This is a genomic window from Pseudomonas sp. GW821-FHT02A11 (assembly GCF_059421985.1).
Genome location: NZ_JBWKWB010000002.1, coordinates 156,266 through 199,679 on the forward strand (window position 1 = coordinate 156,266; position 43,414 = coordinate 199,679).

The following is a 43,414-nucleotide window of genomic DNA, read 5'->3' on the forward strand; positions in this document are numbered from 1 at the left end:
ACGCCGAATTTCGTCTGTCAGTCTCCCACAGAGGGTTCAGCGTCTGCCTCCAATGCAGGCGGCGCCACGGAACCCTGTGGGAGCGAATTCATTCGCGAAAAATCGCGTAGACGCCGAATTTCGTCTGTCAGTCTTTGAACGGCACCGGCGCCTGCGCCGCAATGAACCCCTGATCACGCATCGCCCGCCAGAAGCCGTCCGGCACTGGCGCATTCAATGCCGCCACGTCCTCGGTGATACGCGACGGACGGCTTGCCCCCGGAATCACCGCTGCCACGAGCGGGTTGGCGAGCACGAACTGCAATGCCGCCGATTTGATCTCTACCTGATACTGCCGGGCGATTTCCTGAATGTGCGCGACTTTATCCAGCATTGCTTGAGGCGCTTGCTGGTATTCGAAGTGCTTGCCACCTACCAAGACCCCCGAGCTGTAAGGGCCGCCGACCACGAACTCGGCATTGTGCTGCCGCGCCTTGTCGAACAAGCGTTGCAGGGGCTGATCGTGATCGAGCAGTGAATAGCGCCCGGCCAGCAGGAAACCGTCAGGCTGTGCTTCACTCAAATCCAGGGTCAGCTCGCAGGGCTCCACGCGATTCACGCCCAGGCCCCAGGCTTTGATCACGCCTTCTTCGCGCAAGCGGGTGAGGGTGCGGAACGCGCCTTTGCGGGCGATGTTGAAGTGCTCGATCCACTCGTCACCGTGGGCGTCCTGGGCCACGTCGTGAACGAAGACGATGTCCAGCCGGTCGGTGTTAAGGCGTTCAAGGCTGGCGGCGATCGAACGCAGGGTCGCGTCGGAGGAATAGTCGGTGAGGATCTTGTTCTTCAAGCCGTCGCTGAACGGGCCGCTGCGGGCCTGTGTATCGATGTCGTCGGAAATCAGCCGGCCGATCTTGGTGCTGAGGGTGTACTGATCCCGCGGCACATGGGCCAGGGCCTTGCCCAGACGCTGTTCGGACAGGCCTGCGCCATACAGCGGCGCGGTATCGAAATAACGAATGCCCTGATCCCATGCCGATTGCACGGTGGCAGCGGCTTGCTCTTCGCTGATGGTGCGGAACATGTTGCCCAATGGCGCTGCGCCGAAGCCGAGGCGGCCAATGATCTTGTCGTGCAGACTCATGAAGATGTCCTGTCTGGCGTCATGGAGAACCGGCAAAGGTTTGCCCGGCCTGTTGTACAGATCGTGGCATCAAGCAGGAGTTCGACCCGGTGCAGAGGATGCGCCGGACACACCATGCAACTTTTCCCGGCCCCGGGGCTTCCAACCTTGCAGGCCGTTTCGATAATCCGGAAAGGGAGGGCAGTCGATGAGCGAACACATCGTCCATTTCCACTGTGGGGTCGACCAGGCCAGCACCGAGCATTTGCGTGATCGTTGCCTGGAGGCCATCGGCAAAGGTGCCACCGGCCTGTTGCTGAACCTGTCGACAGCGGGCGGCAGCACGGCGTTGGGCTTTACGATCTTTAACTTCCTGAAATCCCTGAACGTACCGATTCGCGCGCTCAACAGCGGCAATATCGAATCCATGGGCATCGTTATCTACCTGGCGGCCCAGGAGCGCATCGTGTGTCCCCATTCGCGCTTTCTCATCCACCCGATGAGCTGGTACTTCAACCAAAGCTCGGTGGACCACTCGCGCATCCGCGAATACCTGCGCAGCCTGGACAACGACCTGCAGCGCTACGTGAACATCTACCTGAGCGAAACCGATGGCGCCTCTCAGCCACTGGACATCGGCCGCTGCCTGTCCTCTGAGGAAAAGGTGATCCGCGCCGAAGACTCCATCGCCTGTGGCATCGCACATCGGGTGGAACAATTGAAGTTTGCCGACGACGCGGTCCACTGGACGGTCAGCGGCAGCTAAGCTCAACCCACGCAATCGGGTCGTGAAGAACCCGCCTGATCATGAGGAACCTGCCATGCACATCCAGTCACACAAGGTACAGGACGTTCTGTCCCATGGCGCGGTCGCGCCGGATGACGAAGAGGTTGAAGTGGACGTTGATAACGATCCGGGCAATGAAGACCCCGGTTCGCAGTTCGACCGGGACGCGACCGTGCCACTGATCGATCCGGACGCGTAACGGATCGATCTGCGCCTTTCTCGCGCACGAACAAAAAGAGCGAGAGCCTTCGCCCTCGCTCATTGCGCTGATTACCCGCGGATCAGGATTTGCGGCCTGCGCCGCCTTGTGGCATTCCGCCTTTTTTGTTGGCATCAGAACGGTTTGCGTCGGTTGCTTTCTGCCGGTCGTTGGCAACGTTGCTGCCACCTGAAGCCTGGCCGCCTTTCTTGCCTGCGTCGGAGGCTTTTTCGCGATCGTTGGAGAAGTTGCCAGGGTTCGATTTTCCGGTGTTAGCCATGATTACTTACCTCTTGTTATGAGAAGTGCGAGTCATGTGGCTCGCACTAAATGGGATGAATCAAGCGGCAGTTCGTTTAAATAATCCCGACATTACCGGACAAACGGATGCTGGCGTATGGCTTGTCCACCGGCTGCTGGACGCCTCACATATGCACTTCAACCGCCAACGGCAAATGGTCCGAGAGGTGCGTCCACGGCCGGGTCCCGAGAATCTTCGGGTTGTGACTGGTCGCGTTGCGCAGGTACACCCGATCCAGGCGCAACAGCGGGAAGCGTGCGGGGTAGGTCTTGGCCAAGCGGCCATGGCTGCGTTCGAAGGCTTCGTGCAGGTATTTGCAGCGTGCCAGGCGTTTGTTGCCTTGCAGCTGCCAGTCGTTGAAGTCCCCAGCGATGACCACCGGGGCGTGTTCAGGCAGCGAGTCGAGCAGGGCGCAGAGCAAGTCCAGCTGCAACTGCCGGTGGCTTTCCAGCAGGCTCAAATGCACACAGATGGCGTGCACTTCGTCATGACCGGGCACCTGCAGCACGCAATGCAGCAAGCCACGACGCTCGGGGCCGGTGATCGAGACGTCAAGGTTGCGGTATTCGAGAATGGGGTATTTGGACAGCAGCGCATTACCGTGATGACCGTCGGGGTACACCGCGTTGCGCCCGTAGGCGAAGTCGCTCCACATGCTGTCGGCGAGGAACTCATATTGCGACATCACCGGCCAATTGTGGTAGCGCTCGGCATGGCGGTCGTGACCGCCCAGTACCTCTTGCAGAAACACCAGGTCGGCACCCGTGCTGCGCACCGCTTCGCGCAATTCCGGCAGGATGAAGCGCCGATTAAATGCAGTGAAGCCCTTGTGGGTGTTGACGGTCAGCACGCGCAGTCTGTGCACCTCGCGGGCACCGGCCATATCCAAGGGGGGAAAGCTCATGCCAGCGGATTCGGTGGTCACGCGCCAACTCCTGTTGCGAGGGAATGTGCTAGTTCCGACCGGCAGCCGTTCTGGCAGTTCAGCTTTTTCTGCGAACGGCTGACGGGCGCAAACCTACACCCGCGTGTCTACGGCGGGGCGTCGCGATAGCAGCAGGGTCAAGCCCAGCGCCAGCACCGAGAGCAGTGCGGCGAAGAAGAATATCCAGCCATAACCCATGCCCAGCGCAATGGCGCCCATCAACGGGCCGGCGATGGCCAGCGCCAGATCGAAGAACACCGCATAGGCGCCAAGGCCGGCACCGCGGCTGCTGTTGGGGACCTGTTTGATCGCTTCCACACCGATGGCTGGGTAAACCAGCGACAGGCCAAAACCGGTCAGCCCAGCGCCAATCAGCGCCACTGTGGTGTTGGGCGACAGCCACAGCAGGACCAGCCCGAGGGTCTCCACCGACATGCAGGTGATCGCCGAACGGAAGCCGCCGAAGCGGGTAATGGCGTTGATGAAGAACAGCCGCGCGACGATGAAGCACACGCCGAATACGGTCAGGCACCAGGCCGCGCCTTCCCAGCCGCGATTGACGTAATACAGGGTAATAAATGTGGTCAGGGTGCCGTAGCCGATGGACGACAGGGTCAGCCCCAGGCCGTAAGGGGCGACGCGGCCGAACACTGACCAGAACGCCATGCGCTCGCCGCGCACCACAGGCACCGCTGGTTTATTGCGGATCATCAGCAGCGCGCCGCCCGCCAGAGCCACGAGCACCAGCCCCAGGCTGACGAAGCCGAGGCCGTCGACCATCACCACGCCCAAAGGTGCGCCAATGGCGATGGCGCCGTATGAGGCAATGCCATTCCAGGAAATTGAGCGGGCCGTATGCTCCGCACCGAGCTGGCCGATGCACCAACTGATGGTGCCGACGCCGATCAGCCCCTGGGAACCGCCGAGGATCAGGCGAGCGATGATCAGGATCACCAGGCTGACGTCGGTGAACCGCTCCAGCAGCACCGCAGCCGCTGTCAGTACGCCGCTCACCACGATGCCCAGCAGCCCGTAGACGATGGCGCGCTTGGTGCCGATGGTGTCACAGATCCTGCCGGCCACCGGACGGCTGAACAACGTCGCCAAGTACTGCGAACCGATCACCAGGCCCGCCACCACGGCACTGAAACCCAGCTGATTGTGAACATAGCCGGGCATCACGGCGATGGGCAGGCCGATGCACAGGAAGGCAATGAAGGTGTAGATGACGATGGAGACAATTTGCAGGGTGATCGCCGTTGAACTGGCGTTCTTCAGGGGCAGATTCGGCGGCAGGGCGGCAGACATGAGGACTCTTCGCTGGAGCGGTGGGAGTTCGTCATCATCGCCCGAGGTGAGCGGAAAAGAAAGCAGGCTAACGGTTTATTCGCGCCTGCCTGTCATCGATGTGGCGAGGCTGTCGGGACATGGCTGATATCCCGACGCCTGCCAGGCACGCTTTACTGAGTGATGAAGCGATTGCTGACAAAGGACGAGTAATCCGGCAGTACGCTCTCGATCTTGCCTTGATCTTTCAGGAACTCAGCGGTTTTGGCAATGGCCTTGATGGTGCCGCCGCCGAGCAGTTCAGGGGACAGCTGTTCGGCAGCGGTGGGGAAGTGCGAGCCGTCCAGCAGCTCCGGCACATCCGCCGCATTGGAGCCGGTGAAGCGGGCGATGGTTTTCACCGGGGTTGAGTCGGCCGTCCATTCAGAGCGGTGCGCGGTGTAATCGGCAATCGCGGCCAGGCTCACTTTGGCGAAGCTGGCGACCACTTCAGGGTGCTTCTCGGCAAAATCCTTGCGCGCGACCCACACCTCGAACGTCGGCGCACCCCATTGGGAGACCTGCCCTGCGTCAGTGAGGACTTTGCCGGTCTTGCGGATTTCACCCAAGGCGGGGGACCAGGTAAAGGCCCCGTCGATGTCGCCACGCTTCCAGGCGGCGGTGATCTGCAGCGGCGTCAGGTTGAGGATGGTGACTTTCTTGGGGTCGATGTTCCAGTGCTTGAGCGCGCCCAGCAGGCTGTAGTGCGAGGTGGACACGAACGGCACGGCGATCTTCTTGCCGATCAGGTCTTCAGGCTTGTCTATGCCGCTGCCGTTGCGCACCACCAGCGCTTCGGAGCTCTGGATCTGCGAGGTGACGATAAACGCCACCAGCGGCACGTTGCGTGAAGTAGCCGCTGCCAGCGGGCTCGAACCCAGGTTGCCGATCTGCACGTCACCGGAGGCCATGGCCGCGACCACCGCAGGGCCTGCGTCGAACTGGCGCCAGTCGATCTTTTTGCCGATGGCCTTCTCGTACTCACCATCGGCGATGGCACGTTTGACCGGGTCAATGCCGGTGATGTAGCCAAAGGTGTAATCGGCCGCCTGGCTCGCCATTGTGAACGCGAACACGCCCAGTGCCACAGTCAGTGTTGCCGCCCGGTTTCTTTTATTCATGGTCTGGATGCCTTGGTTGAATGCTGCGCATGGAGGTCGGCGCGCGGGTTGATGACTCCAATCATAGAGTTCTATAAAAATAGATTTAAATATCGTTTTGGAATGAGCTTAGGTGTGTCTTTTGACTGTTGCTGGAGCAACAGCAAGTCAGCAATTTCGCCTTAAAACAATCAGTTACGGGAGTTTGGTAAGCCGGAAAACCGCATAAACAACGCTTTCGGTAGGTGGCACAAAGCCTGCAATTGCTTCCGAATCCTCATTGCCCGCTTCGGAGTTTCAGTGCTGCTTTCTCTATCTTCTTTAGGTCGCTTGTATCGGCGCGTCCCAACATGAATTTCGATCTCGATTTTGCGCTGTCCACCTTGCCCGCTTTTCTCGTCGCGGTTGGCGTGACCCTGCAAGTTGGCCTGATCGCCATTGCCATCTCGTTGTGTGTCGCGTTGATCAACGCGGCGATCAGCGTATTTGAAGTGCCGGTGCTGAAACGGCTGGTGCGCCTGTACGTTGAACTCGCGCGCAATACGCCGCTGCTGATTCAGCTGTTCTTCATCTATTTCGCGTTGCCGAGCATCGGTATCCGTATCTCCGGGTTCGCCTCGGCGATCATCGCGATGACCTTTCTCGGCGGCGCCTACCTGACCGAGATCCTGCGTGCCGGGGTGGAGGCGGTGCCCAAGTCGCAGATCGAGTCGGGGCTGTCCATTGGTCTGTCGCGCTGGCAGTTGCTGCGCCACGTGATCCTGCCGCAAGCGGGCATCCTCAGCCTGCCGGCGCTGTTCGCCAACTTCGTCTTCCTGCTCAAGGAAACCACCGTGGTCTCGGCCGTGGCCGTGCCGGAAATTCTCTACACCACCAAGAGCTACATCGCGCTGTACTACAAGACTTACGAAATGCTCGCGGTCATGACTGGCCTGTGTGTGTTGTTGTTCGTGCCGCTGTCGTTGTTGCTGCGCCTGATCGAAAGGAGGCTCCAGCATGGCCAGTTCGGGTCTTGAGTTGTTGTGGGTGTCGGCGCCGCAGTTGCTGACCGGGATCGGTCGCACGCTGGGCATCTCGGCCCTTGCCATCGTCTTCAGCAGTCTGGGCGGTCTGGCCTACGGCGTGCTGCGCAACCTGGGCAACCGCTGGATCGACCGGGTGCTGATCATCTACCTGGAAGCCTTCAGGGCGATTCCGGTGCTGGTTTGGCTGTACCTGTTCTTCTTCGGCTTGCCGATTTTCTTTGGCTGGAACATTCCGGGGTTCTGGTGCGCGGTGCTGGTGTTGTCCCTGTGGGGCATCAGCGAAACCGGCGAAGTGGTGCGCGGCGCGCTGCGTTCCATTCCCCGAGGTCAGCGCGAAGCGGGGTTGGCGATCGGCCTTGGCCTGCCGGGTCTGTATGGCCGGGTGCTGTTGCCCCAGGCGTTGCAGCGCATGACGCCGCCGATGATCAACGTCTTCACCCGCATCATCAAGACCAGCTCGCTGGCAGTGCTGATCGGCGTGGTCGACGTGATCAAGATCGGCCAGCAGATCATCGAGCGCACCTACGAGTCGGTGCTGATCTACGGCTTTCTGTTCCTGTTTTTCTTTTTCGTCTGCTACCCGTTGTCGGCCGCATCCCGTGTGCTTGAGCGACGCTGGAGTCACTCATGAGTGCATTGATAGAGCTGTCCGGATTCAACAAGCGTTTCGGCGATGTGCCGGTGTTGCGGGACATCGACCTGCGCGTGAAAGAGGGCGAGGTGCTGGTCATCCTCGGCCCCAGCGGCTGCGGCAAGAGCACCTTGCTGCGCTGCCTCAACGGCCTGGAATCCGGGCACGCCGGGCGGTATCGGTTCATTGGCCGTGAGCTAGCCGCCAACACCGACTGGCGCCTGGTGCGGCAGCAGATCGGCATGGTGTTCCAGAGCTATCACCTGTTCCCGCACATGAGCGTGCTGGACAACATTTTGCTGGGCCCGGTGAACGTGCAGAAACGCGCGAAGACCGAGGCCCGTCAGCAGGCGGAAACGCTGTTGGCGCGGGTCGGCCTGCTGGACAAGCGCGACGCCTTTCCCCGCGAATTATCCGGGGGGCAGCAACAGCGCATCGCCATCGTCAGGGCGTTGTGCATGAACCCCAAAGTCATGCTGTTCGATGAAGTCACCGCCGCCCTTGACCCGGAAATGGTCAAGGAAGTGCTGGAGGTGATTCTGGACTTGGCCCGCAGCGGCATGACCCTGTTGATCGTCACCCACGAAATGGCCTTTGCCCGTGCGGTGGCGGACCGGATCCTGTTCATGGACGGCGGCCGTATCGTCGAACAGGGTGACCCGCAAACCTTCTTCAGCTCCCCGCAGACCGCACGCGCGCAGCAGTTTCTGGAGAAATTCTCCTACGTGGAAAATATGCCTAAAAGGAATGCATCGTGAACGTTAAAACTGCCCTCGTTTTCCCTCTATTGGCCATCGGATTGCTGAGCAGCGTCGCTGCCCACGCCGAAGGGTATCTGGATAAGATCAAGGCCCGCGACAAGCTGATCGTCGGGGTTTTCAGCGACAAACCGCCGTTCGGCTTCGTCAACGAGAAGGGCGATTACGTCGGCTTCGACACCGACCTGGGCCGCCGTTTCGCCAAGGATCTGTTGGGTGACGAGAAGAAGATCGAATTCGTCGTGGTCGAGCCTGCCAGCCGGATTCCGTTTCTGCAGAGCGACAAGGTCGACCTGATCCTGGCCAACATGACCGTGACCCCGGAGCGCGCGCAAGTGGTGGATTTCACCAACCCCAACCTGCGCGTTGCGGTCCAGGCGCTGGTGCCGGAAAAGAGCGACGTGAAGAGCCTGGATGACCTGGCGAAGAAAACCACCATCGTCACCACTGGCACGACTGCAGACATTTGGCTGACCAAGAACCATCCGGACTGGAAGCTGCTGAAGTTCGAGAAGAACTCCGAGTCCCTGCAGGCCCTGGCCAACGGTCGCGGCGACGCTTACGCGCAGGACAACCTGGTGTTGTTCAGCTGGGCCAAGCAAAACCCTGGCTACCGTGTGCTGGCGCAGAAACTCGGCGACGAGGCGCCGATTGCGCCAGCGGTGAAAAAGGGCAATGTCGAACTGCGTGACTGGGTCAACACCGAGTTGACTAGCCTGGGCAAGGAGAAATACCTGCTCAAACTGTACGACCAGTACGTGCGCAGCCAACTGGCCGACGGCACTGACCCTGCGGCGGTGATTGTCGAAGGCGGGGCGTGGAAGCCTTAAGGCTGCGGGGGCTGACGCACCGGCTTTCTCTGCAGCACGGCTTGCCAGCGGTGGCGTCCTGGAGACCGCCAACGCTGGCGAGCCGTGCTGCTACAGGGATTGTGTGGCGGTCACCTATCTCAGGTATGCCACAAATCTCTGTGGGAGCTTCTGGAGGTTACGACAGTGGCGAAAGCGTTGGGCCAGACAATCCATCTGTGACCGACACACCGCTTTCGCTGCCGTCGTAACCTGCGACTGCTCCTACAGGAATCGGTGTCGTGTCGAACAGGGGTGCCCGACGCCACCCTGTTACCGCTGCTCCACCACATTCAAAAACCGCCGCGTACGCTCGTTGTCCGGGTTGATCAGGATCTGCTCGGGCGAGCCATCGGCGACGATCTTTCCCGCTTCCATGAACAGCACCCGGTCGGCAATGTCCTGGGCAAACTTCATCTCGTGGGTCACCAGCAGCATGGTCATCTGTTGCTCGTGGGCGATGGCGCGGATCACGGCGAGCACTTCGCCGACCAGCTCCGGGTCCAGCGCGGAGGTCACTTCATCGAACAACATCACCTGCGGGCGCATTGCCAAGGCCCGCGCGATGGCTACCCGTTGCTGTTGCCCGCCGGAGAGCTGCGCAGGGTAGGCATCGGCCTTATGGCTCAACCCCACCAGCCCCAAGTATTGATGGGCGCGCTCCAACGCTTGCTCACGGCTCAATTTCAGCACCCGAAATGGCGCCTCGGTGACGTTTTCCTGAACCGTGAGGTGCGGGAACAGGTTGAACTGCTGAAACACCATTCCCACCCGATGCACCACCGGGGCTTTTTTCGACGCCGGCCAGCGCCAACCGCCCCCTCGCGTCGGCACCGAACTGCCCGCGACTTCGATGCTGCCTTGCTGGTAGGTCTCCAGCCCCTTGATCAACCGCAATACCGTGGATTTTCCCGACCCGCTGGGACCGATGAGGGCGACTTTCTGGCCCTCGGGAATGCTCAGGTCCAGGTGGTCGATCACCCGGTTGCTGCCGAACTGTTTGACCACCTGTTTGAGGACAATCTGCGGCGCGCTCAGAGGCAGGCCGTGTGCGAGATCAGACATGACTGCGCCTTTCGAAATAGTTGAACAAGAGGGACGTCGGCACGCTGATCGCCAGAAACATCAGGGCCATGACCGTGTACGGTTCGTTGTAGCGATAGGTCATGCCGGCAATCTGCTTGGCCGCCTGAAACAGCTCGGGGATGGTGATGACCGCCAGCAGCGGCGTCTCCTTGAACATGCCGATCAGGTAATTGCCCAGCACTGGCAACATGGGTTTCAGGGCCTGGGGCAGGACGATGCGTTGCCAGGTGGTGGCCGTGTCGAAATCCAGTGCCCGAGCGGCTTCCCATTGCCCTGTGGGCACGCCCTCGATGGCGCCGCGAAACGACTCGGCGATGTAAGACCCGTAATAGAGGCCCAGACCGATCACCCCGGTTGAAATCGCCGGTAATGTGATTCCGGCCAACGGCAGGGCAAAGAACAGCACATGCAGCTGCACCATCAACGGCGTGTTGCGAAAGAAGCTCAGGTAGGCGCTGCTCAAGCGTCGAATCAGGCTGTTGACCGACCCCGGCCGTTTGCGTTGGGCAATGGCCAGAATCAGGCCGATCACCACGGCGAGTAGAAACCCGAGCACGACCACCTGCATTGTGATCAGCAGGCCCTGGAACAGGTCGGGCACGATTGACCAGGCAAACGTGACGTCGAAGTTCATGCGCTGGCCCCCTGACGCCACGACGTGACGTGCTGTTCATAACGTTTGACCAGCCAGCTCAGGGGCCAGGCCATAGCGAAATAGCACACCAGCACGATGCTCCAGATCAGCGTCTGCTGCCCCAGGGTGGTGATGAGTTGCCCGCCGGAAAAGGTCAGGTCGCTCAAGGTAATCAACGACACCAGTGACGTGGTTTTCAGCAGCTCCACCAGTTGATTGCCCATGGGCGGCAGCATGAAGGGCAGGGCTTGGGGCAGGATGATGCGGCGAAAGGCCGTGATCGAATCGAAGTCCAGCGCGCGCAAGGCATCACGCTGGCCGCGACTGACATTGCTCAGGGCCGAGCGCACGATTTCCGAACCGTAGGCGGAAAAGGTCAGGCCCAGCCCGAGAATCCCGGTGACCATCGGCGACAGGCTGATCCCGAACAAAGGCAGGATGAAGAACAGATAAAACAACAGCACCAGCGCGGAAATGCCCCGCAGGATTTCCACATAGACGCTGGCGATCCAACGCAACACACGCCAGGGCGACAGGCGCATCAGGGCGATGACGAAGGACATCAACACCACGATCAGTTGTGCGAAGAAGGTGATTTGCAGGGTCACCAGCGCGCCGTTGCCAAGCTGACGGGCGATGAAGCGTGCCGTTTCCACGGCAGAGGGATCGAAAAGCATGGCCGTACTCGTGTGGGTTGGGGCCGGATAGGGCGGGGTGCTCGGGACAGCGTGCGGTGATCAACTGTGGGAGCGAATGCGTTAGCGAGAGGCCGGTACATTCGACACATCTCGCTCGCCTGACAGATCTTTCGCGAATGAATTCGCTCCCACAGCGGTGAGAAAGACAATGGCTCCCTCACCGCTGTGAGCCTCAACGGTTGCAGCGCTGCTCGGCCGTGATATCAACCGGTGGCAGTTCGTTCTCGGTGTAGCCGTATTTCTGCAGGATTTTCAGCAACTCGCCGGACGCGCGCAGCTTGGCCAATTGTTCGTTGAAGGCCTGGGTGAATTCAGGGTCGTTCTTCGGCAGGCCATAGGCGTGGTAATTCCAGGTCGGCTTGCCGTCGGCGTCAGGGATCTGCTCGAACGGCAGGGCGCGCTCGATGCCGGGGTCGTTGGCTTTCTTGACCAGGTTGATGATCTCCGCGTCCGGGAAGTACACCACGTCCACACGACCGGCCTGCAGCGCGGCGAGGGCGTCAGTGTCCTTGTCCAGCAGCACGACATTGTTGGTGGCGATGCCGCTGTCCTTGGCTTCCTGCACCTGATTGCTGCCGGGCTGTGTGGCCAGGCGTGCCTTGCCGTTGGCCGCGACGTCCTTGAGGCTGTGCAGCTTCAGCGGGTTGCCGGCCTTGACGATGAACGCTCCGCCCGAACGGGTCACCGGATTGGAATAGCCGATCACCTTGCAGCGCGCCGGGTTGATGAACAGCCCCGCGCCAATCAGATCGAAGCGCCCGGCAGCCAGGCCCGGCACCAGCGAGCCGAACTCGGTGATCGGTGTCTCGATCTTGCTGATGCCCAACTGCGAGAGGATCGCCTGGAGGATCTCGACGTTGGCGCCCACGGTCTTGCCGCTGGTGTCGATGTAGGCGTAAGGCTGCTCATTGGCGATCCCGGCGGTCAGGCCTTGGGTGCGGCCCTTCTCCAGCAGACCTGCGATGGCCGAAGAGGCCAACAGCGCGTTCAACAGCACGGCAGAGCCGAATAAAGCGGACAGCGACAGCGGTTTAAAACCTTTCATGGGCAATGCTCGGGGTCAGAGGCTGAAATGATTCTTGAGTAGGTGCTTGGTGCTCAGGGCTTCCAGATCCCGACATCCTTGGCGTCCACCGCCTTGGGCAACAGGCCTGCGGCGAAGAAGGCATCGGCGATTTTCTGCTGCTCGCCCAGCTGATCGGCCTTCACCGGTTCGACCTGATAGCTGCGATGGGCGTTGGCCGACTCCACGGTCGCCACATCCAGATCGCCCCACAGCGGGCCGAGCACCTTGGCTGCATCCTGCGGGTTTTCCTTGATCCAGCTGCCGGCTTGCTGAAGCTGCTGATACACCAGCTTGAGCACTTCAGGGTGCGCGTTGGCGTAGGCCGTACTGGTCAGGTAATAGCGTTTGTAACTGGCAAGCCCCGCGCCATCGGCAAGGGTGCGAGTCGGCAACTGGCGTTGCACGCTGGTGAGGAAGGGTTCCCAAGTGACCCAGGCATCGACCTTGCCGTTCTCGAACGCGGCACGACCATCGGCGGGCGTGAGGTAGGCGGGTTGGATGTCGGCAAAGGTCAGGCCCGCCTTGTTCAGTGCGGCGATCAGCAGGTAATGGGTGCCTGCGGCCTTGGTCACGGCAACTTTCTTGCCCTTCAAATCAGACAGCTGCTGGATCGGCGAGTCCTTGGCCACGACGATCGCCTGAGCGCTGGGCGAGGGCGATTCTTCAGCAAAATACGTGAGCTTGGCCTGCGCCGCCTGGGCGAAGATCGGCACGGTATCGGCGACGTCGGCGCTGATGTCGACATTGCCGATGTTCAGGGCTTCAAGCAGTGGCAGCCCGCTGGGGAATTCGTGCCAGCTGATGTCGATGTTGTCCTTGCCCAAGGCTTGTTCCAGCGTACCTTGCGCCTTGAGCAGGGTGATCAGCGTCGAGGATTTCTGGTAACCGATGCGCACGGTATCTCGCGCCTGGGCCGGCAGGGCGAGGGCACAGGCGAGGGCGATCGCCAAGCCCGCGAGCAACGGGCGGCGAAGGGACTTTCCAAGGGCATGAGGTGAGGAGGTCATGATGAACTCGCGATCGAAGTAAGGGGGCATGGCTGGCGCTAAGCCACCGATCATAGAGTTCTAAAAAATATTATTTAAATACCTTATGGCTATTAGCTTATGCGGGGTCGTACAGGTGCGGATTGGGCACCTTTCGGTGAAAGCGCCGGTCTTGAGCACCAAAAGGCATAAGTCAGCACACTCGGTTATTGGACCTGGGCGGAGCGCAACCGTGATGCTGGCGGCAACTGTTGGGATTTCGACAGTTGTTCAACATTTTGAACGGATTCAGCGTTTCGTGAATCTGCTAACCCACTGTTTTAACGGCATAAAATCACTGGCATGAGTTCTGCAATTGCCCTCTGACAATTTTAGTCAAAGGACTTGCTTGCCATGTCGCAGCCTGCCGCTTCTGCCCATTTTCCCATCCATCCCGCTAACGCCCACGTCATTGCTGACGACGTCGAAGCCATCGTCGTGGCGCATCAGGTGGCCGAGTTTCTGCTGGCAGGCGATGCCGAACGCGATCAGACCCGCAGCGTGCCAGCCGAGGTGGTGGATTATTTCTCCAACAGTGGTCTGTGGGGCATCACCGTGCCGAAGGCGTATGGCGGCGCCGAGGTGTCTTACGCCACGCTGGCCGAGGTGATCATGATCATTTCGGCAGCGGATGCGTCACTCGGGCAGATCCCGCAGAACCATTACTGCCTGCTGGAAGACATTCGTCTGCAGGGCACTGAAGAGCAGAAACAGTTCTTCTTCGGCCTGGCGCTCAAGGGCAACCGCTTTGCCAACGCGCTGTCGGAAACCACCGGCAAGAGCGTACAGGACATTCGCACCCGCCTAGTCAGCCAGGGCGATGAGTTCGTTATCAATGGTCGCAAGGGCTATTGCACAGGTTCCTTGTATGCCCACTGGCTCGGCGTGCTGGCGGTGGACGAAGAGGGCAAGGGGCAACTGGCGTTCGTCGAGCGCGGCACGCCAGGGCTGATCATTGTCGATGACTGGTCGAGCATCGGCCAGCGCAACACCTCAAGCGGTACGGTGCTGCTGGAAAACCTGCAGGTGGCCGCCTTCAACCTGTTTCCGACCTACCGCTCCTACGAAAACCCGACACTTGCCGGGCCCTTCGCACAGATCACCACGGCGGCCATTGACGCCGGTATCGCCCGTGCAGCCTTGCGCGACACCCTGGAATTCGTTCGCCATCAAGCGCGGCCGTGGATTGATGCGCAGGTGCAAAGCGCCAGCGAAGACCCGCTGACCATCATTCAGATCGGCCAGCTCGCCATTCGCCTGGACGCCGCCGAAGCGCTGCTTGAACGCGCCGGTCGGGTGCTGGATGCCGCGCGCCCCAACACCCACGAAGACAACGTCGCACTGGCCTGCGTGGCGGTCGCCAAGGCCAAGGTGCTGACCACCGAAATCGCCATTGAAGCCGCCAACAAGCTGTTCGAGCTGGGCGGCACGCGCTCGACCCTGGCGCGCCACAACCTCGATCGTCACTGGCGCAACGCGCGGGTCCACACCCTGCATGACCCGGTGCGCTGGAAATATCACGTGGTCGGCAACTGGGTGCTCAACGGCATCAAGCCGCCGCGTCACGACTGGTCGTAAGGGGCACCCATGAGCAAGCAAATCCGTCTCAACGCCTTCGCCATGAACACCGTGAGCCACCTGTCGCCCGGTCTGTGGCGGCATCCGCGCGACCAGCAGGCCGAGCGTTACACCGACATTCATTACTGGATAGAACTGGCCAGAACCCTCGAACGCGGCAAGTTCGACGGCCTGTTTCTGGCCGACGTGCTGGGCGTGTATGACGTCTATCACGGGGGGCCGGAAACCGCCTTGACTCAGGGCGCGCAGGTGCCGGCCAATGACCCGCTGCAATTGCTGCCCGCCCTTGCGGCGGCTACGCAGCATCTGGGCTTTGGCGTGACCGCCTCAGTGTCTTTCGAGCACCCATACCCGTTCGCACGGCGCATTTCCACTCTCGATCACCTCACCCAGGGGCGCGTGGGCTGGAACGTGGTCACCTCGTACCTGAACAGCGGCGCGCGCAACATCGGCCTCACGCAGCAGTTATCCCACGATGCTCGCTACGGGCTGGCCGAGGAATACCTGCAGGTTTGCTACAAGCTCTGGGAAACCAGCTGGCAGGACGATGCCGTGCAGGCCGATCGCACGACCGGTGTGTTCGCCGACCCGGCCAAAGTGCACCCGATCCGCCACCAGGGCGAGCATTTCCAGGTGCCAGGCTTTCACCTCAGTCAACCCTCGCCACAGCGTACCCCGGTGATCTATCAGGCTGGCGCATCGAGTCGTGGCAAGGCGTTCGCGGCGGTCAATGCCGAGTGTGTATTCGTTGCGGCGCCGACCCGGGCCTTGCTTAAACAGCAGGTCAGCGACCTGCGCCGTTTGGCGGTCCAAGCGGGGCGTGAAGCTCAGGACCTGTTGGTCTTCAACCAACTGACGGTCATCGTTGCCGACACTGACGAACTGGCCCAGGCGCGCCTGACCGACTATCTGCAGTACGCCAGCCGTGAGGGCGCGTTGGCGCTGCTGTCAGGCTGGACGGGCATCGATTTTGGTCAGTACGCGCCTGATCAGGTGCTGCGCCATGTTGAGAGCAACGCCATTCAGTCGGCCGTGGATGCCTTTACTGCCGCCGACCCAAGCCGCACCTGGACGGTCACCGAGATCGCCGACTACTGCGCGCTGGGTGGCGATGGTCCGGTGCTGGTGGGTTCTGCAAAAACCGTAGCGGATCAATTGCAGGCCTGGGTCGCCGACACCGACGTCGATGGCTTCAACCTGTCCAGCGTGGTTGCTCCGGAAACCTTCGTCGACATCGTCGACCTGTTGATCCCGGAGCTGCAGGCCCGTGGCGTGTTCAAGCGCGAATACGAGGACGGCACCCTGCGCCACAAACTGTTCGGCAAGGGGCCGAAGATCAAGGCGCCTCATCCCGCCGCGCAACTTGCGGCCGACTTTCGCAAGGTAAATCCATCATGACGGCGTGGTTCAAGAACCTGATCTGGAGCGACCTGGGCCAGGCCTGCCTGGACACTCTGTCGATGCTTAGCGCGGCACTGGCATTTACCGTGCTGCTCGGCCTGCCACTGGGCGTGTTGCTGTACCTCACGGGCAAGAAGCAGCTGCACGCACGCCCTGGGGTGTATCGGGTGGCGTCGCTTGTGGTGAACATCCTGCGCTCGCTGCCGTTCATCATCCTTTTGATCGTGCTGATTCCGGTCACCACCTTGCTCACTGGCACCTCGCTGGGTGTGGCGGGGGCCATTCCGCCCTTGGTGGTGGGCTGCACGCCGTTCTTCGCGCGACTGGTGGAAACCTCCCTGCGCGAGGTCGATCGCGGCCTGGTCGAGGCCACCCAGTCGCTGGGGGCCAACACCTGGCAAATCATCTGGTTCACCTTGCTGCCTGAGTCGCGCACCGGGCTCATCGCCGCGGTGACGGTCACTGCCATCGTGCTGGTGGATTACACGGCCATGGCCGGCGTGATCGGCGGCGGCGGGCTGGGTGATCTGGCGATCCGTTTCGGCTACCAGCGCTTTCAGACCGACGTGATGGTGATCACCGTCACGGTACTGGTGCTGTTGGTGCAGGCCCTGCAAATGACTGGCGACAGACTGGTCGCCCACTTCAGCCGCCGCTGATCGCCGCCCCTTTTTTGCTTTATCTGCCCTGGAGTACACCCCAATGAAAAAGACCCTCGCTCTGCTCGCGGCATTCGTCGCATTCTCGGCCCACGCCGGGGAGAAACTCACGGTTGGCGCCACGCCGGTGCCTCACGCCGAAATTCTTGAATTCGTCAAACCGGAACTGGCCAAGGAAGGCGTTGACTTGGACATCAAGGTGTTCACCGACTTCATTCAGCCGAACCTGCAACTGGCGGAAGAGAACCTCGACGCCAACTACTACCAGTACCGCCCGTTCCTCGATGACTTCAACAAGACCCGCAACACCAACCTGGTGCCCGTGGTGGGGATTCACATCGAGCCCTTCGGTGCTTATTCGGCCAAGTACAAATCTCTCGACCAGTTGCCGGACGGCGCGTCGGTGGCAATCCCCAACGATCCGGTGAACACCGGTCGGGCATTGGTGCTGCTGGCCGAAGCGGGCCTGATCGAACTCAAGGACCCGAGTAACCCGCAGTCCACCGAAAACGACATCACCAGCAACCCCAAGCACCTGAAAATCCGCGAGCTGGAAGGCGCCTTGCTGGCCCGTTCGGTCAAACAGGTGGACCTGGCGTTCGTGTTTGCCAACTACGCGCTGGAAGCCGGCATCGACATCAAGAGCGCGCTGATCGTAGAGAAGGGCAAGGACCTGTACGTCGAGTTCCTGGTGGCCCGTCCTGACAACATTCAGGACCCCGGCATCCAGAAACTGGCCAAGGCGCTGAATTCGCCTGCCGTGCGCGACTTCATCCTGACCCGCTACAAGGGCGAGATCGCCCCGGCGTTCTGACCTGACAGCCGCCACGCAGGCCCGCGCGGCGGCGCCCCTCATCAATGGAATTCGCTATGTCTCACCCCCATATCCAGCTCAAGGCGCTCAGCAAGACCTACATCGGACCGCAGGGGCCGATGCACGCGTTGCAAGGGATCGACCTTGAGATTCGTCGCGGCGAGGTCTTTGGCATCATTGGCCGCAGCGGCGCAGGCAAATCGTCGCTGCTGCGCACCCTCAATCGCCTGGAGTTACCCGATGGCGGTCAGGTGTTGATCGACAACCAGGACATCGGTGGTTTCGATCGCCTGCGTCTGGCCGGGCTGCGTCGTCAGGTCGGAATGATTTTTCAACACTTCAACCTGATGTCCGCGCGAACCGTGTGGCAGAACGTGGCCTTGCCGCTGCGCATCGCCGGCACGCCCGCGCTGCAGATCGAAGAAAAAGTGCGGCAGGTGCTGCAACTGGTAGGCCTGAACGACAAGCGCGATGCTTACCCGGCGCAGCTCTCAGGCGGGCAGAAACAGCGCGTCGGCATCGCCCGAGCGCTGGTGCTCGACCCGCAGATCCTGCTGTGCGACGAAGCCACTTCCGCGCTCGACCCAGAGAGCACTCAGTCGATCCTCGACCTGCTGCGTGACATCAACCGACGGCTCGATCTGACGGTCGTGCTGATCACCCACGAGATGGCAGTGATTCGCGAAATCTGCGACCGGGTGGTGGTGCTGGAACGTGGGAAAATCGTCGAGCAGGGCGACGTCTGGCAGGTGTTCGGCGACCCGCAGCACGAGGTGACGCGGCAGTTGCTGGGTCACGACCAACAGGGCCTTTTAGCGGATGTGCAGGACCGTTTTGGCGAGCAGTGGATCATCGACCTGCACTACACCGGCAACCACCACCGCGAACCCGATCTGTTCGCCATCGCCCAGGCACTGGGTGTGTCGGTGCACCTTGTGCATGGCTCGATCGAACGCCTGGCGGGCAGGGCGCAAGGGCATCTGCTGATTGCGGTGGATGCGTCGGTGGAGAGCGAGGCGAGTCTGATCAGTGGCCTTAAAAGATTGGCGGATGGCGTACGCACGATCCGGGCGCCACTGACCGAATCGTTGCCTTCGTAACCTCAAGAAGCTTGTGTCTTTAACCGAGGTAAAGTCATAGCTGAGAGGGGTGGATGGCACGCTGACCAGAAGCGGTGCCTGAGCACGCCCTCTGGCTCTAAGCCTAGAAGTTTTGCTCATGACTGCCTACGCCGACATTGATGTGCTTGAGCGGACCGAAGGGCGAGGGCGAGGGCGCGGCGTGGCTGACTGCGGGGGTTTGGATGGACCGTCGTCTGGCATCTAGCCCCCGTATTCAAGCGTCTCGTGTCGTAGTCGGCGAGTATAGGCATGAATATCAGGGGCAAACCGCGTGGGGGCCGCTTTGGCAGAATCGGGCACCCGGATGTCCGTCACAGTCCCCTGCGAGGGTTCACAAGGGGTGACTGAAACCGTTCAGCTCGACGTTGACCGCATGCTCACGCGACGCCGATTTTCCATTGCGCGGGGGGTGGGGTGCCATTGACAGCGTAATCGCCGACGATGCGGTCCTTATAGATGCGCGGGTTGTGCGAGGTGAGGGTGCGGGCGTTGCGCCAGAAGCGGTCCAGGCCCAATGGCCGAAGGGTGGCCGACGCGCTGAGCGCGTCGAACATCCGCGAGCTGGCATCGAGAATCAGGTCGCTGACCACGGTCTGCGACTGAGCGATTTCCAGCTCGGCAATATCCACCGCCTGCTTCAATTGTTCGTCATCGCCGTGCAAGCGCGCCTGATACGCACGTTCCAGCGCCTCGGCGGTTTTCAGCACGATGGCCCCGGCGCTGTAGGCCGCCGCGCGCAGGCTGCCGACCACCTGCAACACCTGCGGGTCCTGAGCCACACGCGGGGCATTGCCGTTGCTGAAACTGCGGGTGCGGCTGGCCACCGCTGCCGCCACTTCGCCGCTCAGCGCACGGCCGATGCCTGCCAGGTTGGCCAGGTGGACGATCTGATACAGCGCCGGCGAATACTGGAACTTTTCCTCGACACTGCTGATGTTACGGGTGTCCACGGCCACGTCGTGTACATGGGTGGTGCCACTGGCAGTCAGGCGCTGGCCGAAGCCGTTCCAGTCATCCACCACCTCAACGCCTTCGGCATCGCGACGCACAGTGACGAACACGCGTTTTTCGTCGTGGTCGCTGACGGCCACTTCGATCCAGTCGCTGTACAGGCAGCCTGTGGTGTAGAACTTGTTGCCGTTGATGCGCCATTGCTCGCCGTTTAGGTACAGCCTGGAACTCAGGTGTGACTGCGCCGTGGCGCCCACTTCGCCGGTGGCCGGGCCCACGGTTTCGCCGCGTACCAGGCGATCGAACCAGACCTTGCGCCGCTCCTCGTCGCGGCTGTTGAGCAGGTTTTCGGTGAAACCGATGTGACCGCGCAGGGCCTGAACGAGATTGGAGTCGGCCTCGCCCAGCTCGATCAGCAGGTTGGTCAGCTCCGGCAGGGTAATGCCGCTCCCGCCGTATTCCTTGGGCACCCGCAGCGCGGTAAACCCGGACGCCTTGAGCAGCTGCAATTCCTCGTGGGGCAGGCGGCGTTCCAGCTCGCGGCTGATGGCGCCTTCGCGCAAGTGGGCGAACAGTGGGCGGAAACGCTCGGCCAGTTGCTCGTATCCCGTCGAAGGCCCCGCGCCCCAGGCTGCGTTGATCTGGTGGGTCATGCTCAAACTCTCTTTGCAAAGCGATAAAGAAGGAGGCGTCCGCCTCGTGGTTGGGACGGCGTCGGCCTCGTGGTTGCCACGGCGTCCGCCTCGTGGCTGAAAAGCGTCGGCCTCGTGGTTGAATCGGTCAGACCGCGACCGACCGCTCGCGCAGCAGGGTGGCCGGATGCGCCGGGTAAGGCAGGCCCAGACGCTCGCGCAGGGTGTTGCCGGTCGGCCCGTCTTCAGGCACCAGGCCGCGACGTTTGAGCTCCGGCAGGATCAGTGCGATGAAGTCGTCCAGCCCTTCGGGGTAAGTCGGCGGCAGGATGTTGAAACCATCGGCGCCGTAGCCCTCGAACCAGGCTTGCAGCTGATCGACCACTTCCTCAGGGGAACCCACCAGCGTCCAGTGGCCCCGTGCGCCGGCCAGTCGCAGGTACAGCTCGCGAATGCTCAGGCCTTCAGCGGCCAGTTGCAGAATCAGCTGCTGGCGGCTCTTCGAAGCGTTGGTGGCCGGCAGGTCTTGCGGCAGCGGGCCGTCCAGCGGCAGATGGGACAGATCGACCCCGCCCAGCAGGCCCGAGAGCAAACTCAGGCCCACTTGTGGATGCACCAGATCCTGCAGGCGTTGGTGTTTGGCGTGGGCTTCGGCGGAAGTCGGCGCGGTGAAGATGGTCACCCCCGGCAGGATCTTGATGTGCTCCGGCTTGCGGCCGAGCACAGCAGCGCGGGACTTGATATCGCTGTAGAAGGCCTGGGCATCGGCCAGGCTCTGGTGCGCGGCAAAGATCGCTTCAGCCGTGGCCGCAGCCAGCGCCCGGCCATCGTCGGAGGCCCCGGCTTGCACCAGCACCGGCTTGCCTTGGGGCGAGCGCAACACGTTCAGCGGCCCGCGCACATGAAAATGCTCGCCATGGTGATCGGCCAGGTGCAGCTTGTTGCGGTCCAAAAAGACGCCTTTCTCCTTGTCCAGCAGCAGGGTGTCGTCTTCCCAGCTGTCCCACAGCTTGTCGACCACTTCATGGAATTCCCGGGCGCGGCTGTAGCGGTCGGCGTGGGCCGCCTGATTGCCTTCCGAGGCGCCGCCGAAGTTCTTCGCGGCATCGGGATCGCTGCTGGTGACCAGGTTCCAGCCCACCCGGCCGCCGCTGATCTGGTCCAGCGAGGCGAACTGCCGCGCGAGATTAAAGGGCTCGCTGTAGCTGGTGCTGGCGGTGGCCACCAGACCGATGCGCGAGGTCACGGCGGCGAGGGCCGAGAGCAGGGTCAGCGGCTCGAAGCTCAGGCTGGGGGCGATCACCCGGTCGAAGGTCGGCGCATCGATGCCCCGCACCGAGACGCTGTCGGCGAGAAACAGCGTGTCGAAACCAGCGGCTTCGGCCTTGCGCGCCAGGTCGATGAAATGGTTCAGGCGGATGCCGGCGTCGGCCTGGGAGCCGGTGTCGCGCCACGCGGCGATGTGGTGCCCGGTGGCGCGCAGGAACAGGCCGAGTTTCAGGGTGTCGGGACGTTTGCTCATCAGGGTACTCCTTGTAAATCGGGGCTGAAGTTCGGGGGCAAGGTTTTCAAGGGATCAGCAGGCCACAGCGAACGACAGGCTGCGGCTCAGGGGAATCGTGGCCTGACGACTGCCGGGAATGGCCGCCAGCAGGCGCTGGGTGTAGCTGTGTTGCGGGTGCTGCCAGAGGCTGTGGGGCGTGGCCTGCTCGACGATGTTGGCTTCGTGCATCACCAGCACCCGATCGGAGAAGTAGCGCACCACCGAGAGGTCGTGGGAAATGAACAGGTACGACAGATCGAACGCTTCGCGCAGCTCCACCAGCAGGTTGAGAATCTGCGCCTGGGTCGACACATCCAGCGCCGACACCGGCTCGTCGCAGATCACCAGTTTCGGTTTGACGATCAGCGCCCTGGCGATGCCGATGCGCTGGCGCTGGCCACCGGAAAACTGATGGGGCAGGCGGTCCAGACTGTTGCGCGCAAGGCCCACGGCATCGAGCATCTGCTCCCGCGCCTGGCGTCTGAGTTGCGGGTCGGTCTGGCCGTGCAGGCGCTGAACCCGGTCGAGTATGTGCTCGACGCTGTGCCGTGGATTGAGCGCGGCATACGGGTCCTGGAAGACCATCTGCAGTTGCCCGCGCCAGGCCAGTTGCTCAGTCGGATTCAAGGTGGCGATGTCGCGACCGCTGAAGTGGATCTGGCCCTGACGGGGTCGCAGCAGGCCCAGCAGGGCCTTGCTCAGGGTCGACTTGCCGCAGCCGGATTCACCCACCAGCCCCACGGTTTCCCGCTCGCTGATGGCAAACGACAACCCTTTGAGCACGTCACGCTCGCCGTAGCCCAGGCTCAGGTTGTCGACCTGCAGCAGCGGCGCCTTGCCGGGTGTCGCGGGGCGTGGCGCGTGGCCGGGGGAATAGTGGGTGTTGCTGACCTTGTACTGATTGGCCTGGCCCGGTTTACGCGTGACCTGAATCTCCGGCAGGCGCTGATCGAGGTAATGCTGATCGTGATCGCGGCCAAGGGATGCGCTGAGCAGGCCTTGGGTGTAAGGGTGTGTCGGGTGCTGAAACAGCTCGCTGCTGCGCCGATGCTCCAGCGCCTGGCCGTCGTGCATGATGATCACCCGGTCGGCCTGCTGGCGGACGACGCCCAGGTCATGGGTGATCAGCAGCAGGCCCATGCGCAGTTCCTTGCGCAGGCTGTCGAGCAATTCGAGGATCTGCGCCTGCACGCAAACGTCCAGCGCCGTGGTGGGTTCGTCGGCGATCAACAGGCGCGGTTCGCAGGCGATGGCCATGGCGATCATCACCCGCTGGCGCTGCCCGCCCGACAAATGCTGCGGGTACTCACGCAGGTGCGCGGCCGGGCGCGGCAGCTGCACCAGGCCGAACAGTTCTTCGGCGCGTTTACAGGCCTGGCGGCGCGTGAGGTCGGTGTGGGTGAGCAGGGTTTCGGTCAGTTGCTCGCCCAAGGTCAGCACCGGGTTGAGGCTCGACAGCGGCTCCTGAAACACCATGCCCAGGGCGTTGCCCTGCAAGCGGCGCATCGCTCGGGGCGACAGCTGCAGCAGGTCACGGCCTTCGAACAGCGCCTGACCGCTGAGCGTTGCGTTGTCCGGCAATCGCCTGAGCAGCGCCAGCGCGGTGGTGGATTTGCCGCAGCCAGACTCGCCGACCAACGCCAGGGTTTCGCCGGCCTCAAGGGTGAAGTCCAGCCCTTGCACGGCATCGAAGCCTTCGTAACTCACGCGCAGCCCGCGTACGTCGAGCAGGCTCATGGGATGTACCTGCGCAGGCGCGGGTTGAGCGCATCGTTGAGGCCATCGCCCAGCAGGTTGAAGGCCAGCACCACGGCAATGATCGCCATACCGGGCAGTGCCGTGAGGAACCAGGCGCTGGCGATCTGTTCGCGGCCGCTGCCGATCATGCCGCCCCAGCTCGGGCGGTTCGGGTCGCTCATGCCGAGAAACGCCAGACCCGCTTCGATGAGGATCGCCGACGCCACCAGAATCGAGGCCGTGACCACCAAAGGCGCCAGGGCGTTGGGCAGGATTTCGTGAAGGATGATCGAGCGGGTGCTGAAGCCCTGGCTGCGGGCCGCGGTGACGAAGTCAGCCTCGCGCAGGGTGCGAAATTCCGCGCGAATCAGCCGCGCGACCGTGGGCCAGGACGACACTCCGATGGCCATGGCGATGATGTTCACGGTGGGGTTGCCGATGGCGACGATGACGATCACCAGCAGGAACGACGGCACCGTCTGGAACACTTCGCTGATGCGCATCAGCACATCGCCCAGACGCCCGCCGTGGTAACCGGCCAGTGCGCCCACCGTGACGCCGATCAACACGCTCAACAGCGTGCCGTACACCGCAATCAGCAGCGAGGCTCGGGCGCCGTAGGCAATGCCGGCGGCCACGTCACGGCCCAGGGAGTCGGTGCCCAGCGGGTAGGCCGGGTCGCTGAACGGCCAGAGCATGGGTTCGGCGACCATTTCCGACGGGTCACCGGGGAAGAAATAGCCGGCGCTCAGGGCCATGGCCAAAGTCGCCAGAAGAATGCTGGTGCCGGCCAGCGCTGCCGGGCTGCGCCGCAACGCACCCCAGACGCTTTCGCTGTGGCCGGTGCTTATCGGCTGGATTGCACTGATCGTCATTGACTGCTCACTGTTGCAAAGAAGGTGATACATCATCGCGGTCCGGCCCGGACCTCACGCAGGTTCGCCTGTCTGCCCCGAGTCCTGTGGGAGCGAATGCATTCGCGAGGGTCGGTACAGGCGATGGATCTCCCTCGACCGAACGGCCGTCTCGCGAATGAATTCGCTCCCACAGGTGGGGCTGCGGTGTGGGCGGGGTATGCAAGCAGGGCTGCGGTGTGGGCAGGTTGTTCAAGCAGGGTTGCGGTGTGGGCAGGGTGTTCAAGCAGGGTTGCGGTGTGGGCGAGTTGTTCAGGTGGCCGTCCTTATCGTGGTGTGTTCGCGCGCAGAGCGATCGGACGGAAACCCGGGTTTGCCTGCCTGCACCGAGCCCTGTGGGAGCGAATTCATTCGCGAGGGGTTGTGCAGGCGATAGATCTCCCTCGACCGAACGGCCGTCTTGCGAATGAATTCGCTCCCACAGGTGGGGCTGTGGTGTGGGCAGGTTGTTCAAGCAGGGTTGCGGTGTGGGCGAGTTGTTCAGGTGGCCGTCCTTATCGTGGTGTGTTCGCGCGCAAAGCGATTGGACGGAAACCCGAGTTTGCCTGCCTGCACCGAGTCCTGTGGGAGCGAATGCATTCGCGAGGGTCGGTGCAGGCGATAGATCTCCCTCGACCGAACGGCCGTCTTGCGAATGAATTCGCTCCCACAGGTGAGGCTGCGGTGTGGGCAAGTTGTTAAAGCACGGTTGCAGTGTGGGCAGGCAGTTCAAGCAGGGTTGCAGTTCGGTCGGCGTCATCATTCGGCTTGAATCCTCGGGTCGAGCCAGGCTTGCAGCAGGTCCATGGCGACGTTGACTACCACCACCAGAATCGACGACAGCAGCAGGATGCCGAGCAGCAGGTTGTAGTCCCGCGACAGCACGGCATCGAGGGTCAAACGGCCAAGGCCGGGCCAGCCGAACAGGGTCTCGGTCACTGCTGCGCCGCCCAGCAGGGCCGCAAAATGCAGCCCGGCCATGGTGGTCACCGGCAGCAGGGCATTGCGCAGCACATGGCGAACAGCGACGCGAATCGGGTGCAGGCCCTTGGCTTTGGCGGTGCGCACGAAATCCTGACGCTGCACTTCCAGCATCGAGGCGCGGGTCAGGCGGGCGTACAGCGCGATGTAAAACGTGGCCAGGGTCAGCACCGGCAGAATCGCGTGACGAATGCGGTCGAGCAGCCAGTCAACGCTGTGCAGGTCCAGCCCCAAGGTTTCGATGCCGTCGCTGGGCAGCCAACCAAGGGTCACGGAAAACAGCACCACGGCCATCAGGCCGATCCAGAAGCCCGGCGTGGAATAGAGCAGCAGCACGGTCAGCGACAACACGCGATCCGGCCAGCGCCCGACCTTGCTGGCCATCACCACACCGGCGGCGATGCCGATGGCCAATGCCAGCAGTAGCGCGCTGACCATCAACAGGAGGGTGTTGGGCAGCCGGTCGAACACCAGTTGACTCACCGGCAGGTTGAAGCGCGGCGACAGCCCAAGGTCCAGATGCGCCAGGTGGCGGAGGTAAGCCAGCAACTGCTGACCCAAGCCCAGATCCAACCCAAAATGACTGCGCCACTGGGCGAGGGTGGCCTCTGTGGCGCCTCCCGACTCGCTGGCCAACACGTCCACGGCGTCACCGGGAATCAGCCGCAGCAACAGAAAGTTCAGCAGCAGAATGCCGAACACCGTCGGGATGGCCTGCCACAGCGTGCGGCGGGCCAGACGGAACATCCTCAGGCGCTCAGCCATGGGCGACCACTTCGCCACTGAGGTTCACATTGGCGAGGCTGCCATCCAGGCCGTTGCCATCGGCTTCAAACCCGGAAACCCTGGCGTTGAACACCGTGACCTGTTGCTGCATGACCAGGGTGATATTGGGCAGCTCCTCAATGACGATCTTCTGGAAGGCCTTGAACAGGTCGCCGCGCTTCTGCTCGTCGGTCTCCACGGCGGCGCTTTCCAGCAGGCGATCGACCTCGGGGTTGTTGTAATGCGAGCCGTTGGAGAAGGGCAGGCCCTTGCGGAAGTTCTTCGACCAATAGAGCCGCTGCACGCCCACGGTGGGGTCGAACATGGTGCCCATGCCGACCACGGCGAAGTCGAAATCACGGTCGGTGTAGATGCGTTTGGTGTAGGTCGGGAAGTCTTGGGAACGCAGCTGCACGTCAATACCGATGCGCGCCAGTGCCGTGCGGATGTAGGCCGCGGTGCGCGCGTAGCTGTCGCCGTAGGGCAGCGGGTCGAGGGTCAGGCTGAAACGCGATGTCCCTTTGAGCGGCAAGCCGGCCTGATCGAGCAGGGCGTTGGCCTTGGCCACATCGAACGGGTACGGGTCGGGCCCGGCGTAGACGTACTGCGGGAAGTTCTTCGGAATAGGCGACACGCTGACGTCGGCATAGCCGTAATACACCACCTTCTTGACCACCTCGCGGTCGATGGCGTGGGCGATGGCCTGACGCACTTCGTGGCGGCCGAGCAGTGGGTGGTCAAGGTTGAACTCGAGCATGGTCGGCGTGATGCTGTAGGCGTAACCGCGGCTGGTGTATTTGAGCTTGCCCGACTGGGTCAGGCGCTTGAGATCGCTCAGCGGCACCGGGCTCTGGCCACCGGCGTCCAGGGTGCCGTTTTCGAAGGCTGCCAGGCGCGAGGCCGAATCAGGCACCACTTTCAAAAACAGCGTGTCGACCCCCGGCAGGCTGGCATCCCAGTAATCCGGATTGCGCTCGTACTCGATGAAACTGCCGCGCTGCCACTGCTTGAAGCGATAGGGGCCGGTGCCGACCGGCGCGTTGTTGTGCGGGTTGCTCAGCGGGTCGCCCGAGGCGTACAGGTGCTGGGGCAGGATCGGTGTTTCACTGCCGGCGAAGGCGCGAATCAGGTACGGCGCGGGCTTGGCCAGCTTGACGATGGCGGTGTGGTCGTCCGGCGTCTCGACGCTCGCCAGGTTGGCAAAGGTGCTGCCGCCGCGCGGGTGATAGCGCTTGTTGGTTTCCAGCGAGAAGGCCACGTCCTGAGCAGTAAATGGCTGGCCGTCGTGCCATTTGACCCCCTTACGCAATGTGAATGTGTAGCTCAGGCCATCGGCCGCCGCTTCCCAGGACACCGCCAGGCCCGGCTGTGGTGTGAGGTTCTCGTCGTAGCGCAGCAGACCTTCGAGCACCTTGCTGCTGGCGGTGATGGCCGTGCCCGCCGAGGTGTTGAACGAGCTCAGCGTCGGCGGTTCGGGGTTGACCAGCAGGTTGAAGATGCGACGGCCCGTGACCGCTTCGGCAGTGGCTGCGGCCAGTGCGCTCGGCAGAAACGGCACGCTGGCGCCCAGCAAGGGCAGGGCGGACAGCCCTGCGATGAATTGACGACGGGAAAAAGGCATTGGGCAGTGATCCTTGAGCAAAGCGCTGCTTGAAAAGTGTCAGAGGCGCAGGCCGGCCTGTTTGAGCAAGGGCAGAACCCGCTCGCCGAATTGCTCCAGGTCTGGCTTGAAGTCGAAGAAGCTCAGTTGAATGCCGTCGATGCCCGCCTGCTTGAGGCGAATGATGTCGCGCACCACGGTTTCCGGGCTGCCGACCAGCTGGATGTTGCCGCCGACATAGCGGTGATCGGCCTTGTGACCGCGCCAGGCGTGGGCGTCGCTGGCTTCCCGGGCGTGTCCTTCAAGGGTCCCGGGATCGCCTGCGGCAGTGATCGCGGCATGGTGTTCCCAGGCTTCGGCGTCGCTGTCGCGGCAGATCACCAGCGGGTTGATCAGCGTGCGCACGGTACGCCCGTACCCCTGTGCGGCGTGTTTGATGCGCTGCAAATGCTCGGGCAGCTTGCTCAGCGCGTCTTCGATCTCGGCGCTACCGGGGCTGGTGGTGAAGACGATGTCCGAATGCCGCGCGGCAAAGTCGATCCCGGCGGTGGAGCCGGTGGCGTTGACCAGTACAGGGCGGCCGAAACGTGGCTTGACGCTGCTGTAGGCCTCTTCGAGCGTGTAGTAATCGCCGTTGAAGTCGACGTTCTCGTCGCTGGCCCAGAGTTTTTGCACGACCCGAATGAACTCGTCGGCCTGCAAATAGCGCTGATCGTGCTCGATCGGCTCGTTGCCGAAACGGCGGTGTTCGCGATGGCGATGGCCGGTGACCAGGTTCAAGCCCCATCGACCCTGGCTGATGTGATCCAGGGTGGCGCCGAACTTGGCCAGATGCAGCGGATGCCACGGGCCGTACAGCACGTGCAGGGTGGAGATCAGCAGAATGCGTTCGGTCACCGACGCCAGCGCGGCCTGTGTGATGAAGGCGTCGAGGGATTCATCGTGGTAGCGGATGTCGCCACCGTAGCCGCCTTTGCCCAGCCATTCAGCCAGAGCGAACACCAGATCGAAACCCAGGGCTTCTGCGCGCAGTGTCAGTTGCTTGTTGTAGTCGAAAGACCAATCAGTGCCACGGGGTAATGCCGATGCACTCCAGCCCCCGGATTGAATGGGAAGAAACAAACCCAGCATTAACGGTTGGGCAAATGCTTTCGATAACGGGCTGTCGGGAAAGTCCAGTGGAGAACGATTAACAGGCAATTGAAACACTCCGGCAATGAATGTTGTCGTTGAGTAATTGCAAGGGATGTGCCGATAACAGAAAAAACAGTATTTAACTTGTTTGTATGGGCTGAGCGTCGGAGTTTTATTAGATTCGCAGAGTGTTACTGCTCTTGAGTGTGTACTTGTGTTTAACAACTGTTGCTGGAGAAACACTTATATGGCTTCTGTAGCAGCACGGCTTGCCGGCGGCAGCGCTTGCAAGTACGCCACCGACGGTAAGCCGGACTGCTACAGGGCGTATGCCAGATGAAGCACAGTAAAAAATCCGTGCGGAATAACTTTAGCTTTAAAAGTTATAGCGGATTATGTTGACGGATAATTGTTCGGATCCTTATTGTCGCCGGCAGATTTTTAATTTTCTTTATTCGCCGCTAAGTTATATGCACCTGCGTGGCGGCACGCCTATTGTTTATCTATTTAGAGAGACCTGTTCATGAGTGCTATCCAATACCGTTCACTGGGCCGTCACGGTCTTAAAGTCTCGCCGTTGACCCTGGGCACCATGATGTTCGGCGGGCAGACCGATGAGGCCGTGGCCCGGCGCATCACTGACAAGGCGTTCGAGCAGGGCGTGAATTTCATCGACACCGCCAACGGCTACAACGCTGGCGCCTCCGAAGAAGTGGTCGGTCGGCTGATCGCCGCCAAACGTCAGCAGTGGGTGCTGGCGACCAAGTTCGTCAATCCCAACCCGGGCGGCGAGGGGCCGAACAATCGCGGCGCCTCGCGCAACAACGTGATTCAGTCCGTGGACGCCAGCCTCAGGCGCCTGAACACCGACTACATCGACCTCTTTTACCTGCACCGCGAAGACCCGGAAACCCCGGTGGAAGAAACCCTGCGCGCGCTGTCAGACCTGATTCGCGCGGGCAAGATCCGCAGCTACGGGCTGTCCAACCACCGCGGCTGGAAACTCGCCGAATTCAGCCGCACCGCCGACCTGCTCGGCGTCGAGCGTCCCGCTGCCAGCCAGCCGCTGTACAACCTGGCCAACCGGCAGATCGAAGTGGAGCACCTGCCTGCCGCCGATTATTACGGCATTGGTGTGGTGTCCTACAGCCCGCTGGCCCGTGGCGTGCTCACCGGCAAATATGTGCCAGACCAGCCAGCGCCGGAAGGCACCCGTGCAGGGCGTAACGACCCGCGCTTGCAGCAGACCGAATGGCGCCCGGAGTCACTGAATCTCGCGCAGCGCATCAAGGACCATGCCCAGGCGCGCGGCATCACCAGCGGGCAGTTCGCCCTGGCCTGGGTGCTCAACAACCGCCTGATCACGTCGGCCATCGCCGGCCCTCGCACCGAAGCGCAATGGGACGATTACCTGCCGGCGCTGGAGTACGCCTTCAGCGCTGAAGACGAGGCGTTCATCAATGATCTGGTGGTGACCGGGCATTCCTCCACGCCAGGCTACAACGACCCGAGCCACCCGTTTTTCGGCCGTCAGTCCCGGGTGTAAGCCCGGCTCGCCGAGCGTTTCCAGCTGACCTTCTAATCCCGCCAGGCCCACCGGCTGCCACACAGAGGAATGTTCACCATGCAAGAACGCAACAGCCGCAGGGCCTTCATCAAACAGGTCGCGTTACTGGGCACGGCCGCCGCAGCCGGGCTGATCCTGCCGGGCTGCGACAAACCGGAAAAAACCGCCAACGCCGCGCCCGCCGTGATCAAGAAACGCTGGGATCAGGTGGTCAGCTTCAAGTACCCGGACAACCCGTCGTTCGACCTGGTGTACCTGGCCGACTCGCTCGGTTACTTCGAAGGCACGCGGACCAGGCCGAACTACATCGGCAAGATCGCCGCGCCGCAGATCATTCCGCTGGTGGGCACCGGCGAAATCGATTTCGGCTCGCGCATGGTGCCGCTGGTGATTTCGGCGATTGCCAGCGGGCTGGATTTGAAGGTGGTCGCCGCGGGCGGCAAGACCCTGCAGGAGGCGCCGCACATGAAGTATTTCGTGCGCGCCGATTCGGGGATCTTCACGCCCAAGGACATGGAAGGCAAAACCGTCGGCTTCAACAGTTTCGGGGCCTGTGCGGAGTTCGTCACCAAGAAGTACCTGCGCGAGCATCAGGTCGACGTCGACAAGATCAACTGGGTGGTGGTGCCGGACAATCAGGGCGAGCAGACCGTGCTCAGCCGCAACGTCGACATCGCCATCATCCACCCGCCAGCCTCCGGCGGCGCCGAACACAACCCCGAACTGCGCAAGCTGTGGAGCGACTACGACCTGGACAAGGGCCTGGGCGGCATGGCGCCGTACAGCGGCTACGGCAAGTTCATTCGCGAAAACCTCGAAGCGACCGAGGACTTCGTTGCTGCCATCGCCAAGGCCGCCAACTGGGTTAACGCCAACCCGGACGAGGCGCGCAAGATCGTCTCCAAACGCATCGGCACCCCGCTGGAACTGGTGGAACGCTACGCCTACGTCGACGACCTGGTCGTGACCGAACCGCCGATCCAGTACTACATCGACATCCTCGAAAACGAGAAGAAGATCAAACCCGGCGCGGTGTCGGTGAAGGATGTGTACACCAACCAATTCAATGCGTTGGCCAAGGCGTAAGCGCGGTTTTCAGGTGCGGATTCACACGGTCATGCAGCCGATGAAAGACCTGTGGCAGCGAATTCATTCGCGATAGATGTTTCAGGCGATGCATCTGCGCCGTCTGTCCGGCCATCGCCAATGAATTCGCTCCCACAGAGAGTCGGCCTTCGCCCGGCAAAAAGGGTGTTTATCCAAAGGACAAATGAGGCATCAGTGCACAAAATCTCCACATCAGGCCTGCACATGGAATACCAGGCCCAGGACGAAGCCGGCAAAAGCGAGCGGGTCGAGGTGCTCAAGGATTTCGATCTCGACGTGCGCGAAGGCGAATTCCTGTCGATCCTCGGCCCCTCTGGCTGCGGAAAATCTACCTACTTGAACATTCTGGCGGGCCTGGCGCAGAAAACCGGCGGCACCCTGAACATCGACGGCAATCCCCTGCAAGGCATCAATCGCAATCAGGGCGTGGTGTTTCAGGGCTACGCCTTGCTGCCCTGGCGCTCGGTGCTCGACAACATCGCCGTGGGCCTGGAAATCCGTGGCGTTGGCAAGGCCGAACGGCGTGAGCGTGCGCGCGAATACCTGGACCTGGTGGGCCTGACCGGCTTCGCCTCGCGCTACCCCCACGAGCTGTCCGGCGGCATGCGTCAGCGTGTGGCCATCGCCCGGTCGCTGGTCTACGAGCCTGACGTGCTGCTGATGGACGAACCCTTTGCCGCCCTCGACGCGCAGACCCGCGAAACCCTGCAGGACGAATTGCTGCGCATCTGGGACCTGCATAAAAAGACCATCGTGTTCATCACCCACAGCCTGGACGAAGCGATCTTTCTGTCCGATCGCGTCGCCGTGATGACCCCGCGACCCGGGCGCATCAAGGACATCATCGACATCGACCTGCCGCGCCCCCGGCTGCCGCAACTGCGCAACAGCCACGCCTTCGTCCACCTGCGCCAGCGCGCTTGGGCCTTGTTGCGTGAAGGCATGGGCGGCGTGTTGCCTGATGCGTTGGAAGTTGAAGAGAGCGCCCGCCATGAAAGCTGGCAACAGATCGCGCGCCGTAGCGGTTATCGAGTGGGGGTTTGAGCATGGGCACGCACGTGGTTTTACCTCAGACATTGATCGCACGCTGGGCGAGGGCATCGCGCCGCGCGCTGGACAGCACCCTCGGCATCATCGGGTTTCTCGCGCTGTGGGAGGCCTTGCCGCGCCTGGGCATCGTCAATCCCGGCTACCTGAGCCCGCCTTCCGCCGTGCTGGCAGCCATCGTCGACATGGCGGGCAACGGCGCGCTTATCAAGCATGTGCAGGCCAGTCTGATCCGCTCGTTGGCAGGTCTTGCACTGGCCGTTGTCATCGGGATTTCCCTGGGGTTGCTCATGGGCTGGTTCGCGCGGCTGGAGCGGATCCTCGACCCGCTGCTGCAGTTCTTCCGCCAGACCTCGGCGCTGGCGCTGTTCCCGGTGTTCATCCTGTTTCTGGGCATTGGCGAGCTGTCGAAAATTGCGATTATCTTCTGGGCGTCGTTCTGGCCGATCCTGTTAAGCACCATCAGCGGCGTGAAGCAGGTCGACAGCCTGTTGATCAACTCGGCACTGTCGATGGGCGCCAACCGGCGTTTCCTGTTTTTGAAGATCGTCCTGCCATCGGCATCCCCTTCGATCTTCACCGGGGTGCGCTTGGCCGGGGCCTATTGCATTACCGCATTGGTGGCCGCTGAGATGATCGGCGCCCATTCGGGGCTGGGCTTTCTGACGCTCAATTCTCAGGAGGTGTTTCAGATTCCGAGCATGTACGCCGGCATCCTGCTGCTGGCCGTGGTGGGCTTGCTGCTGAACTTCCTGTTGGCGCTGGTGGAGCGGCGTTTCACCCGCTGGCGACGTGGATTGAAACATGCGGGGTAGTTCCAGTGCGGCGTTTACTGGCGGCTGGATTCGCTGGAGCCTGGCCGGCCTGATCGGCGTCGGCGCCGTGTGCGCCATCTGGTGGCTGCCGATGATCGACGGCGCTGAACCGTCTCCGGGCCCGGTTTTGGCCAAGGCCCAGGCGCAGCAGGTGTTGCGGGTGGGCGTGCGCAGCTACCCCAGGCCGACCTACAGCACCGACGCGCTGGTGTCGGAACCGGACGAAATGGACAGCGAACTGGCCTCGGCGTTGGGGCGTTATCTGGGCGTGAACGTGCAACTGGTCGCCATTCCCGCGCAGGACATCACAGGTTTTTTACGCAAGGGCGAGGTCGATGCCGTGATTGCCGGGAGCCTCGATATTCCGGGGCTCGAACGACAACGCGCGGCGCTGAGCGACGTGCCCCGCGCCTACCAAAAAGGCGCGCTGCTGAGCCTGCGCAACGCGCCGTCTTCCCCGGTCAAGGGCCAGACAGTCTGCATCGCCAACGGCAGCCCCTGGACCCACACCTTGCAGCATCAGGGCGCGCAGATTCAGACCTATGTCTCCGGCATTCGCGCCGCCACCGCCTTCATGGCCGGTGACTGCCAGTTGCTGGCCGACGAGCGCACGGTGCTCACCAGCCTCTTGCAAACCCCCGACTGGCGCTTCTACCGCATGCTCGCGCAAACCCTGGACGCCAGCAGCGACGCCGGGGTCTACCTCGCGCAACCGGACCCGAAAAGCCTGCACCTGCTGCAGGCCGGGCTGCGCGACTGGCAGTCCCGGGGCGGCCAGGAAAAAGCCTGGGGCCTGCACAGCAATGCGTTTCTGTTGGACAGCATGAAGATCAGTGACGGGTTGGTGTGTCACTGACCTTCAAGCGCGCCGGGGCAGCACCCAATCCTTGCGAATGAAGTGGCAGGTGTAGCCATTCGGGATACGTTCCAGATAATCCTGATGCTCGGGCTCGGCCTGCCAGAACGCGCCCGCCGGGGCGATTTCGGTGACGACCTTGCCGGGCCACAGGCCTGAGGCGTCGACGTCCTGCACGGTGTCTTCGGCGACGCGTTTCTGTTCTTCGCTCAGGTAGAAAATCGCCGAACGGTAGCTCAGGCCGATGTCGTTGCCCTGGCGATTGGCCGTGGACGGGTCGTGGATCTGGAAGAAGAATTCGAGGATCTTGCGGTAGCTAATGACGGCCGGGTCGAAGACGATTTCAATGGCTTCGGCGTGGGTGCCGTGGTTGCGGTAGGTGGCGTTTTCCACATCCCCGCCGGAATAACCGACGCGGGTGGACAGCACACCAGGGTAGCGGCGCAGCAGGTCCTGCATGCCCCAGAAGCAGCCGCCGGCGAGCAGCGCGGTTTCGGTTTGAGTGCTCATGATTCATTCCTTCCTGTTACGCGGTGGACGCACCGGTTTGGAGTGGTCAGGCAGTGTGCTCGCCAGCGAGCGCGGCAGGCAAGCATCGCCGTGACTTCTTAGATGATGCTTTGCAAGGCCGATTGCTACCCTGTGCCGGCACTTTTTTTCAGCCACTGACACGCAGGCGCCTGTCATAGTGTCACGGCGCATTCAGGCGTGACGGAGCGTCCCACCGATAAGCATCAACCTGCAGATTCGCGACCTTTCGTATTTCATGAACACAGAACACAGAACACAGAACACGGCGCAATGCCATGGCGGAGCAATCCCAAGCCTGATTGGCGAACTCCTGTCCCGCGCGCATAGTCTTCTCTACCTGAGTATTCAATCGCGTCAAAGGACCCTTCGTGAACACACCCCGGATCGGCTTCGCCTGCATGTACCGCCACCCTGAGCGCGCACTGTCGCTCAAGGAACTCAAGGTGCTGGAGGGCGATTACAACCCGCGCACCACCACCTTGCGCTGGATGGAGAGTGTCACCCTGCAGCAAGCCCAGGACAAGCTGCTGGACATCGTTGAGCACAACCTGGCAGCGCAGGTCCGTTTGCTAGGCTATGTCGCGCAGTTGCCCCAAGCCCGTCGCATGCTGCGCCTGAGCAGTGACCTGTTGCCGTTCTACAGCCACCCCAAAGTCGCTGCGTTCTATCAGACGCCTTCGGTCATGACCCGCCTGCAAAGCCTGTTCGCCGCCATTGGTGACGCTGCGCGTCAGGGCGATATCCGGGTGTCGTTCCATCCGGGGCAGTTCTGCGTATTGGGCTCGGACAGGCCTGATGTGGTGGAAAACAGCCTCGCCGAATTCGAATACCACGCCGACATGATCCGCATGATGGGCTACGGCCGTCGCTTTCAGGACCTCAAATGCAATATCCACATTGCCGGGCGGCTGGGCGCCGAGGGCGTGCGTGCGGTGTGGCCGCGGTTGTCGGAGGTGGCGCGCAATTGCATCACCTTCGAGAACGATGAGAAGACCTATGGCGTGGACGATTGCCTGCAACTGGCCGACCTGGCGCCGGTGGTGCTGGATATTCACCATTGCTGGATTCATGAGGGGCGCTACATTGCGCCGGATGACGAGCGGGTCGGGCGGATCGTCGACAGCTGGCGCGGGGTGCGGCCTGCGATGCATTACTCGCAGCCGCCGGAGAGTCTTCAAGCGCTGGGGTTCGCGGCGGATCGCAAGCTGGAGATGGAAGAACTGTTGAAAGTGGTGAACAAGCGGGATCTGTATTTGCACAGCGACCAGATGTGGAATGACTGGACGAACCGGTACGCGCTGCAGTTTCTGGATCGGTTCGACATCATGTTCGAGGCCAAGGACAAGAATCTGGCGACCGAGGGGTTTTATCAGCGGTATATGGTCGCAGGTTCTGCCTAGGGGCAGAACCGTTTCGCCTTTCAGCGAGTTACCTGGAAACCCTGTAGGAGCAGTCGGAGGTTACGACGGCCGCGAAAGCGGTGTATCAGATAAAACATCTGCAGCTGACCCACCCCATTCGCGGCCGTCGTAACCTCCGACTGCTCCTACAGGTACAGCGGCGGGCACAAATCTTCGGCTAGGCACAAAACCCCTGTAGCATCGCCGGAGCTGAGGGAGCCCGACGAAGTCGGGCCCAACCAGGAGCAAACACTTGGTGACTGGGTGTCTTTTCAAGTAACGCCGAAGGCGAAACAGGCCTGGCGTTAGCCAGAACCCCCTATGCAGCGCTTTTCTGAAGAATCTGGCGCCGGAACACAACCCCGATTTCTCCATCTTTCACCTTGCGCCGGTTGTGTACCGTCATGGCCGGGTGCCACAATCGCCGCCATATCCCCGAGGTGTGGGCAAACGGCTTCGATGTATTCCTTCGAGTTTCAGCAAGAACGCGATGTCCTGATTCGCGCCCAGGTGCGAACCGACCGCCTGCACCTGCTGTTCCAGCAAAGCGTCTTTTCCGTCACCGGCAGTTTTCTCGGCGCACTGATGCTCGGCTGGTTGTGCTGGGGCCGGGTCGATCATGAGCTGGTCAAAATCTGGCTGGCTCTGCTCAGCGCCTCGACGTCGCTACGCGTCCTGTTGCTGGTGAGCTGGTTCCGCAGCCCCGTCGACACCCGCACCCCTGAGCGCTGGGAACTGAGGTACTGGCTCACGCTGTGCCTTTCGGCGGGGATCTGGGGCAGCGGGGCGCTGGCGCTGATGCATCCCGAAGACTTGCTGACCCAGACCTTGGTGCTGCTGTTTGCCGTGGGCATGTCGGTCGCCGCGGTGTCCTGCTATTCCGCTTATCGTTCGATGACCATCGTCTCCATCGGTCTGGTGTTGTTACCGAGTTCGCTGTGGCTGCTGATTCAGCCCTCGGGCACGCAGATTGGCATGGCCGCGGCGTCGCTGGTGTTTGCCTCGTACGTCATCAGCGCCACTCGTAAGCTGTCGGAGGCCATGGAAACCGCCTTCCGCCTGACCCGCGAGATGGAACATGCCCACCGCATTGCCAACCATGCCGCGCAGACCGATGAGCTCACTGGCCTGAAAAACCGGCGAGCGTTTTTCAAGCACGCCGAGCAGACCTTCGAGAGCTGCAAGCGCAATCACCTGCCGCTGAGCGTGCTGATGCTGGACCTGGACCACTTCAAGCACATCAACGACTCTTACGGCCATCAGGCAGGGGATCAGGTGCTGCGGCAGGTTGGCGGCGTGATCTATGAATCGGTGCGCGACATCGACATCTGCGGGCGTCTTGGCGGCGAAGAGTTTGCGATGCTGTTGACCCACACCTCCATCGACGTCGCCCAGACCCGCGCCGAGCAGCTGCGCAACGCCATTTCGCAACTGTGCTGCGATCATGGCCAGACCATCACCGCAAGCCTCGGTGTGGCCACCATGAATCCGGACGATCACACCTTTCAGGCGCTGCTCAATAGTGCCGACAAGGCTCTGTTCCGGGCCAAGGCGCAGGGTCGCAACCAGACGGCAGTGGCCTGAGGGCTTACGTCCTGTAATCTGCGGCTGCAAGGAGACAGCCATCGTCTGTGTCACGCTTCTGTGACATTCATCTCAAACCTTTTCATTCCGGCAAAGCTGTGGCGTAGTGTCGTTCGCACCATTGCCGACTGGAAGAGGTAACGAGAGATGACCCTGCAAAATCGCCTGGACAACCTGTATCCGCGCGCCGAAGACATCCCCGAGCAGTTTCGCGCAGGGCCGGCCATCGAGCAGCGTGAGTACCTGGTCAATGGTGAGCTGCGTCAGTGGCAAGGACCACTCGCGCCGGTGCTCAGTCCGGTGTCGCTCAAGACCGACGCGGGGCTTGAAACTGTTGTGCTGGGCAGCACGCCGCTGATGGACGCCGACACCGCGATGAACGCGCTGGACGCCGCCGTCAAGGCCTATGATCGAGGGCAGGGCGCCTGGCCGACGATGCGTGTTGTCGAGCGCATCCACCACGTCGAGACCTTCCTGAAGAAAATGCGCGAACAGCGCGACGCCGTGGTCACCCTGTTGATGTGGGAGATCGGCAAGAACCTCAAGGACTCGCAGAAAGAGTTCGACCGCACCTGCGATTACATCGTCGACACCATCAACGCCCTCAAGGAACTGGACCGTCGCTCCAGCCGTTTCGAACTGGAGCAGGACACCCTGGGCCAGATCCGCCGCGTGCCGCTGGGCGTGACCCTGTGCATGGGCCCGTACAACTACCCGCTGAACGAAACCTTCACCACGCTGATTCCGGCGCTGATCATGGGCAACACCGTGGTCTTCAAGCCGGCCAAGTTCGGCGTGCTGCTGATCCGCCCGCTGCTCGAAGCGTTCCGCGACAGTTTCCCGGCTGGCGTGATCAACGTGATCTACGGCAGCGGCCGCGAGACCGTCAGCGCGTTGATGGCCAGTGGCAAGATCGATGTGTTCGCCTTCATCGGTACCAACAAGGCCGCCAGCGCCCTGAAAAAGCTCCATCCAAAACCCCACCGCCTGCGCGCCGCGCTGGGGCTGGACGCCAAGAACCCAGGCATCGTGCTGCCTGACGTCAACCTGGACAACGCCGTCAACGAGGCCATCACCGGCTCGCTGTCGTTCAATGGCCAGCGCTGCACGGCCCTGAAGATCCTGTTCGTTCACGAAAACGTGGTGGGCAGTTTCCTTGAAAAATTCGAGGAAAAACTCGCCCAGCTCAAACCGGGCATGCCGTGGGAGCCGGGCGTTGCCCTGACGCCGCTGCCCGAGCCGGGCAAGACCGATTACCTGCAAGGGCTGGTCGACGATGCCGTGAGCAAAGGCGCCAAGGTGGTCAACGAAGGTGGCGGCACCACCCATCAGCAGTTCTTTTACCCGGCGGTGCTCTATCCGGTGACCCCGGACATGCGCGTCTACCACGAAGAACAGTTCGGCCCTGTGGTGCCGGTGGTGGCGTATCGCGATCTGGAAACGGTGATCGAATACGTGCTGGACTCGGACTTCGGTCAGCAACTGAGTATCTTTGGCAACGACTCCAAGCAGGTCGGGCGTCTGGTCGATGCGTTCGCCAATCAGGTGGGCCGCATCAACATTAATGCTCAGTGCCAGCGCGGCCCGGACAGCTTCCCGTTCAATGGCCGCAAGAACTCGGCCGAAGGCACGCTCTCGGTGCATGACGCCCTGAGGGTGTTCTCAATCCGCACCCTGGTGGCGACCAAGTTTCAGGAGAGCAACAAGGCGCTGATCAGCGACATCATTCACAACCGCGAGTCGAGCTTCCTGACCACCGATTACATCTTCTGATTCATGCGCTGACCTGATATGTCCTGCAGCGACTCGGATCGCCAGCGCCCTGAAAATCCCTGGCGCCCGCAAACCGAGTTGCTACAGGAGAAGGCGACGTATCGCTGTGGATGTGCGGCCGGGTCCCGACACTATCCAGACGCATGTTTACACCCGGCCACCGCGTCCATTAGTGTGCGCGGTAGCCATTTGCGTGAACCTGCCGATGCCTGCGTATTCGAAGCCTTCTCTTCTCTAGACTGGACGCCACCGCCCTTGGTTGAAGCCACCCCCGAGCTGTCACCTGTTTGCGTTACCGCGCCGCCCTGCGGCGTGTTGCAGATGCTGCGTTCGGCCACCGCCGTGCAGCACAAGACCCTGGAAGCCCGACTTCCACTGACCCATCCCGGACTGGACCTTGCGACCTACACCCGCATTATCCAGGCCTACTACGGTTTTCATGCGCCCCTGCAGCGGCAAATCGAGACATTTCTCGGCGCCGAGGCATTCGACCCCGAGCGGCGCAAAACCCCGGCACTGATCAAGGATTTGCATGCGCTGGGGCTCAGCTGTGCGCAGATCAACGCATTACCTCTGTGCACCTCACTGCCAGCGCTCGACAGCGAAGCGCGCCTGCTTGGCATCATGTATGTCATGGAGGGCGCGACCCTGGGCGGGCAGGTGCTGCGCAGGATCATCGCTGACCGCCTGGCCATCGACGCCGACAACGGTGGCGAATTTCTCGATGTTTATGGCCGCGACACCGGTCGCTTGTGGAAGGCGTTTCTCAAACAACTGGCCGATTTCGATCGCCCGGGCCTCAATCTTCAGGTCGTGGACGCCGCTTGCGCCACATTTGCCAGCTTCGAACGGTGGCTGGACCGTGCAGGAGTGCTGCTATGACGTCCTCGACCGAACAGAACCTGGAGGCGTTGCTGCAGAACTGCGCCGACGAGCCGATCCGCATTCCCGGCGCCATCCAGCCTCATGGGGTGTTGCTGACCATCGATGAATCGACCTGGGTCGTACAACAAGCCAGTGCCAATGCCTCGTCATTATTCGGCGGCGCCGATGAACCGCTTGCCGGCGCCGACCCACTGCGCGCCGGCCAGCCGCTGTCAACCTGGCTGGGCGTCGATCAAACCGATGCCCTGCACGAGGCCGTGGCACTGGGCGCGCTGGAGGAGATCAATCCGCTGTCGCTGAGTTGCGGCGGCCAGTCGGTAGACGGCCTGATTCATCGTCACGACGGCTTGCTGTTTCTGGAGCTGGAGCGGGTGGAAGATCAAACGGCGGTCAACTCCCTCGATCAACGCCTGACCCGCACTCTGCGTCGCCTGCACTCGGCGAAAAGCCTGGCGGACCTGTACGACATCAGCGTGCGCGAGATCCGCGCGCTGACCGGCTATGACCGGGTGCTGATCTACCGCTTTCAGGAGCAGGGCCACGGCCAAGTCATCGCCGAAGCCGCCACGCCTGAACTCGACGCCTATCAAGGGCTTTTCTTTCCCGCCAGCGACATCCCGGAACAGGCCCGCGAGCTGTACCGGCTCAACTGGCTGCGGATCATTCCTGACGCCACGTACGTGCCGGTGCCGATGCTGCCGGCGCTGCGCCCGGACAACGGGCAGCCGCTGGACATGAGCTTTGCCGTGCTGCGCAGTGTGTCGCCGATCCACTGCCAGTACATGCAGAACATGGGCGTGCGTTCGTCGATGAGTATTTCCCTGCTCAAGGAGGATCGTCTCTGGGGCCTGATCAGCTGTGGCAACCGCCAGCCGCTGCAAGTCCCGCACACCCTGCGCGCGGCTTGCCAGACCATCGGCCAAGTGCTGTCGATGCAGATCAGCGCCCTTGAAGAAGTGCAGGCCCGTCGTGAGCGTCGGGCCAAGGATGAACTGCTCAAAACGCTCGCCCTTGCCATGGCAGAGGCCGAGGGTGATGTTTACCAAGGGCTGGTCGAGCACGGGGACGATCTGTTGGTGCTGGCCGATGCCAGCGGCGCGGCGGTGATTATCGAGCAGGAGATTCACCTGTTTGGCCAGTGCCCGACGCCCGAGCAGGTCAGGACGCTCCAGCAATGGCTGCAACAGCAAGCGACGCCCGTGCTTGAGACATCGAACCTGGGCGCGGTCTTTCCCCAAGCGTGCGCCTATCAGCGCATTGCCAGCGGCTTGCTGGCCTTCACCTTGCCCAAGCCGGTGGCTAACGCTGTGATGTGGTTTCGCCCCGAGATCAAGGACAGCGTGCAGTGGAGTGGCAACCCCGACGCCTCGAAAGTGGTCGTTGCCGATCGCTTGCAGCCGCGCGAATCGTTCGAGGTCTGGAAACAACAGGTCGACGGCACCTCGCGACTGTGGAGCGTGGGGGATGTCTATGCCGCGACGGACCTGCGTCGCTCGGCGCTGGAGTCTGATTTGTCGCGCCAGGTGCTGCGTGAACAGGACGCCGTGCGTGCCCGTGATGAGCTGGTGGCGGTGGTCTCTCACGACTTGCGCAGCCCGCTGACGGTGATCGTCATGCAGTGCGGCATGATGCAGCGGGTGATTGCGGCTGAAGTCAGCCCTGCGTCCAAGCGGCTCGGTTCGGCGGTCGACACCTTGCAGCAGGCCACGGCGCGCATGAGCACGCTGTTGGAGGATCTGCTCGACACCTCCAAGATCGAAGCCGGGCGCTACAGCATTGATGCCCAGCCCCTGGAACTGAGTCAGTTCTTCGAGGATGCCTGGACACTGCTGACGCCGCTGGCGCTGAACAAATTCATCGACCTGAGTTTCACGGGCGAGCCTGGCCTGATGATCATGGCCGACCCCGAGCGTCTGTATCAGGTGCTGTCCAATCTGGTCGGCAACGCTATCAAGTTCACGCCCAAAGCCGGTCGAATCAATGTGACGGCCGCGGTGGATGGGGATTTCGTCGAGGTCAACGTCGTCGACTCAGGCCCCGGCATCGCGCGGGATCAGCTGCCCCACGTGTTCGAGCGCTATTGGCGGATTCGCGATGGCAACCCGAGTGGGACGGGGTTGGGGCTCTATATCTCCCAAGGCATCGTCAAGGCCCACGGCGGCGAGCTGACGGCCACCAGTGAACTGGGCGTGGGCAGTGTGTTCCGGTTTACCGTGCCGTTGGCGGTGCCTGCTTGAAGATGTGCATCCAGAGCGCGCAAAACGGTTGAACTGACGATGAGCCGTCGGCGCTGTGCGACAGTGGCAAAAGCGGTTTGCCTGACACACCGCTTTCGCGGCCGTCGTAACCTCCGACTGCTCCTACAGCGAACTGCGGCGTGCTGAGAATGGTGATCAACTCAGCACCTGGCGCTGTGCGACAGTGGCGAAAGCGGTTTGTCTGACACACCGCTTTCGCGGCCGTCGTAACCTCCGACTGCTCCTACAAGGAAATGTGGCGTGCCGAGAAACTGTGATCAGCGCCGAACCT

39 protein-coding genes are annotated in these 43,414 nt (G+C 62.0%); 21 read left to right on the forward strand and 18 right to left on the reverse strand.

The window, feature by feature from the left end; translation table 11 throughout:
* Positions 1–127 precede the first annotated feature (127 nt).
* Positions 128–1,123, reverse strand: a complete 996-nt coding sequence (locus tag AC07V9_RS03220) for an aldo/keto reductase (protein ID WP_495014253.1) — start codon at positions 1,121–1,123, stop codon at positions 128–130.
* 187 nt (positions 1,124–1,310) lie between these two features.
* On the opposite strand from AC07V9_RS03220, the gene AC07V9_RS03225 reads away from it, so the two are divergent.
* Together AC07V9_RS03225 and AC07V9_RS03230 are read left to right on the forward strand one after the other, a co-directional pair.
* Positions 1,311–1,868 carry an ATP-dependent Clp protease proteolytic subunit gene (locus AC07V9_RS03225; RefSeq protein WP_495014254.1) on the forward strand — a complete coding sequence of 186 codons (558 nt, stop codon included), beginning with the start codon at positions 1,311–1,313 and terminating at the stop codon, positions 1,866–1,868.
* A 55-nt stretch (positions 1,869–1,923) separates the two neighbouring features.
* Entirely contained in the window at positions 1,924–2,088 is a 165-nt protein-coding gene (locus AC07V9_RS03230; protein WP_495014255.1) for a hypothetical protein, read from the forward strand.
* 82 nt (positions 2,089–2,170) lie between these two features.
* Here the strand turns inward: AC07V9_RS03230 and AC07V9_RS03235 are convergent, their stop codons facing one another.
* The 4 genes from AC07V9_RS03235 to tauA all read right to left on the reverse strand — a co-directional run bounded on the left by AC07V9_RS03235 (position 2,171) and on the right by tauA (position 5,701).
* On the reverse strand, positions 2,171–2,368 hold the full coding sequence (locus tag AC07V9_RS03235; RefSeq protein ID WP_495014256.1) for a con-10 family general stress protein: 198 nt from the start codon (positions 2,366–2,368) through the stop codon (positions 2,171–2,173).
* A gap of 145 nt (positions 2,369–2,513) precedes the next feature.
* Positions 2,514–3,293, reverse strand: a complete 780-nt coding sequence (locus AC07V9_RS03240; protein ID WP_495014568.1) for an endonuclease/exonuclease/phosphatase family protein — start codon at positions 3,291–3,293, stop codon at positions 2,514–2,516.
* A gap of 114 nt (positions 3,294–3,407) precedes the next feature.
* The gene (locus AC07V9_RS03245) at positions 3,408–4,622 is read right to left on the reverse strand and encodes an MFS transporter (RefSeq protein WP_495014257.1); all 1,215 of its coding nucleotides are present in this window, start codon (positions 4,620–4,622) and stop codon (positions 3,408–3,410) included.
* 152 nt (positions 4,623–4,774) lie between these two features.
* Positions 4,775–5,701 (reverse strand): taurine ABC transporter substrate-binding protein, encoded by a 927-nt coding sequence (gene tauA, locus AC07V9_RS03250; RefSeq protein WP_495014569.1) that lies wholly within the window; start codon positions 5,699–5,701, stop codon positions 4,775–4,777.
* 389 nt (positions 5,702–6,090) lie between these two features.
* Between tauA and AC07V9_RS03255 the strand changes: the two genes are divergently transcribed.
* Genes AC07V9_RS03255 through AC07V9_RS03270 form a run of 4 tightly spaced genes read left to right on the forward strand, consistent with a single transcriptional unit; the run spans position 6,091 to position 8,984 of the window.
* Positions 6,091–6,756: an amino acid ABC transporter permease gene (locus AC07V9_RS03255; protein ID WP_495014258.1), complete on the forward strand. Its 666-nt coding sequence runs from the start codon at positions 6,091–6,093 to the stop codon at positions 6,754–6,756.
* Positions 6,737–7,396, forward strand: a complete 660-nt coding sequence (locus tag AC07V9_RS03260) for an amino acid ABC transporter permease (RefSeq protein ID WP_495014259.1) — start codon at positions 6,737–6,739, stop codon at positions 7,394–7,396. Before AC07V9_RS03255 ends, AC07V9_RS03260 begins: the two co-directional genes overlap by 20 nt.
* Entirely contained in the window at positions 7,393–8,154 is a 762-nt protein-coding gene (locus tag AC07V9_RS03265; RefSeq protein WP_495014260.1) for an amino acid ABC transporter ATP-binding protein, read from the forward strand. The genes AC07V9_RS03260 and AC07V9_RS03265 overlap by 4 nt, the downstream gene beginning before the upstream one ends.
* Positions 8,155–8,183: 29 nt before the next feature.
* Complete coding sequence (locus tag AC07V9_RS03270; RefSeq protein WP_495014570.1) at positions 8,184–8,984, forward strand: transporter substrate-binding domain-containing protein; 801 nt, start codon at positions 8,184–8,186, stop codon at positions 8,982–8,984.
* Between the two features lie 291 nt (positions 8,985–9,275).
* Here AC07V9_RS03270 and AC07V9_RS03275 read toward each other — a convergent pair whose 3' ends face one another.
* From AC07V9_RS03275 to AC07V9_RS03295, 5 genes are all read right to left on the reverse strand, one after another.
* Complete coding sequence (locus tag AC07V9_RS03275; RefSeq protein ID WP_495014261.1) at positions 9,276–10,067, reverse strand: amino acid ABC transporter ATP-binding protein; 792 nt, start codon at positions 10,065–10,067, stop codon at positions 9,276–9,278.
* On the reverse strand, positions 10,060–10,722 hold the full coding sequence (gene ehuD / locus AC07V9_RS03280) for an ectoine/hydroxyectoine ABC transporter permease subunit EhuD (protein WP_495014262.1): 663 nt from the start codon (positions 10,720–10,722) through the stop codon (positions 10,060–10,062). Before ehuD ends, AC07V9_RS03275 begins: the two co-directional genes overlap by 8 nt.
* On the reverse strand, positions 10,719–11,399 hold the full coding sequence (gene ehuC / locus AC07V9_RS03285) for an ectoine/hydroxyectoine ABC transporter permease subunit EhuC (RefSeq protein ID WP_495014263.1): 681 nt from the start codon (positions 11,397–11,399) through the stop codon (positions 10,719–10,721). Before ehuC ends, ehuD begins: the two co-directional genes overlap by 4 nt.
* A gap of 193 nt (positions 11,400–11,592) precedes the next feature.
* Positions 11,593–12,465, reverse strand: coding sequence for an ectoine/hydroxyectoine ABC transporter substrate-binding protein EhuB (gene ehuB / locus AC07V9_RS03290; RefSeq protein WP_495014264.1), 873 nt, complete (start codon positions 12,463–12,465; stop codon positions 11,593–11,595).
* A gap of 53 nt (positions 12,466–12,518) precedes the next feature.
* Positions 12,519–13,493 (reverse strand): aliphatic sulfonate ABC transporter substrate-binding protein, encoded by a 975-nt coding sequence (locus AC07V9_RS03295; protein WP_495014265.1) that lies wholly within the window; start codon positions 13,491–13,493, stop codon positions 12,519–12,521.
* Between the two features lie 372 nt (positions 13,494–13,865).
* Between AC07V9_RS03295 and AC07V9_RS03300 the strand changes: the two genes are divergently transcribed.
* The 5 genes from AC07V9_RS03300 to AC07V9_RS03320 are packed head-to-tail and all read left to right on the forward strand — an operon-like array spanning position 13,866 to position 19,063.
* A complete protein-coding gene (locus tag AC07V9_RS03300; protein ID WP_495014266.1) occupies positions 13,866–15,089 on the forward strand; it encodes an SfnB family sulfur acquisition oxidoreductase in 1,224 nt (407 codons plus the stop codon).
* Positions 15,090–15,098: 9 nt separating this feature from the next.
* Positions 15,099–16,487, forward strand: a complete 1,389-nt coding sequence (locus tag AC07V9_RS03305) for an LLM class flavin-dependent oxidoreductase (RefSeq protein ID WP_495014267.1) — start codon at positions 15,099–15,101, stop codon at positions 16,485–16,487.
* Entirely contained in the window at positions 16,484–17,149 is a 666-nt protein-coding gene (locus tag AC07V9_RS03310; RefSeq protein ID WP_495014268.1) for a methionine ABC transporter permease, read from the forward strand. The genes AC07V9_RS03305 and AC07V9_RS03310 overlap by 4 nt, the downstream gene beginning before the upstream one ends.
* Before the next feature lie 43 nt (positions 17,150–17,192).
* On the forward strand, positions 17,193–17,963 hold the full coding sequence (locus AC07V9_RS03315) for a MetQ/NlpA family ABC transporter substrate-binding protein (protein ID WP_495014269.1): 771 nt from the start codon (positions 17,193–17,195) through the stop codon (positions 17,961–17,963).
* A gap of 56 nt (positions 17,964–18,019) precedes the next feature.
* The gene (locus AC07V9_RS03320) at positions 18,020–19,063 is read left to right on the forward strand and encodes a methionine ABC transporter ATP-binding protein (RefSeq protein WP_495014270.1); all 1,044 of its coding nucleotides are present in this window, start codon (positions 18,020–18,022) and stop codon (positions 19,061–19,063) included.
* Between the two features lie 398 nt (positions 19,064–19,461).
* Here AC07V9_RS03320 and AC07V9_RS03325 read toward each other — a convergent pair whose 3' ends face one another.
* The 7 genes from AC07V9_RS03325 to AC07V9_RS03355 form a co-directional block, all read right to left on the reverse strand.
* Positions 19,462–20,688, reverse strand: a complete 1,227-nt coding sequence (locus AC07V9_RS03325; protein WP_495014271.1) for an acyl-CoA dehydrogenase family protein — start codon at positions 20,686–20,688, stop codon at positions 19,462–19,464.
* Positions 20,689–20,815: 127 nt separating this feature from the next.
* Positions 20,816–22,189, reverse strand: a complete 1,374-nt coding sequence (locus AC07V9_RS03330) for an LLM class flavin-dependent oxidoreductase (RefSeq protein WP_495014272.1) — start codon at positions 22,187–22,189, stop codon at positions 20,816–20,818.
* A 54-nt stretch (positions 22,190–22,243) separates the two neighbouring features.
* Positions 22,244–23,947 carry a dipeptide ABC transporter ATP-binding protein gene (locus AC07V9_RS03335; protein ID WP_495014273.1) on the reverse strand — a complete coding sequence of 568 codons (1,704 nt, stop codon included), beginning with the start codon at positions 23,945–23,947 and terminating at the stop codon, positions 22,244–22,246.
* Positions 23,944–24,822 carry an ABC transporter permease gene (locus AC07V9_RS03340; protein WP_495014274.1) on the reverse strand — a complete coding sequence of 293 codons (879 nt, stop codon included), beginning with the start codon at positions 24,820–24,822 and terminating at the stop codon, positions 23,944–23,946. Before AC07V9_RS03340 ends, AC07V9_RS03335 begins: the two co-directional genes overlap by 4 nt.
* Before the next feature lie 777 nt (positions 24,823–25,599).
* Positions 25,600–26,586, reverse strand: coding sequence for an ABC transporter permease (locus AC07V9_RS03345; protein ID WP_495014275.1), 987 nt, complete (start codon positions 26,584–26,586; stop codon positions 25,600–25,602).
* The gene (locus AC07V9_RS03350) at positions 26,579–28,207 is read right to left on the reverse strand and encodes an ABC transporter substrate-binding protein (protein WP_495014276.1); all 1,629 of its coding nucleotides are present in this window, start codon (positions 28,205–28,207) and stop codon (positions 26,579–26,581) included. Before AC07V9_RS03350 ends, AC07V9_RS03345 begins: the two co-directional genes overlap by 8 nt.
* A gap of 39 nt (positions 28,208–28,246) precedes the next feature.
* Positions 28,247–29,386, reverse strand: a complete 1,140-nt coding sequence (locus tag AC07V9_RS03355; protein ID WP_495014277.1) for an LLM class flavin-dependent oxidoreductase — start codon at positions 29,384–29,386, stop codon at positions 28,247–28,249.
* Positions 29,387–29,843: 457 nt separating this feature from the next.
* On the opposite strand from AC07V9_RS03355, the gene AC07V9_RS03360 reads away from it, so the two are divergent.
* The 5 genes from AC07V9_RS03360 (at position 29,844) to AC07V9_RS03380 (ending at position 34,712) form a co-directional block, all read left to right on the forward strand.
* Complete coding sequence (locus AC07V9_RS03360) at positions 29,844–30,866, forward strand: aldo/keto reductase (RefSeq protein ID WP_495014278.1); 1,023 nt, start codon at positions 29,844–29,846, stop codon at positions 30,864–30,866.
* A 78-nt stretch (positions 30,867–30,944) separates the two neighbouring features.
* Positions 30,945–31,973 (forward strand): ABC transporter substrate-binding protein, encoded by a 1,029-nt coding sequence (locus tag AC07V9_RS03365; RefSeq protein WP_495014279.1) that lies wholly within the window; start codon positions 30,945–30,947, stop codon positions 31,971–31,973.
* Positions 31,974–32,168: 195 nt separating this feature from the next.
* Positions 32,169–33,038 carry an ABC transporter ATP-binding protein gene (locus AC07V9_RS03370; RefSeq protein WP_495014280.1) on the forward strand — a complete coding sequence of 290 codons (870 nt, stop codon included), beginning with the start codon at positions 32,169–32,171 and terminating at the stop codon, positions 33,036–33,038.
* A gap of 2 nt (positions 33,039–33,040) precedes the next feature.
* Entirely contained in the window at positions 33,041–33,856 is an 816-nt protein-coding gene (locus AC07V9_RS03375) for an ABC transporter permease (RefSeq protein ID WP_495014281.1), read from the forward strand.
* Complete coding sequence (locus AC07V9_RS03380; protein ID WP_495014282.1) at positions 33,846–34,712, forward strand: type 2 periplasmic-binding domain-containing protein; 867 nt, start codon at positions 33,846–33,848, stop codon at positions 34,710–34,712. Before AC07V9_RS03375 ends, AC07V9_RS03380 begins: the two co-directional genes overlap by 11 nt.
* Before the next feature lie 3 nt (positions 34,713–34,715).
* Here the strand turns inward: AC07V9_RS03380 and msrA are convergent, their stop codons facing one another.
* Positions 34,716–35,222 (reverse strand): peptide-methionine (S)-S-oxide reductase MsrA, encoded by a 507-nt coding sequence (gene msrA, locus AC07V9_RS03385; protein WP_495014283.1) that lies wholly within the window; start codon positions 35,220–35,222, stop codon positions 34,716–34,718.
* A 389-nt stretch (positions 35,223–35,611) separates the two neighbouring features.
* Here msrA and AC07V9_RS03390 point away from each other — a divergent pair, with 389 nt between their 5' ends.
* The 5 genes from AC07V9_RS03390 to AC07V9_RS03410 all read left to right on the forward strand — a co-directional run bounded on the left by AC07V9_RS03390 (position 35,612) and on the right by AC07V9_RS03410 (position 43,122).
* A complete protein-coding gene (locus AC07V9_RS03390) occupies positions 35,612–36,643 on the forward strand; it encodes an apurinic/apyrimidinic endonuclease family protein (RefSeq protein WP_495014284.1) in 1,032 nt (343 codons plus the stop codon).
* Positions 36,644–37,102: 459 nt separating this feature from the next.
* The gene (locus AC07V9_RS03395) at positions 37,103–38,227 is read left to right on the forward strand and encodes a GGDEF domain-containing protein (RefSeq protein ID WP_495014285.1); all 1,125 of its coding nucleotides are present in this window, start codon (positions 37,103–37,105) and stop codon (positions 38,225–38,227) included.
* Positions 38,228–38,374: 147 nt separating this feature from the next.
* Positions 38,375–40,000, forward strand: a complete 1,626-nt coding sequence (locus tag AC07V9_RS03400; protein ID WP_495014286.1) for an NADP-dependent glyceraldehyde-3-phosphate dehydrogenase — start codon at positions 38,375–38,377, stop codon at positions 39,998–40,000.
* 321 nt (positions 40,001–40,321) lie between these two features.
* Positions 40,322–40,882, forward strand: a complete 561-nt coding sequence (locus AC07V9_RS03405) for a biliverdin-producing heme oxygenase (RefSeq protein WP_495014571.1) — start codon at positions 40,322–40,324, stop codon at positions 40,880–40,882.
* Positions 40,879–43,122, forward strand: a complete 2,244-nt coding sequence (locus tag AC07V9_RS03410; protein ID WP_495014287.1) for an ATP-binding protein — start codon at positions 40,879–40,881, stop codon at positions 43,120–43,122. The genes AC07V9_RS03405 and AC07V9_RS03410 overlap by 4 nt, the downstream gene beginning before the upstream one ends.
* The last annotated feature ends 292 nt before the right edge of the window (positions 43,123–43,414 follow it).

Coding starts and splice junctions, on each gene's coding strand:
- AC07V9_RS03220 (WP_495014253.1), bottom strand. CDS start 1,123: ATGAGTCTGCACGACAAGATCATTGGCCGCCTCGGCTTCGGCGCAGCG.
- AC07V9_RS03225 (WP_495014254.1), top strand. CDS start 1,311: ATGAGCGAACACATCGTCCATTTCCACTGTGGGGTCGACCAGGCCAGC.
- AC07V9_RS03230 (WP_495014255.1), top strand. CDS start 1,924: ATGCACATCCAGTCACACAAGGTACAGGACGTTCTGTCCCATGGCGCG.
- AC07V9_RS03235 (WP_495014256.1), bottom strand. CDS start 2,368: ATGGCTAACACCGGAAAATCGAACCCTGGCAACTTCTCCAACGATCGC.
- AC07V9_RS03240 (WP_495014568.1), bottom strand. CDS start 3,293: ATGAGCTTTCCCCCCTTGGATATGGCCGGTGCCCGCGAGGTGCACAGA.
- AC07V9_RS03245 (WP_495014257.1), bottom strand. CDS start 4,622: ATGTCTGCCGCCCTGCCGCCGAATCTGCCCCTGAAGAACGCCAGTTCA.
- tauA (WP_495014569.1), bottom strand. CDS start 5,701: ATGGCGAGCCAGGCGGCCGATTACACCTTTGGCTACATCACCGGCATT.
- AC07V9_RS03255 (WP_495014258.1), top strand. CDS start 6,091: ATGAATTTCGATCTCGATTTTGCGCTGTCCACCTTGCCCGCTTTTCTC.
- AC07V9_RS03260 (WP_495014259.1), top strand. CDS start 6,737: ATGGCCAGTTCGGGTCTTGAGTTGTTGTGGGTGTCGGCGCCGCAGTTG.
- AC07V9_RS03265 (WP_495014260.1), top strand. CDS start 7,393: ATGAGTGCATTGATAGAGCTGTCCGGATTCAACAAGCGTTTCGGCGAT.
- AC07V9_RS03275 (WP_495014261.1), bottom strand. CDS start 10,067: ATGTCTGATCTCGCACACGGCCTGCCTCTGAGCGCGCCGCAGATTGTC.
- ehuD (WP_495014262.1), bottom strand. CDS start 10,722: ATGAACTTCGACGTCACGTTTGCCTGGTCAATCGTGCCCGACCTGTTC.
- ehuC (WP_495014263.1), bottom strand. CDS start 11,399: ATGCTTTTCGATCCCTCTGCCGTGGAAACGGCACGCTTCATCGCCCGT.
- ehuB (WP_495014264.1), bottom strand. CDS start 12,465: ATGAAAGGTTTTAAACCGCTGTCGCTGTCCGCTTTATTCGGCTCTGCC.
- AC07V9_RS03295 (WP_495014265.1), bottom strand. CDS start 13,493: ATGACCTCCTCACCTCATGCCCTTGGAAAGTCCCTTCGCCGCCCGTTG.
- AC07V9_RS03300 (WP_495014266.1), top strand. CDS start 13,866: ATGTCGCAGCCTGCCGCTTCTGCCCATTTTCCCATCCATCCCGCTAAC.
- AC07V9_RS03305 (WP_495014267.1), top strand. CDS start 15,099: ATGAGCAAGCAAATCCGTCTCAACGCCTTCGCCATGAACACCGTGAGC.
- AC07V9_RS03310 (WP_495014268.1), top strand. CDS start 16,484: ATGACGGCGTGGTTCAAGAACCTGATCTGGAGCGACCTGGGCCAGGCC.
- AC07V9_RS03315 (WP_495014269.1), top strand. CDS start 17,193: ATGAAAAAGACCCTCGCTCTGCTCGCGGCATTCGTCGCATTCTCGGCC.
- AC07V9_RS03320 (WP_495014270.1), top strand. CDS start 18,020: ATGTCTCACCCCCATATCCAGCTCAAGGCGCTCAGCAAGACCTACATC.
- AC07V9_RS03325 (WP_495014271.1), bottom strand. CDS start 20,688: ATGACCCACCAGATCAACGCAGCCTGGGGCGCGGGGCCTTCGACGGGA.
- AC07V9_RS03330 (WP_495014272.1), bottom strand. CDS start 22,189: ATGAGCAAACGTCCCGACACCCTGAAACTCGGCCTGTTCCTGCGCGCC.
- AC07V9_RS03335 (WP_495014273.1), bottom strand. CDS start 23,947: ATGAGCCTGCTCGACGTACGCGGGCTGCGCGTGAGTTACGAAGGCTTC.
- AC07V9_RS03340 (WP_495014274.1), bottom strand. CDS start 24,822: ATGACGATCAGTGCAATCCAGCCGATAAGCACCGGCCACAGCGAAAGC.
- AC07V9_RS03345 (WP_495014275.1), bottom strand. CDS start 26,586: ATGGCTGAGCGCCTGAGGATGTTCCGTCTGGCCCGCCGCACGCTGTGG.
- AC07V9_RS03350 (WP_495014276.1), bottom strand. CDS start 28,207: ATGCCTTTTTCCCGTCGTCAATTCATCGCAGGGCTGTCCGCCCTGCCC.
- AC07V9_RS03360 (WP_495014278.1), top strand. CDS start 29,844: ATGAGTGCTATCCAATACCGTTCACTGGGCCGTCACGGTCTTAAAGTC.
- AC07V9_RS03365 (WP_495014279.1), top strand. CDS start 30,945: ATGCAAGAACGCAACAGCCGCAGGGCCTTCATCAAACAGGTCGCGTTA.
- AC07V9_RS03375 (WP_495014281.1), top strand. CDS start 33,041: ATGGGCACGCACGTGGTTTTACCTCAGACATTGATCGCACGCTGGGCG.
- AC07V9_RS03380 (WP_495014282.1), top strand. CDS start 33,846: ATGCGGGGTAGTTCCAGTGCGGCGTTTACTGGCGGCTGGATTCGCTGG.
- msrA (WP_495014283.1), bottom strand. CDS start 35,222: ATGAGCACTCAAACCGAAACCGCGCTGCTCGCCGGCGGCTGCTTCTGG.
- AC07V9_RS03395 (WP_495014285.1), top strand. CDS start 37,103: ATGTATTCCTTCGAGTTTCAGCAAGAACGCGATGTCCTGATTCGCGCC.
- AC07V9_RS03400 (WP_495014286.1), top strand. CDS start 38,375: ATGACCCTGCAAAATCGCCTGGACAACCTGTATCCGCGCGCCGAAGAC.
- AC07V9_RS03405 (WP_495014571.1), top strand. CDS start 40,322: ATGCTGCGTTCGGCCACCGCCGTGCAGCACAAGACCCTGGAAGCCCGA.
- AC07V9_RS03410 (WP_495014287.1), top strand. CDS start 40,879: ATGACGTCCTCGACCGAACAGAACCTGGAGGCGTTGCTGCAGAACTGC.